At 71.4% G+C, this 41,896-nt stretch carries 42 protein-coding genes and 1 riboswitch (1 of these 43 running past the window's edge); of the genes, 16 read left to right on the forward strand and 26 right to left on the reverse strand.

Going from position 1 to position 41,896, the window contains the following annotated elements; genetic code table 11:
- The 4 genes from BEP24_RS01845 to typA all read right to left on the reverse strand — a co-directional run.
- A protein-coding gene (locus BEP24_RS01845) for a PIG-L family deacetylase (RefSeq protein ID WP_065959675.1) crosses the window boundary here: on the reverse strand, positions 1-586 show its start. The gene continues 608 nt to the left of window position 1, outside the view; the window shows 586 of its 1,194 coding nt (coding positions 1-586); it begins with the start codon at positions 584-586; the stop codon falls past the left edge of the window.
- 19 nt (positions 587-605) lie between these two features.
- On the reverse strand, positions 606-1,145 hold the full coding sequence (locus tag BEP24_RS01850) for a hypothetical protein (protein ID WP_065959677.1): 540 nt from the start codon (positions 1,143-1,145) through the stop codon (positions 606-608).
- Positions 1,146-1,253: 108 nt separating this feature from the next.
- Positions 1,254-2,447, reverse strand: a complete 1,194-nt coding sequence (locus BEP24_RS01855; RefSeq protein WP_065959678.1) for an amidohydrolase — start codon at positions 2,445-2,447, stop codon at positions 1,254-1,256.
- 158 nt (positions 2,448-2,605) lie between these two features.
- Complete coding sequence (gene typA, locus BEP24_RS01860) at positions 2,606-4,528, reverse strand: translational GTPase TypA (protein WP_065959680.1); 1,923 nt, start codon at positions 4,526-4,528, stop codon at positions 2,606-2,608.
- A 123-nt stretch (positions 4,529-4,651) separates the two neighbouring features.
- Between typA and BEP24_RS01865 the strand changes: the two genes are divergently transcribed.
- Positions 4,652-5,401, forward strand: a complete 750-nt coding sequence (locus BEP24_RS01865) for a CPBP family intramembrane glutamic endopeptidase (protein ID WP_065959681.1) — start codon at positions 4,652-4,654, stop codon at positions 5,399-5,401.
- A 193-nt stretch (positions 5,402-5,594) separates the two neighbouring features.
- On the opposite strand, the gene BEP24_RS01870 is transcribed toward BEP24_RS01865, so the two are convergent.
- Genes BEP24_RS01870 through BEP24_RS01880 form a run of 3 tightly spaced genes read right to left on the reverse strand, consistent with a single transcriptional unit; the run spans position 5,595 to position 9,731 of the window.
- Positions 5,595-7,721: an ABC transporter ATP-binding protein gene (locus BEP24_RS01870; RefSeq protein WP_065959683.1), complete on the reverse strand. Its 2,127-nt coding sequence runs from the start codon at positions 7,719-7,721 to the stop codon at positions 5,595-5,597.
- Positions 7,718-8,746, reverse strand: coding sequence for an ABC transporter permease (locus BEP24_RS01875; RefSeq protein WP_083229990.1), 1,029 nt, complete (start codon positions 8,744-8,746; stop codon positions 7,718-7,720). Before BEP24_RS01875 ends, BEP24_RS01870 begins: the two co-directional genes overlap by 4 nt.
- 1 nt (position 8,747) lies before the next feature.
- Positions 8,748-9,731, reverse strand: a complete 984-nt coding sequence (locus BEP24_RS01880; protein ID WP_065959770.1) for an ABC transporter permease — start codon at positions 9,729-9,731, stop codon at positions 8,748-8,750.
- A gap of 144 nt (positions 9,732-9,875) precedes the next feature.
- On the opposite strand from BEP24_RS01880, the gene BEP24_RS01885 reads away from it, so the two are divergent.
- The 3 genes from BEP24_RS01885 to BEP24_RS01895 all read left to right on the forward strand — a co-directional run bounded on the left by BEP24_RS01885 (position 9,876) and on the right by BEP24_RS01895 (position 12,978).
- Entirely contained in the window at positions 9,876-11,558 is a 1,683-nt protein-coding gene (locus tag BEP24_RS01885; protein ID WP_065959685.1) for an ABC transporter family substrate-binding protein, read from the forward strand.
- A 137-nt stretch (positions 11,559-11,695) separates the two neighbouring features.
- Positions 11,696-12,175, forward strand: a complete 480-nt coding sequence (locus tag BEP24_RS01890; RefSeq protein WP_065959686.1) for a peroxiredoxin — start codon at positions 11,696-11,698, stop codon at positions 12,173-12,175.
- A 254-nt stretch (positions 12,176-12,429) separates the two neighbouring features.
- Positions 12,430-12,978 (forward strand): hypothetical protein, encoded by a 549-nt coding sequence (locus BEP24_RS01895; RefSeq protein ID WP_065959687.1) that lies wholly within the window; start codon positions 12,430-12,432, stop codon positions 12,976-12,978.
- Between the two features lie 253 nt (positions 12,979-13,231).
- Here BEP24_RS01895 and BEP24_RS01900 read toward each other — a convergent pair whose 3' ends face one another.
- The 8 genes from BEP24_RS01900 to gcvT all read right to left on the reverse strand — a co-directional run bounded on the left by BEP24_RS01900 (position 13,232) and on the right by gcvT (position 24,179).
- Positions 13,232-13,744 carry a PH domain-containing protein gene (locus BEP24_RS01900; protein WP_065959689.1) on the reverse strand — a complete coding sequence of 171 codons (513 nt, stop codon included), beginning with the start codon at positions 13,742-13,744 and terminating at the stop codon, positions 13,232-13,234.
- 62 nt (positions 13,745-13,806) lie between these two features.
- On the reverse strand, positions 13,807-15,549 hold the full coding sequence (locus tag BEP24_RS01905; RefSeq protein WP_065959690.1) for an ABC transporter ATP-binding protein: 1,743 nt from the start codon (positions 15,547-15,549) through the stop codon (positions 13,807-13,809).
- On the reverse strand, positions 15,546-16,496 hold the full coding sequence (locus tag BEP24_RS01910; protein WP_065959692.1) for an ABC transporter permease: 951 nt from the start codon (positions 16,494-16,496) through the stop codon (positions 15,546-15,548). Before BEP24_RS01910 ends, BEP24_RS01905 begins: the two co-directional genes overlap by 4 nt.
- Positions 16,486-17,415, reverse strand: a complete 930-nt coding sequence (locus BEP24_RS01915) for an ABC transporter permease (protein WP_065959693.1) — start codon at positions 17,413-17,415, stop codon at positions 16,486-16,488. Before BEP24_RS01915 ends, BEP24_RS01910 begins: the two co-directional genes overlap by 11 nt.
- A 229-nt stretch (positions 17,416-17,644) precedes the next feature.
- Entirely contained in the window at positions 17,645-19,276 is a 1,632-nt protein-coding gene (locus BEP24_RS01920; RefSeq protein WP_065959694.1) for an ABC transporter substrate-binding protein, read from the reverse strand.
- 441 nt (positions 19,277-19,717) lie between these two features.
- The gene (gene gcvP / locus BEP24_RS01925) at positions 19,718-22,678 is read right to left on the reverse strand and encodes an aminomethyl-transferring glycine dehydrogenase (protein ID WP_083229991.1); all 2,961 of its coding nucleotides are present in this window, start codon (positions 22,676-22,678) and stop codon (positions 19,718-19,720) included.
- Entirely contained in the window at positions 22,675-23,052 is a 378-nt protein-coding gene (gene gcvH / locus BEP24_RS01930; RefSeq protein WP_065959696.1) for a glycine cleavage system protein GcvH, read from the reverse strand. Before gcvH ends, gcvP begins: the two co-directional genes overlap by 4 nt.
- A 5-nt stretch (positions 23,053-23,057) precedes the next feature.
- Positions 23,058-24,179, reverse strand: a complete 1,122-nt coding sequence (gcvT, locus tag BEP24_RS01935; RefSeq protein WP_253181531.1) for a glycine cleavage system aminomethyltransferase GcvT — start codon at positions 24,177-24,179, stop codon at positions 23,058-23,060.
- Between the two features lie 170 nt (positions 24,180-24,349).
- Positions 24,350-24,440: riboswitch (glycine riboswitch) on the reverse strand.
- Positions 24,441-24,544: 104 nt separating this feature from the next.
- On the opposite strand from gcvT, the gene BEP24_RS01940 reads away from it, so the two are divergent.
- Genes BEP24_RS01940 through BEP24_RS01955 form a run of 4 tightly spaced genes read left to right on the forward strand, consistent with a single transcriptional unit; the run spans position 24,545 to position 26,442 of the window.
- Positions 24,545-24,919 carry a BlaI/MecI/CopY family transcriptional regulator gene (locus BEP24_RS01940; RefSeq protein WP_065959699.1) on the forward strand — a complete coding sequence of 125 codons (375 nt, stop codon included), beginning with the start codon at positions 24,545-24,547 and terminating at the stop codon, positions 24,917-24,919.
- A 13-nt stretch (positions 24,920-24,932) separates the two neighbouring features.
- The gene (locus tag BEP24_RS01945) at positions 24,933-25,670 is read left to right on the forward strand and encodes a M56 family metallopeptidase (RefSeq protein ID WP_065959703.1); all 738 of its coding nucleotides are present in this window, start codon (positions 24,933-24,935) and stop codon (positions 25,668-25,670) included.
- Between the two features lie 38 nt (positions 25,671-25,708).
- Positions 25,709-26,191, forward strand: coding sequence for an FBP domain-containing protein (locus BEP24_RS01950; RefSeq protein WP_065959705.1), 483 nt, complete (start codon positions 25,709-25,711; stop codon positions 26,189-26,191).
- Entirely contained in the window at positions 26,188-26,442 is a 255-nt protein-coding gene (locus BEP24_RS01955) for a hypothetical protein (protein WP_065959710.1), read from the forward strand. The genes BEP24_RS01950 and BEP24_RS01955 overlap by 4 nt, the downstream gene beginning before the upstream one ends.
- Positions 26,443-26,566: 124 nt before the next feature.
- On the opposite strand, the gene BEP24_RS01960 is transcribed toward BEP24_RS01955, so the two are convergent.
- Positions 26,567-27,442, reverse strand: a complete 876-nt coding sequence (locus tag BEP24_RS01960; RefSeq protein WP_065959712.1) for a LysR substrate-binding domain-containing protein — start codon at positions 27,440-27,442, stop codon at positions 26,567-26,569.
- Positions 27,443-27,511: 69 nt separating this feature from the next.
- Here BEP24_RS01960 and BEP24_RS01965 point away from each other — a divergent pair, with 69 nt between their 5' ends.
- From BEP24_RS01965 to BEP24_RS01975, 3 genes are read left to right on the forward strand one after another with little or no spacing between them, the layout of a single operon-like run.
- On the forward strand, positions 27,512-28,045 hold the full coding sequence (locus BEP24_RS01965) for a GNAT family N-acetyltransferase (protein WP_065959713.1): 534 nt from the start codon (positions 27,512-27,514) through the stop codon (positions 28,043-28,045).
- Positions 28,046-28,071: 26 nt separating this feature from the next.
- The gene (locus BEP24_RS01970) at positions 28,072-28,551 is read left to right on the forward strand and encodes a GNAT family N-acetyltransferase (RefSeq protein ID WP_065959714.1); all 480 of its coding nucleotides are present in this window, start codon (positions 28,072-28,074) and stop codon (positions 28,549-28,551) included.
- A gap of 17 nt (positions 28,552-28,568) precedes the next feature.
- On the forward strand, positions 28,569-28,757 hold the full coding sequence (locus BEP24_RS01975; RefSeq protein WP_065959716.1) for a hypothetical protein: 189 nt from the start codon (positions 28,569-28,571) through the stop codon (positions 28,755-28,757).
- Positions 28,758-28,773: 16 nt separating this feature from the next.
- On the opposite strand, the gene BEP24_RS01980 is transcribed toward BEP24_RS01975, so the two are convergent.
- Positions 28,774-29,298: a DUF2087 domain-containing protein gene (locus BEP24_RS01980; RefSeq protein WP_065959717.1), complete on the reverse strand. Its 525-nt coding sequence runs from the start codon at positions 29,296-29,298 to the stop codon at positions 28,774-28,776.
- A 177-nt stretch (positions 29,299-29,475) separates the two neighbouring features.
- Positions 29,476-30,663, reverse strand: coding sequence for an aminotransferase class I/II-fold pyridoxal phosphate-dependent enzyme (locus BEP24_RS01985; RefSeq protein WP_253181532.1), 1,188 nt, complete (start codon positions 30,661-30,663; stop codon positions 29,476-29,478).
- Positions 30,664-30,829: 166 nt separating this feature from the next.
- Here BEP24_RS01985 and BEP24_RS01990 point away from each other — a divergent pair, with 166 nt between their 5' ends.
- On the forward strand, positions 30,830-31,606 hold the full coding sequence (locus BEP24_RS01990; RefSeq protein WP_065959720.1) for an isocitrate lyase/phosphoenolpyruvate mutase family protein: 777 nt from the start codon (positions 30,830-30,832) through the stop codon (positions 31,604-31,606).
- Between the two features lie 312 nt (positions 31,607-31,918).
- Positions 31,919-32,215: a hypothetical protein gene (locus BEP24_RS01995; RefSeq protein WP_141693320.1), complete on the forward strand. Its 297-nt coding sequence runs from the start codon at positions 31,919-31,921 to the stop codon at positions 32,213-32,215.
- A gap of 126 nt (positions 32,216-32,341) precedes the next feature.
- Here the strand turns inward: BEP24_RS01995 and BEP24_RS02000 are convergent, their stop codons facing one another.
- The 3 genes from BEP24_RS02000 to BEP24_RS02010 form a co-directional block, all read right to left on the reverse strand.
- Complete coding sequence (locus tag BEP24_RS02000; protein ID WP_065959723.1) at positions 32,342-32,680, reverse strand: hypothetical protein; 339 nt, start codon at positions 32,678-32,680, stop codon at positions 32,342-32,344.
- 98 nt (positions 32,681-32,778) lie between these two features.
- Positions 32,779-33,240: a phage tail protein gene (locus tag BEP24_RS02005; protein WP_065959725.1), complete on the reverse strand. Its 462-nt coding sequence runs from the start codon at positions 33,238-33,240 to the stop codon at positions 32,779-32,781.
- Positions 33,241-33,385: 145 nt separating this feature from the next.
- Positions 33,386-33,739 carry a hypothetical protein gene (locus tag BEP24_RS02010; RefSeq protein ID WP_065959728.1) on the reverse strand — a complete coding sequence of 118 codons (354 nt, stop codon included), beginning with the start codon at positions 33,737-33,739 and terminating at the stop codon, positions 33,386-33,388.
- Positions 33,740-33,868: 129 nt separating this feature from the next.
- Here BEP24_RS02010 and BEP24_RS02015 point away from each other — a divergent pair, with 129 nt between their 5' ends.
- Positions 33,869-34,504: a TetR family transcriptional regulator C-terminal domain-containing protein gene (locus BEP24_RS02015; RefSeq protein WP_065959730.1), complete on the forward strand. Its 636-nt coding sequence runs from the start codon at positions 33,869-33,871 to the stop codon at positions 34,502-34,504.
- 111 nt (positions 34,505-34,615) lie between these two features.
- Here BEP24_RS02015 and ychF read toward each other — a convergent pair whose 3' ends face one another.
- Together ychF and BEP24_RS02025 are read right to left on the reverse strand one after the other, a co-directional pair.
- Positions 34,616-35,689, reverse strand: coding sequence for a redox-regulated ATPase YchF (ychF, locus tag BEP24_RS02020; protein ID WP_065959732.1), 1,074 nt, complete (start codon positions 35,687-35,689; stop codon positions 34,616-34,618).
- Positions 35,690-35,750: 61 nt separating this feature from the next.
- Complete coding sequence (locus BEP24_RS02025; RefSeq protein WP_065959734.1) at positions 35,751-36,290, reverse strand: hypothetical protein; 540 nt, start codon at positions 36,288-36,290, stop codon at positions 35,751-35,753.
- A gap of 80 nt (positions 36,291-36,370) precedes the next feature.
- Here BEP24_RS02025 and BEP24_RS02030 point away from each other — a divergent pair, with 80 nt between their 5' ends.
- The gene (locus BEP24_RS02030; protein WP_083229995.1) at positions 36,371-37,024 is read left to right on the forward strand and encodes an exonuclease domain-containing protein; all 654 of its coding nucleotides are present in this window, start codon (positions 36,371-36,373) and stop codon (positions 37,022-37,024) included.
- Between the two features lie 140 nt (positions 37,025-37,164).
- Here the strand turns inward: BEP24_RS02030 and BEP24_RS02035 are convergent, their stop codons facing one another.
- From BEP24_RS02035 to BEP24_RS02045, 3 genes are all read right to left on the reverse strand, one after another.
- Positions 37,165-38,295, reverse strand: a complete 1,131-nt coding sequence (locus tag BEP24_RS02035) for a hypothetical protein (RefSeq protein WP_065959739.1) — start codon at positions 38,293-38,295, stop codon at positions 37,165-37,167.
- Positions 38,296-38,515: 220 nt separating this feature from the next.
- Positions 38,516-39,502 carry an Ig-like domain-containing protein gene (locus tag BEP24_RS02040; RefSeq protein WP_065959740.1) on the reverse strand — a complete coding sequence of 329 codons (987 nt, stop codon included), beginning with the start codon at positions 39,500-39,502 and terminating at the stop codon, positions 38,516-38,518.
- A gap of 116 nt (positions 39,503-39,618) precedes the next feature.
- Entirely contained in the window at positions 39,619-40,023 is a 405-nt protein-coding gene (locus BEP24_RS02045; protein WP_065959742.1) for a tautomerase family protein, read from the reverse strand.
- A 211-nt stretch (positions 40,024-40,234) separates the two neighbouring features.
- Between BEP24_RS02045 and rmuC the strand changes: the two genes are divergently transcribed.
- On the forward strand, positions 40,235-41,497 hold the full coding sequence (gene rmuC, locus BEP24_RS02050; RefSeq protein WP_065959743.1) for a DNA recombination protein RmuC: 1,263 nt from the start codon (positions 40,235-40,237) through the stop codon (positions 41,495-41,497).
- The last annotated feature ends 399 nt before the right edge of the window (positions 41,498-41,896 follow it).

Genomic DNA, 41,896 nt, shown 5'->3' on the forward strand with positions numbered 1-41,896 from the left:
CGGCGGACCCGGGGTCGACGATCATCGAGAACGGGACCTCCTCGGCACGGGCCGCGTACCGCGCCGCGTTGTGCACCCGCACGTGGTCGGGGTGCCCGTACCCGCCGTCGTCGGCGTAGCTCACGACCGCGTCGGCGCCCGTCGACCGGATGGCGGCACGCACGTCGTCGACGACCTCGCCGAGGTCGGCGGCGGTGAGCGAGTCGGCCGGTGCGTCGTCGGCCGCGACGGCGCGACCGTCCGGGCCCCACTGCATGCCCGAGTCGCTGTACCGCCGGTGCGGCAGGTCGGTCGGTCGGGCACCCGGTCCGCCGAGCCACAGGTGCGCCGGCCCGCCGAGGGCGGCGAGGGCCGCGGCGATCTCGGTCTCGCGGTGCGCGGCCACGCGGGCACCGTCGCCGACGATCGACGCGAGTTCGGGGACGAGCACCTCGCCCCGTTCCCCGCGCGTGGCGGTCAGGACGGTGACCTCGGCGCCGAGTTCGAGCAGCGTCGCGATGGTGCCGCCCGACACGAGGGTCTCGTCGTCGGGGTGGGCGTGCACGAAGAGGACGCGCTCGGGGCGCGTGGCGGAGACCTTGGACATCGTCCCCCAGGCTACTTCGCTAGCGCGGCGTCACGATGTACGTCGCCGTGACGCCGTCGCCGGTCTGTGAGAACGTCAGGACCACCCGGTACGCGTCGCCGCGGAACATGCCGAACGCGCTCGACGCGTCCGCCCGCTTCGCCGACTCGGTGTAGCCGGCGTCCGCGAGGCGTTGCGCGGCCACCGTGAAGTCGTCGACCGAGGCGACACGGACCTGCGCGACCCACCCGGACCCGTCGGGACCGGAACCGCCGCCGAGCACCGTGCCGTCGACGAGCGGGACCTGGGCGGTCGGGAACCCGTCGGGCACCTTGCCGTCCGAGGTGACGCCCGTGCCCTTGAGCGCCGTGTCGAGCGCGCCGTCGATGCCGCCGGCCACCGAGGACATGCCGTCCTGGATCGCCTTGCCGTCGATGCCCTGGACGGTCTCGCTCACGTTCGACGCGACGGAGGAGCCGAGGTCGGTCGCCTGCTGCACGGCGTCGGCGGAGCAGCCGGTCAGGCCGGCGAGGGCGATGCCCGCCGTGACGGCGGCGATCAGGGTCCGTGACGTTCGCATGCGGTCACCCTAGGACGACTGCCGGGAGGCCCGGCGTGCGTTCCCTGGGAAGCCGCCGGTCCGCCCCGTGGTCGCCACGCGCCGGCCGGGCGCGGACGCAGCGGTCGGTCAGGACAGGTGCGCGCGGGTCGCCGCCACGAGGGCGTCGACCCCGACCGGGATCGCCGTCTCGGCCTGCGGCGCGTAGAACGGCGAGTGGTTGCTCGGGACGTCGGCGCCGCTCCGGAACAGCTCGGGGTCGGTGATGCCCGTGAACCAGTACACGAGCGGCGCACCGGCGGCGGTGGCGAGCTGGCCGACGTCCTCCGACGCCATCGCCAGCCCGGTCTCGAGGTCGCGCGCGTCCGGGACCACCCCGTGCAGGGACGCGAGCACGCGTGCGGCGGCGTCGGCGTCGTTCACGGTGACCTCGGCGCCCGGGGCACGCTCGATCGTCGGGGCGGGCAGACCGCCGGCGTCGCTCTCGGCGCGCACGATCCGCTCGATCGAGGCGATGATGCGCTCGCGGGTCTCCTCGTTGCGGGCCCGGGTCGAGATCTCGATGACGGCCTGGTCCGGGATGATGTTCGGCCGGGTGCCGGCGTGGAAGCTGCCGACGGTGACCACCCCGGCGTCCGACGGGGACACCTCGCGCGAGACGACGGTCTGCAGACGCACGACGGCGCTGGCCGCGGTGACGATCGGGTCGAGGGACGCCTGCGGTGCCGAGCCGTGCGCGCCACGGCCGTTGAACGTGATCGTCAGGCGGTCGCTCGACGCCATCACCGGGCCGGAGCCGACCGCGACGACGCCCACCGGGGCCGGCGCGGAGTGCTGCCCGAGCACGACGTCGGGCGTCGGGAAGCGGTCGACGAGCCCGTCCTCGATCATGGCGCGGGCACCGGAGATGACCTCTTCTGCGGGCTGGAAGACCGCGACGACGGTGCCGTGCCAGTCCGCACGGGTGGCGACGAGCCGCTCGAGCGCGCCGAGCAGCCACGTCACGTGGATGTCGTGGCCGCAGGCGTGCATGGTCGGAACGTCGTTGCCCTCGTCGTCGCGACCGGTGTGCTCGCTCGCGTAGGCCAGCCCGGTGCGCTCCTGCACGGGCAGGCCGTCCATGTCGGCACGGAGCCAGACGACCGGGCCGTCACCGTTCGACAGCACGCCGACGACGCCCGTGCCGCCGACGCCCGTCGTGACCTCGAGCCCGCCGATCTCGGCGAGGCGGTCGGCCACGACGCCGGCCGTCCGGTGCTCCTGGAAGCCGAGCTCCGGGTGGGCGTGCAGGTCCTGGTACAGCGAGAGCAGATCGAGGGTCACCCGTCCACCGTAACCCCGGACACCGACGGCAGGACCACCGACGGCGACACCACCGGGGGCGGGGACGCCGACGGCCCGGCCACCTCGACGAGGTGACCGGGCCGTCGGACGGAGGGCGTGCCTCCCGGCTGCTGCCGTGTCGCTGACGCGACCTGCCGCTACGCGTCCTGGCGCTTGAGGCGGGCGTAGGCGCGCTGGCGTGCCTGCGCGTCGAGCTCGACCTTGCGGATGCGGACGGCGTCGGGGGTGACCTCGACGCACTCGTCCTCGCGCGCGAACTCCAGGCACTCCTCGAGGGAGAGCTGGCGCGACGGCGTCATCGACTCGAAGGAGTCGGCGTTCGCCGAACGCATGTTCGTGAGCTTCTTCTCCTTGGTGATGTTCACGTCCATGTCGTCGGCGCGCGAGTTCTCGCCGATGACCATGCCCTCGTAGACCTCCTCGGTCGGGTTGACGAAGAACGTCATCCGCTCCTGGAGGTTCGTGATGGCGAACGGCGTGACGACACCCGAGCGGTCGGACACGATCGAGCCGTTGATGCGGGTCTGGATCGGGCCGGCCCAGTCGTCGTAGCCGTGCGAGATCGCGTTGGCGATGCCGGTGCCGCGGGTCTCGGTGAGGAACGACGTGCGGAAGCCGATGAGACCACGCGACGGCACGATGAACTCCATGCGGATCCAGCCGGTGCCGTGGTTCGTCATGTTCTCCATGCGACCCTTGCGCGCGGCCATGAGCTGCGTGATCGCGCCGAGGTGCTCCTCCGGCGTGTCGATCGTCATGTGCTCGTAGGGCTCCTGGAGCTTGCCGTTCTCGTCACGACGCGTGACGACCTGCGGCTTGCCCACGGTGAGCTCGAAGCCCTCGCGGCGCATCTGCTCGACCAGGATGGCCAGCGCCAGCTCACCGCGGCCCTGCACCTCCCAGGCGTCCGGACGACCGATGTCGAGGACCTTGAGCGAGACGTTGCCGACGAGCTCGCGGTCGAGGCGCTCCTTGACCATGCGGGCGGTGAGCTTGTGGCCCTTCACCTTGCCGACGAGCGGGCTGGTGTTCGTGCCGATCGTCATCGAGATCGCCGGGTCGTCGACCGTGATGGTCGGCAGCGGGCGGACGTCCTCGGGGTCGCTCAGGGTCTCACCGATGGTGATGGTGTCGAAGCCGGCGACGGCGACGATGTCACCGGGGCCCGCGGACTCGGCCGGGTAGCGGTCGAGCGCCTTCGTGATGAGCAGCTCGGTGATGCGGGCGTTCGCGACGGTGCCGTCGTGCTTCACCCAGGCCACGGTCTGGCCCTTCTTCATCGTGCCGTGGAAGATGCGCAGCAGCGCGAGGCGGCCGAGGAACGGCGAGGCGTCGAGGTTCGTGACGTGCGCCTGCAGGGGGTGCTCGTCGTCGTACTTCGGGGCCGGGACGTGCTGCAGGATCGCCTCGAACAGCGGCTCGAGGTCGTCGTTGTCCGGCAGGGTGCCGTCCTCGGGCTTGTTGCGCGACGCGGCGCCGGCGCGACCGGAGGCGTAGACCACCGGCACGTCGAGGATCGCGTCGAGGTCGAGGTCGTCGACCTCGTCCGCGAGGTCCGACGCCAGGCCGAGCAGCAGGTCCTGCGACTCGGAGACGACCTCGTCGATGCGGGAGTCCGGGCGGTCCGTCTTGTTGACGAGCAGGATCACCGGGAGCTTGGCGGCGAGCGCCTTGCGGAGCACGAAGCGCGTCTGGGGCAGCGGGCCCTCGGACGCGTCGACGAGCAGCACGACACCGTCGACCATGGAGAGGCCGCGCTCGACCTCACCACCGAAGTCGGCGTGGCCGGGGGTGTCGATCACGTTGATCGTGATCGGGCCGCCGTCGCCGAACTCCTTCGCGTGCACCCCGTTGTAGAGCACCGAGGTGTTCTTCGCGAGGATGGTGATGCCCTTCTCGCGCTCGAGGTCGTTCGAGTCCATCATGCGGTCTTCGCCCTCGAAGTGGGCGTCGAACGAGTTGGTCTGCGTGAGCATCGCGTCGACGAGGGTGGTCTTGCCGTGGTCGACGTGTGCCACGATGGCGACGTTGCGCAGGTCGGACCGGGTGGCGAGCGCCATACAGGACATCCTTCAAGATCTTTTGGAGAGGGTCGGGGCTGCAGCCTTCCGGCGCCACACCCGCGGGCAGAACGCCCGACACGCCAGTCTACCGGTAGTTCGCAACTGTGAGGAGTACAGCGCATGAGCCGACGGCGAACGTGGGTCGAGATCACGATCGTCCTCATGCTCTCGCTGGGTGCCAGCGCGCTGTACTCGGTCCTGCAGATCATCGACGACCTGTCGCAGACGACCCCGCTCGGCGAGCAGTCCACGGCGCTCAACCAGTCGACCACGACCGTGCAGTACGTCGACCTCGCGCGGCAGCTCCTGGGCGTCGCGGTCGACCTCGCCCCGGTCGCGCTCGTGTGCTACCTCCTCTGGAGCACGACCCGGCCGCACCTGTCCCGACTCGGGATCGACCGGTTCCGTGTGCGCCCCGACCTCGGCGGCGCGGCGCTCATCGCACTCGGCATCGGGGTCCCCGGGCTCGCGCTCTACTTCACGGGCCGCGCGCTCGGCATCACGGTCGATGTGGACCCGGCGGCGCTCGACTCGTACTGGTGGACGGTCCCGGTCCTGCTGCTCTCGGCCGTCCGGTCCGGGCTGCAGGAGGAGGTCATCGTCGTCGGCTACCTGTACGAGCGGCTCGGCGGGCTCGGCTGGGGTCGCTGGCAGGTCGTGCTGTCGACGGCGGTCCTGCGCGGGAGCTACCACCTGTACCAGGGCTTCGGTGCGTTCGTGGGGAACGCGGTGATGGGCGTGGTGTTCGGGTGGATCTACACACGGTGGGGGCGGCTGCTCCCCCTGGTCATCACGCACTGCCTGCTCGACGCCGCGGTGTTCGTCGGGTACCCGTACGTCGCGCACGCGTTCCCGCAGCTGTTCCGGTAGCGCCGGCCGGCCTGCGCGGCCAGCGTCCGGGGATGGAGCAGGAACCGTCGGGTGGGCGGACGGGACCCGACGGGTGCTGCTCCATCCGTGCGGTGGACGGGACCGCGGGACGGACGGGAGGCGCGGTGCGGGCCCGCACCGCGCCTCCCGTCCGTCCGTGGGTCGCGACCGCCCGTGGGTCGCGTCCGGTGGGTCAGGCCACGAGCTGCGGGACCTTCTCGGGGTAGTGGCACGCCGCGCGGTGGTCGACGGCCTCGCCGCGGCGCGGCTCCTTGTCCGGGACCTCGTCGCGGCACCGGGCCTGCTCGGCCTCGGGCAGCATCGCGTAGAGCGGGCAGCGCGACCGGAACCGGCAGCCCGTCGGACGCTCGGTCGGGCTCGGCGGGTCACCGGGCAGCAGGATGGTCCGCCGCGCGCGCTCGACCGCGGGGTCCGGCACCGGCACCGCCGACATGAGCGCCGCCGTGTACGGGTGCATCGGCCGCTCGAAGACCTCGTCGACGGATCCTTCCTCGACCGTGCGGCCGAGGTACATCACGCTGACGCGGTCGGCCACGTGCCGGATCACCGACAGGTCGTGCGACACGAACAGGTACGACAGCCCGAGCCGCGCCTTGAGGTCGGCGAGCAGGTTGAGCACGCCCGCCTGGATCGAGACGTCCAGCGCGGAGACCGGCTCGTCGAGCACGATGAGCTCCGGCTCGGTGGCGAGTGCCCGCGCGATCGAGATGCGCTGCCGCTGGCCGCCCGAGAACTCGTGCGGGAAGCGATCAGCCTCGGCGGCGCGCAGGCCGACCAGCCCGAGGAGCTCGGGCACCCGTGCGGCGATGCGGTCGGCGGACGCCCCGACCGCGCGGAGCGGCTCGGCGACGACGTCGTACACCGACATGCGCGGGTCGAGGCTCGCGGCCGGGTCCTGGAACACCATCGAGATGCGCTGCCGGAGCTGCTTCGACGCGACCACGGGCTGCCCGAACAGCTCGACGGTGCCGTGCTCGGGTCGTTCGAGGTCCATGAGCTGGTGCAGCGTCGTCGACTTGCCCGACCCGGACTCCCCCACGAGGCCGAGCGTCTCGCCCTGCCGGATGTCGAGGTCCACCCCGTCGACCGCGAAGACCTCGCCGACCTTCCGCTTGAACAACGCGCCCTTGAGCAGCGGGAACGTCTTCGTCAGGCCCTCGACCTGCACGACGGCGGGCCGGTCGGCCCGGTCGGTCGCGGTCCGTGCGGCGCCGGTGTCGACGGCCTCGGGCAGGTGGAAGATCGCACCGGCGTCCGCGTGGGCCGCCGCGACCTCGTCGGTCCGGTGGCATGCGACCGCGTGCGGAGCAGCCGTGTCGACGGGCTCCTCGCCGGGGACGCCGGCGGCCACGTCGACCGCGGCGAGCGGCGGCTCGGAACCCCGGCACACCGCGGCGGCGAGCGGGCAGCGGTCGGCGAACGGGCAGGCGTCGGTCAGACCGATCAGCGACGGCGGCGAGCCCGGGATCGGCACGAGCGGGTCGCCGCTCGACTCGTCGAGCCGGGGCAGCGCGCCGATGAGCCCGATCGTGTACGGCATCCGGGGCCGCGCGAAGAGCTCCTCGGCCGTGGCGGTCTCGACGATGCGTCCGGCGTACATCACGGCGATGCGGTCGGCGATCCCGGCGATGACGCCGAGGTCGTGACTGACGAAGACGAGCGCCGCGCCGGTCTCGCGCTGGGCGGTCCGGAGCACGTCGATGATCTGCGCCTGGATCGTCACGTCGAGGGCGGTCGTCGGCTCGTCGGCGAGGATGACGTCGGGGTCGTTCGCCATCGCCATCGCGATCATCGCGCGCTGGCGCATGCCGCCCGAGAACTCGTGCGGGAAGGCGTCGACGCGCTGGTCGGCCTGCGGGATGCCGACGAGCCGGAGCAGCTCGATCGCACGGTCACGGGCCTCCTGCTTGGACGCCCCGCGGTGCAGACGGACGGTCTCGGCGATCTGCTCACCGATCGTGTAGACGGGCGTGAACGCCGACAGCGGGTCCTGGAAGACCATCGCGACCTTCGCGCCGCGGAGCCGGCTCATCTGCTTGTCGCTGCGGCCGAGGAGTTCCTCGCCCTCGAGCTCGATCGAGCCGGTGACCTTCGTGGTCTCCGGCAGCAGCCCGAGGATCGCCATGCTCGTGACGGACTTGCCCGAGCCGGACTCCCCCACGATGCCGAGGACCTCGCCCCGGCGCAGCTCGAGGTCGACACCGCGGACGGCGTGCACGACGCCGCGCGGGGTCGGGAAGCGGACGTCGAGGTCGCGGACCCGGAGGACCGTGTCGGTGGTGGTCGTGGTGGTGCTCATGCGCCGGCCCCCGCCTGCGTGGTGATCGTCGCCGCGTCGACCGCGGCCTGGTTCTGGTCCCGCTTGCGGCCCGTGCGCTTCTGCCGCTTGCCGGTCGCCGAGGTCGGGTCGAGGGCGTCGCGCAGGCCGTCGCCGAGCAGGTTCGCCGCGATCGCGAAGACCACGAGCGCGCCGGCGGCGAAGAAGAACAGCCACGGGCTGGTCAGTGCTGCGTCCTGGTTCTGCGCGATGAGCGTGCCGAGCGAGACGTCCGGCGGCTGCACGCCGAAGCCGAAGTAGCTCAGGCTCGTCTCGGACAGCACCGCGGCGCCGACCTGGATCGTCCCGTCGATGATGAGGAACGACGCGACGTTCGGCAGGATGTGCCGGAAGATGATCCGGAACGGACCGATGCCCATGTAGCGGGCTGCCCGGACGAACTCGCGCTCCTTCACCGACAGGGTCATCGACCGGACCACCCTGGCGGTGATCATCCATCCGAAGCCGGCGATGAGCACGACGAGCACGATCCACCCGGCGTTCTGGATGCGCGGGCTGATGATCGCGATGATGAGGAACGACGGCAGCACGAGCAGCATGTCGACGAAGAACATCACGATGCGGTCGGTCCAGCCTCCGAAGTAGCCTGCGGCTGCTCCGGCGAGCGCGGCGATGGCGGTCGAGAACACCGCGACGAGCAGGCCGATGAGCAGGCTCTTCTGCATGCCCCGGGCGGTCTGCGCGAAGACGTCCTGCCCGATGCCGTTGGTCCCGAACCAGTGGGCGCCGCTCGGCGGCTGCGAGAACGCGGTGTAGTCGATCTGGGCGTAGCCGTAGGGGCTCACCAGCGGACCGATGAACGCGAAGGCGAAGAGCAGCACGATCACGACGGCGCCGACGCCGGCACCGCGGTTCATGAAGACGCGGGCGATCGTCTGCGCCAAGCGGCTGCGCTGCTTGCGGCCGGGCTCCGGGGTGCCGGGGAGGGGCGTGTCCGCACGTCCGACGGTCGTCCCGTCGACGGGCTCGATGCGGGTGTCGGTCATGTCAGTTCCTCCGGACGCGCGGGTCGAGGACAGCCGTGAGGGTGTCGGCCAGGAACCCGGCGATGAGCACCATCACCGAGGCGAACAGCGAGTAGGCCGTGACGGCGTTGACGTCGTTGTTGTTCACCGAGTCGATGAACCACGCCCCGAGACCGTTCCACCCGAAGATCTTCTCGGTGAAGATCGCGCCGGTCAGGATGCCGAGGAAGCCGTACGCGAACAGTGTCGTCATCGGCAACAACGCCGTCCGGAGCCCGTGCTTGAAGGTCGCCTGGCGCTTCGTCAGGCCCTTCGCCCGCGCGGTGCGGAGGAAGTCCGACCCGAGGACGTCGAGCATCGTCGCGCGCTGGTACCGGCTGTAGATCGCGATGAGGCCGAGTGCGATCGAGATCGTCGGCAGCAGCAGGTGCACGCCGCGGTCGAGGAGGAGCTCGGCCCAGCTCCCGGACAGCCCGGGCGTCGCCTCACCGGTGAAGTTGATGATCTGCGTCCCGGTGTCCTGGTTGAGCTTCGTCGCTCCGATCTTCAGGAACACCGCCGTCAGGAACACGGGCGTCGAGATGAGGACGATCGACACGACCGCGCTCACCCGGTCGGACACCCGGTACTGCCGGATCGCGTTCCAGACCCCGAGGAGCACCCCGAGCAGGATGCCGACGATCGTGCCCACGAGCAGCAGCCGCAGGCTCACCCCGAGTCGCGGCCAGAACTGGTCGGCGACGGGACGGTCCTGGATCGTCTGACCGAGGTTGCCCTGCACGGCGTCGCCGAGCCAGTGTCCGTAGCGGACCACGATCGGCGTCTTGTCGTTCACGCCGATGTCGTCGAGCTTCCGGTCGATGGTCGCAGCGGGCGGGGCCGGGTTGCGTTCGGCGTAGACGGAACGGGGGCTGAACGTCGCCGACGAGAGGAAGTACGTCAACGATGTGGCGAGGAACACGAGCACGACGTAGTACACGAGTCGACGCGCCAGGAAGCGGGTCATGCGGAACACCATACGACCCCGATTGTTTCGGGCAGATGTCGTGCACCGACCCGCCGCGTAACGAATTGGCATGTGCAACAGAACCGGTCGACCACCCCCGCCCAGGGGTCGTACAGTGATCCCCAACTTCACGAGGGGAAGAACATGAAGCACAGGAACGTCCTCGCGTTGACGGCGGCACTCGCCGGCTTCGCGCTCGTCGCCACCGGTTGCTCGAGCGGATCCAACGGTGGGTCCGGCGGCGCCTCGGACGACTCGGGCAAGAAGACGCTGCCCACCACGGCGCAGATCAACGAGCACCCCGTCTCCGACCTGGAGCAGGGCGGCACACTGCGACTCCCGATCTCGCAGTGGATCACCCAGTGGAACTACAACCAGGTCGACGGCGCACTGGTCGACGCGGCGACGATCGAACAGGCGACGATGCCGTTCGTGTACACGATCGACGGCAAGGGCGCCCCCGAACTCGACACCGACTACGTCTCGAAGGCCGAGGCCACGAGCGACGACCCGCTCACGATCGAGTACACGATCAACCCGGACGCGAAGTGGAACGACGGTTCCGCGATCACGTGGAAGGACTTCGAGAACGAGTGGAAGGCCCTGAACGGGTCGAACAAGGAGTACCTCGTCGGCTCGACCACGGGCTACGAGGACATCGCATCGGTGTCCCAGGGCTCGGACGAGCGTGACGTGAAGGTCGTGTTCTCCAAGCCCTTCTCCGACTGGAAGTCGCTGTTCAGCCCGCTCTACCCGGCCAGCCAGACGGACACCCCGGAGAAGTTCAACGAGGCGTACAAGGGCAACGTCCCCGTGTCGTCCGGTCCGTACAAGGTCGGGAAGCTCGACGAGACCGCCCAGACCGTGACGATCGTGCCGGACAGCAACTGGTGGGGCGAGAAGCCGAAGCTGGACCAGGTCATCTTCCGCGCGCTCGACGGCAACGCCGACGTGGATGCCTACCTGAACAAGGAGATCGACTCGGTCCTGACGACGACGTCCGAGCGGTTCGACCGCGTCAAGGACGCGAAGGACTCGAAGATCTACGCGTCCACCTCAGCGCAGTACACGCACGTCGACTTCTCGTCGAAGGGCATCCTGAAGGACAAGCAGCTCCGACTCGCGATCCAGCACTCCGTCAACCGCGAGGCACTGGCGCAGGTCATCGGCGGGACCCTCCCCTACAAGCTCGGCACGCTCGACAACCACCTGTTCCTGTCGACGGACGACGGCTACCAGTCGAACACCGACCCGAACGGGACCTTCGACGTCGAGAAGGCGAAGAAGATCCTCGACGACGACGGGTGGAAGACCGACGGCACCTACCGCAAGAAGGACGGCAAGACCCTCTCGCTGTCGATCACGATCCCGTCGGGCGCGACGTCGTCGCAGAAGCTCTCCGAGGTCATGCAGCAGCAGCTCAAGGACGTCGGCATCCAGCTGAAGCTCAAGTCGGTGGCGGTCGACGACTTCTTCGAGCAGTACGTCACGCCGGGCAACTACGACATGACGATCTTCGTCTGGGGCGGCACCGGCTTCCACTCGAGCAGCGCATCGATCTACACGACCGGCGACACCGGCCAGAACTACGGCCGCATCGGTGACTCCACCATCGACGCGCTCGTGAAGAAGGCCATCGCCGAGCCGGACACCACCAAGGCCAACAAGATCTGGAACCAGATCGACGAGAAGGTCTGGGCGATCGGGCACTCCATGCCGATCACCGCCAAGCCCGCACTCGTGGCCCAGAACCCGAAGCTCGCCAACTACGGCGCGTTCGCGGGGGCCCAGAACATCGACTGGACCAAGGTCGGCTTCACCAAGTAACACCGCACGAGCGACAGCGCTCGCGCAACACCGCACCACCCCTCGACGGGCCCGGACGCACCCCGCGTCCGGGCCCGTCCCACGTCCGCGGCCGCGCGTCGTCCCCGCGCGGCGCACCGTGCCCCTACGGTGAGCGCATGAGCATCCCCGAGGTCGGCGACCGGGCACCCGACTTCACCCTCCCCGGCACGACCCTGCTTGCCGGCACCCGGATCGACGGGGAGTACGCCCTCGCCGCCGCGATCGGGCGACCGGTCGTGCTCGCCTTCTACCCCGGTGACGCCACCCCGCGGTGCACCGCGCAGCTGTGCTCGTACCAGGAGGAACTCGACGACTTCGTCGAGCTCGGTGCCGTGGTGTGGGGCATCAGCCCGCAGGCGCTCGACTCCCACGAGGCGTTCGCCCGCGGTGCCTCGCTGACGTTCCCGCTCCTCAGCGACACCTCGGGCGACGTCGTCCGCGCCTACGGCGTGCAGGCGCCCGGGATCGGTCTGCGCCGGTCGGTGTTCGTGGTCGACGCGGACGGCGTGGTGCGCTGGCGGCACGTCGGGCTGGTCGGGCTCCGCTTCCCTCGTGCCGCGACCATCCGCGAGCAGGTCGAACAGCTCGTCGGCTGACCCGGGGCGCCCGGAGAACGACCCTTCCTGAAGGTTCTGCGTCGACCGTTGACACCCGGACGGGGGTGCGCGGAACATGGTCTGCACGAACCGACCACGAGGGTCAGCCTCCCCGGGGAACCAGGTCGTCCGAGGGTACGCGCCGGTGTGTCACATCCGCTCCCCGGACGTCCCCGGGGAGGCACTCACGGGCACCCCGAGCGGAGCGCACCCGCCGCAGCGGTCCCGCCGCTGCGCTCCCGTACGATGACGCGGTGACCACGATCATCGCCCCCGGCATGCGGCAGCTCGCGATCGTCCTCTGGGTCGTCGCGGTCGTGCTCGTCCCGCTCGCGCTGGTCACCGGCGACCACCCCTGGCTCGCCCCCGTCCCGAGCCTGTTCATCGCGCTCGTCGCCTGGGCCGTGCTCTGGCGTCCGCGGTTCGAGCTCCGCCCGGACACACTGGTCGTCGTCGACGTGCGCCGGACGAGCACCTACGCCTGGCCGCGCGTGCAGGAGGTCCGGACGAAGTACGGCATCGAGGTCGTGTCGAGCGAGGGCGTGCGGCGGACCTGGCTGGCGACCCGGCCCACGGCCCGGCTCGCGGTCCGGCACGACGGTCGGCCGGGAGGCGCGACACCGGTGGACGTCGAGGCTGCGGCTGCCGAGGTGCGCGCGCTGGTCCCGGCCGTGGTCGCCAAGGACGGCCCACCCCCGGCGACCGTCGTCGCGCAGCCGATCACGCACCGGGCGCACGGGTGGTCGGTGCTCGCGATGATCGTGCTCGGTGTGGCCGCCTCGATGGCGGCCGCGCAGCTCTGACGTCCGCGTCGGGACTCCCCCGGCGGGGCCGACCGGGGTCGCTGGACCGGGACGCGCGGGGCGGAGCCGCCACGTGCCTCCCGTCCGGTGACCACCGGGCGTGACGGGCACGACCGAGGCGCCGCGCGCCTCCAGGCCGGTCCCCCACCGGGCGTGACGGTCAAGTCGGAGCCGCCGCGCGCCTCCCGACCGATCCCGCCACCGGGCGTGACGGGCACGACCGAGCCGACGCGCCTGCAGGCCGACCGCGCCGTCAGGCGAGCGCGGTCACCGTCGCGGTCACGATCGACACCACGAGCAGGCCGCCGACGACCGCGCCGAGCACGACCGGCACGCGGTCCCAGGTCGTCTCGACCGGAGCGTCCGGACCGACCGATCCGGCGACCCTCCGTGGCTCCGCGAGGCGGTCGAGCAGCGGCCGCACCGCCGGTGCGTCCGCCGGTCCCCCGGCGCCGGGACGACGGCGGGGCAGCGCGGGTCCACCGCGGCAGGTGACCGTCCGCCCGTCGACCGTGTCGACGAGGACCTGCCAGCGCTGTCGGACCGCCCGGACCGCCGGCCACGGCACACGGGTCGTCCGGAGCGGGTTCACGACCGTGACCGCGTCGTCGTCGAACCGGATGCACGGCCGGACCGTGGCGACCCAGGTGACCCACACGGCGGCCGCGACGGGACCGAGGGCGACGAGGACCACGTCCCAGCTCCCGCGCGCCGCGGCGTCGGCCAGCAGGAGCACCCCCAGCACCACGACGAGGCCGGACGCCACCGCACCTCCGCGACCAGCGCGGAGGACGACGGGACGTCCGGCCTCGGGGTGGGGCAGCGGGATCAGCGCCCGAACTCGAACCCGGCGCCGGGGATGGCGGCGAGCAGGTCCTTCGTGTACTGCTCCTGCGGCGAGGCGAAGACCTCGTCGGTGGTCGCCTTCTCGACGATCTGTCCCTTGCGCATGACGCACACGTTGTCCGCGACGAGGCGGACGACCGCGAGGTCGTGCGTGATGAACAGGTACGTCAGGCCGAGCTCGGTCTGCAGCTCGGTGAGCAGGTCGAGGATCTGCCCCTGCACGAGCACGTCGAGCGCCGAGACGGCCTCGTCGAGCACGATGACCTCGGGCTTGAGCGCGAGCGCACGGGCCACGGCGATGCGCTGCCGCTGACCGCCCGAGAGCTCGTTCGGGTAGCGGTTCACCATCGACTTCGGCAGCGCGACCTGGTCGAGCAGCTCGAGCACGCGGGCCCGGCGGCTTGCCTTGTCGCCGACCTTGTGCGTCGCCAGCGGCTCCGCGATCGTGTTGCCGACGTTGTACATCGGGTCCAGGGAGCCGTACGGGTCCTGGAACACCGGCTGCACGCGACGGCGGAAGTCGAAGAGCTCCTTGCCCTTCAGCGCGCCGATGTCCGTGCCGTCGAAGGTGACCGACCCGGACGTGATCGACTCGAGCTGCAGGACGAGCTTCGCGACGGTCGACTTGCCCGAACCGGACTCGCCGACGAGCGCCGTGGTGGTGCCCTTCGGGATCGAGAACGAGACGTCGTCGACGGCCTTCAGCTCGCGGCTCTGCAGGTTCTTGCCGCGCAGCTTGTAGACCTTCTCGAGGTTCTTCACCACGATGAGGTCCTCGGCGGGACGCTGCTCGCGCTCGTGGGCGCGGGCGATGAGCTCGTCGTCCTCGCTCCCCGCGTCGGCGATGTCGATGCGCTGGTGCTGCACCTTCGACTGGATGCGACGGCTCGCGAGCGACGGTGCCGCCGCGACGAGGCGCTGCGTGTACGGGTGCTGCGGGTTCGCCAGGATCTCCTTGGACGGACCCGACTCGACGACCTGGCCCTTGTACATCACGACGAGCTTCTCGGCGCGCTCGGCCGCGAGGCCGAGGTCGTGCGTGATGAACAGGACCGAGGTCCCGAAGTCGCGCGTCAGGGTCTCGAGGTGGTCGAGGATGACGCGCTGGACCGTGACGTCGAGCGCCGAGGTCGGCTCGTCGGCGATGAGCAGCTGCGGGCGGCTCGACAGACCGATGCCGATGAGCACGCGCTGCCGCATGCCGCCGGAGAACTCGTGCGGGAACTGCTTGAGCCGGGTCGCGGCGTCGCCGAGGCCGGCCTCCTGCAGCACCTCGACCGCGCGGGCACGGATGGCGTGCTTGCCGGTCGCCATGCCGTTGGCCTTGATGGCCTCCTCGACCTGGAAACCGATGGACCACAGCGGGTTGAGGTTCGACATCGGGTCCTGCGGGACGTAGCCGATCTCCTTCCCGCGGATCTCCGACATCTCCTTGTCGCTGAGCCCGACGAGCTCGCGCCCGTTGAACTTGATCGACCCGCCGGTGACCTCACCGGTGCCGGCGAGCAGCTTGATGATCGCCTGCGCGCTGGTCGACTTGCCGGAGCCCGACTCGCCGACGATGGCGAGGCGTTCGCCCTGGTCGAGGGTGAAGTCCACGCCGCGGACGGCCTGGACGAGACCGCTCTGGGTCCGGAACCCCACCTGGAGGCCGGAGACCTCGAGGAGCGGGGTGCCGGGGGTGCGGCGGCGGTCGGTGGTGGGATCGGTGAGCGTCTCGGTCATCGACGGGCCCTCGCCTTCGGGTCGAGCGCGTCACGGACCACGTCGCCGAGGAGCAGGAACGCGAGCACGGTGATGGACAGGGCGGCCGAGGGCCAGAAGATCGTCGCCGGGTTGGTGCGGATCGACGTCTGCGCGGTGCCGATGTCGAGGCCCCAGCTGAGCGCCGACGGCGGCAGACCGATACCGAGGAACGACAGGGTCGCCTCGGCCACGATGAACGTGCCGAGCGAGACCGTCGCGACGACGATGACCGGTGCGAGCGCGTTCGGGATGACGTGGCGCACGAGCGTGGTGAAGCGGCCGACGCCGAGCGCCGCCGAGGCGGTCACGTAGTCGGACTGCTTCGCGCTGAGCACGGCACCACGCATGATGCGCGCGATCTGCGGCCACGCGAACGCGGCGAGCACGAGCGCGACGGTGATCGCGTTGCGGGCGGGGATGACCGACATGATCACGATCGCGCCGAGGATGGTCGGGATCGAGAAGAAGATGTCGCCGATGCGGGACACGATCGTGTCGAGCCAGCCGCCGTAGAACCCGGCGAGGGCGCCGACCACGATGCCGACGATCGACACGAGGACCGTCGCCACGAGGCCGACGATGATCGAGTTCTGCGCACCCCAGATGACACGGGCGTACACGTCGTAGCCCTGGCGGGTGTACCCGAGCGGGTGGCCCGGACGGGGACCCTCGTCACTGAAGTCGAGGTTCGCCGCACGCGGGTCGACGTGGGTGAACAGCCCGGGGAAGATCGCGACGACCAGCACGAGCAGGATGAGGACGGACGAGATCCAGAACGTCGGACGGGTGCGCATGGAGTCCCATGCGTCCGTCCAGGTGGAACGGGTCTTCTCGTCCTCGTTGACCTGGTCGACCGCCTGCAGCGGCGTCTCCTCGATCGGCGCGACGTAGTGCGTCGCGGAACGGGACTCGGCGTTACTTGGCATAGCGGATCCTCGGGTCCAGGACGGCGTAGAGCAGGTCGACCAGGAGGTTGGCGAGCATGAAGATGATGACCATCACGGCGACGAACGACACGACCGTGGGGCCCTCGCCGAGCTTGACGGCCCGGAACACCGTGCCACCGACACCGTTGATGTTGAAGATGCCCTCGGTGACGACCGCGCCGACCATCAGGTTGCCGATGTCGACACCCAGGTAGGTCACCACGGGGATGAGCGAGTTGCGGAAGATGTGCACCCCGACGACCCGGCGGCGCGGGAGCCCCTTGGCCGTCGCGGTCCGCACGAAGTCGGCGCTCATGTTCTCGGCGACGCTCGCGCGGGTCAGGCGGACGATGTACGCGAACGACACCGACGCCAGCACGATCGCCGGCAGGACGAGCTCCGACCACGGTGCCTGTCCGGAGACGGTCACGCGGAACAGCCCGAGCTGGATGCCGAACACGTACTGCAGCAGGAAGCCGACGACGAAGGTCGGGACCGAGATGAGCAGCAGGGACACGACGAGGGCCGTGGCGTCGAACCACTTGCCCTTCTTGAGGCCCGCGATCACGCCGACGACGATGCCGGCGACGGCCTCGAAGACGAGCGCGAGGATCGCGAGGCGTGCCGTGATCGGGAAGGCCGACGCGAGCTGCTGCGAGACCGGCAGGCCCGAGTAGGTCACGCCGAGGTCGCCCTTGAAGACCCCGCCGATCCAGAGCAGGTACTGGACGATGAACGGCTTGTCCAGGTTGTACTGCTGCCGGAGCTGCTCGATCACCTGCGGCGTCGGCTGGCGGTCGCCGAACAGCGCGGCGATCGGGTCGCCGGGCAGCGAGAAGACCATGAAGTAGATGAGGAACGTGGCCCCGAAGAACACGGGGATGAGTTGCAGGAGGCGCTTGCCGAGGTACCAGAGCATCAGATCGCCCGGTCCTGTGCGGCGCGCATGTCGTTCAGGTTCATGTCGTGAGGGGTGGACGGTCCGCGGGTCGGCACGGGTGTCCGGTGCGGGCGGCGGCGCCCGCGGTTGTGGGGGAAGGTGTGACCGCCGTGGTACGGGGGCCCGAGGACCGTGTGGTCCCCGGACCCCCGTCCGGTGGCCGCGGAGCAGGATACCTGCTCGCGGTGTGTCTCCGAGGAGACGGGTGTTACTTCTTGACCTCGACGTCGTAGTACAGCGGCACCGAGTCCCAGCCGAACTTGACGTTCGACACGTTGTCAGCGGACCAGACACCGGTCACGTTGGCGTACCAGAGCGGGATCTCCGGCAGGTCCTGGAACAGCAGCTCCTGGGCCTGGTCGAAGTACTTGTTGCCCTCCTCGACGGAGGACGCCGAGCGGCCCTTGGCGAGCAGCGCGTTGTACTCCGGCGAGTCGTAGCGCGCGTAGTTGCTCGACGAGCCCTTGCCCATGGTCGGGCCGAGGAAGTTGTACAGCGACGGGTAGTCGGCCTGCCAACCGGTGCGGCTACCGCCCGTGAGCTTGTCGTTCTTCTGCGCGTCCAGGGCTTCCTGGAACGTCGGGATCGCCTTGCCCTCGGCCTTGATGCCGAGCGTGCTCGCGATGGAGTTCGTGACCGCGGTCACCCATGCCTCGTGGCCACCGTCGGCGTTGTAGGCGATGGTCAGGGTCTCGTCGTACGGCGAGATCTTGTTGGCCTGGTCCCAGAGGTCCTTCGCCTTCGACTTGTCGTAGTCGAGGACGTCCGAGCCCTTGAGGTCGTCCGACCAGCCGGCGATGACCGGGGACGTGAAGTCCTTGGCCGGGGTGCGCGTGCCGTCGAAGATCTTGTCGGTGATCTGCTTGCGGTTGATCGCCATCGAGATCGCCTCGCGACGCAGCTTGCCCTCTTCACCCTTCCAGTGGTCGAGGTAGTAGGGCAGGTAGAAGCCCTGGAAGATCGCTGCGGCCTGGTTGACGTTCGAGTCGGGGAAGTCCGACTTGTAGGTCTTGAAGGCGGCGTCCGGGATCGCGTCCAGGATGTCGAGGTTGCCACCCTGGACGTCCGCGTAGGCGGTGTCCTGCGTGGTGTAGAACGTGATCGTCAGACCACCGTTCTTCGGCTTGCGCTTGCCCTCGTAGTCCTTGTTGGTGACGAGCTTGATGGACTGGTTGTGCGTCCACGCCTTGTCGTTCGCCAGCTTGTAGGGACCGTTGCCGATCGGGTTCTCGCCGAAGGCCTTGGTGTCCTTGTAGAACTCCGACGGCAGCGGCATGAAGGCCGAGTAGCCGAGCGACAGCGGGAAGTCCGACTGCGGGGAGTTCAGCGTCACCGTGAACTCGGAGTCGCTCTTGACCTTGAGGCCGGTGAGCTCCGAGTCCTTCTCGGCGTCGTAGCCCTGGATGTTCTCGAAGAAGTAGTTCGCGCCCTGCGCGTTCGAGAACTGGGAAGCCCAGTTCCACGCCTTCGTGAAGGACTCCGCCGTGACCTTCTCGCCGTTGGTGAAGGTGTAGTTGGTGTTGAGCTTGATGTCGTAGGTCTTGGAGTCATCGGTGGTGATGCTCTTCGCGACCTCGTTGACCGGCTTGCCCTTGGCGTCGTACGAGACGAGGCCCTCGAAGATCGACGTGATGATCTTGCCGCCACCGGTCTCGGTGGAGTTCGAGGGGATGAGCGGGTTCTGGGGTTCGCTGCCGTTGGTGGTGACGATCCCGGACGCGTTCGTCGAGCCCGAGTCACCGCCGTTGCTGCTGCTGCTGTTGGTCGAGCAGCCGGTCAGGGCGAGTGCTGTGGCCCCGAGCACGGCGAGGGCTGAGAGCCCAGCGCGCTTCTTGATCAAGGTTCCTCCTGGTGCATGGGACGCGCCAGGCACAGAGGTGCTACCGGGCGCGCTTGTCCTTGCACTGTAGGCAGTGGCGCGACCGCCGACCAAACCCTGCGGCCATCGGTTACAAACCGGAAACCAAGTTGCACGATCCTTGCGGCAGGATGCAAGTTCCGTGCGCTCTACGGCTCGTAGAGCGGATTCGTTGCTTCTGCAACGAACTTGTTGCACTGCTCGACAGCCTTGTGCAAGCAGCCGGCCACCTCGATGTGGTGGAGCGCTCCGACCCTCGAGGCCCCCCTGGGACCGTCCGGGACCACCTTCGGACCCTGTGTGCGGCCAGCCGCGCTGGTCTGCCACCGACAGCGCCACCGACAGCGCCACCGACGCAGCGAGCCCCGCCCGGCAGGACCGGACGGGGCTCACGTTACCCCCTTCCGGGGGTGTGTGACGCGATCAGGCGAAGGCCTCGATCGGCGGGCAGGCGCACACGAGGTTGCGGTCGCCGTACGCCTGGTCGATCCGGCGCACCGGCGGCCAGTACTTCCGGGCGACGATCCCGGGCGTCGGGTAGACGGCCTGCTCGCGCGTGTAGGGGTGCGTCCACTCCCCCGTGATCGCCGACGCCGCGGTGTGCGGCGCGTTGACCAGCGGGTTGTCGTCGGCCGGCCACTCGCCCCGCTCGACCGCTGCGGCCTCGGCACGGATCGCGAGCATGGCGTCGACGAAGCGGTCGAGCTCGGCGAGGTCCTCGCTCTCGGTCGGTTCGACCATGAGCGTGCCCGCGACGGGGAAGGACATCGTCGGCGCGTGGAAGCCGTGGTCGACGAGGCGCTTCGCGACGTCGTCGACCGTGATGCCCGTGGTGTCCCGCAGGGGCCGGAGGTCGAGGATGCACTCGTGCGCGACGAGCCCCGAGTCGCCGGTGTACAGGACGGGGAAGGCGTCGCGCAGCCGCGCCGCGACGTAGTTCGCCCCGAGCACCGCTGCCTCGGTCGCCCGGGTGAGGCCCTCGAGCCCCATCATCCGCACGTACGTCCACGTGATCGGCAGGATGCTCGGGCTGCCGTACGGTGCCGCGCTGACCGGGCCACCCGCGTGCGCGAGCCGACCCTCGACCGTGACGTCGGCGGAGGAGGAGCCCGGCCGACGGTCCGCCTGCTGGGCCATCGGGTGCGCGGGGAGGAACGGCGCGAGGTGCGCCTTCGCCGCGACCGGACCGACACCCGGACCGCCACCGCCGTGCGGGATGCAGAAGGTCTTGTGCAGGTTGAGGTGCGACACGTCGCCGCCGAAGTCCCCGAAGCGGGCGTGCCCGAGGAGCGCGTTGAGGTTCGCGCCGTCGACGTAGACCTGGCCGCCGGCGTCGTGCACGGCGTCGCAGATGTCGCGGATGTCGTGCTCGTACACCCCGTGCGTGGACGGGTACGTGACCATGAGCGCGGCGAGCTGGGCGCCGTGCTGCGCGGTCTTCGCGCGGAGGTCGTCGAGGTCGACGTTGCCGTTCTCGTCGCACGCGACCACCACGACGCGCATGCCGGCGAGGACCGCCGACGCCGCGTTCGTGCCGTGCGCGCTCGACGGGATCAGGCACACCGTGCGCTCGGTGTCACCGTTCGCCAGGTGGTACCCGCGGATCGCCAGGAGGCCGGCGAGCTCGCCCTGGCTGCCGGCGTTCGGCTGCAGGGACACGGTGTCGTACCCGGTGACCTCGGCGAGCCAGGTCTCCAGGTCGCCGATCATGTCGAGGTACCCCGTGACGTCGTCGGCGGGCGCGAACGGGTGCACGTTCGCGAACTCCGGCCAGGTCACGGCCGCCATCTCGGTCGCCGCGTTGAGCTTCATCGTGCAGCTGCCGAGCGGGATCATGCCGCGGTCGAGCGCGTAGTCCTTGTCCGACAGGTGCTTCAGGTACCGCATCATGCGGGTCTCGCTGCGGTGCGCGCTGAACACGGGGTGCGTCAGGTAGTCGCTGCTGCGCAGCAGGCCGGACGGGAGGCCCGTGGTCGCGTCGCGCACGGCGCGCTCGGTCGCCGGGACGGTCGCGTCCACGGCCCCGAACACGTGGGCGAGCGCGCTCACGTCGTCCGGCGTGGTGGTCTCGTCGACCGACACCTGGAACGTGTCGGCGTCGACCTGGTGCAGCAGGTAGCCGGCGTCGCGGGCGGCGTCGACGAGCGCGCCCGCACGGCCCTCGGCGCGGAGCACCAGCGTGTCGAAGAACGCGTCGTGCTCGACGGCGAGTCCGGCGTCGCGTGCCGCCCCGGCGAGGGCGCCCGTCGTCCGGGCGACGCGGTCCGCGATGAACCGCAGCCCCTCGGGGCCGTGGTAGACCGCGTACATCGAGGCCATCACGGCGAGCAGGACCTGCGCGGTGCAGATGTTGCTCGTCGCCTTCTCGCGGCGGATGTGCTGCTCGCGGGTCTGGAGGCTCAGGCGGTAGGCCATCTGTCCGTCGGCGTCGAACGAGACACCGACCAGGCGACCGGGCAGCTGGCGCTCGAGACCGGCACGGACGGCGAGGTACCCGGCGTGCGGGCCGCCGAAACCGAGCGGGACGCCGAAGCGCTGGCTCGTGCCGACGGCGACGTCGGCGCCGAGGTCGCCGGGGCTGGCGAGCAGCGTCATCGCGAGCAGGTCGGCCGCGACGACGGCGATCCCGCCGCCCGCGTGGACGCGCTCGATGGTGGCGCTCGGGTCGACGACACGGCCCGAGGCGCCCGGGTACTGCAGGACGACACCGAACGCGCCGTCGAGCTGCTCGTCGGACGGACCGGACACCGCGTCGAACCCGCGGAGCTCGATGCCGACGGCGTCGGCGCGGTGGTCGAGGAGCGCGCGGGTCTGCGGCAGGAGGTCGGCGTCCACGAGGAACGCGTCGCCCGTCACCTTGGACGCACGACGGGCCAGGAGCATGCCCTCGACGACGGCCGTGCCCTCGTCGAGCATCGACGCGCCGGCGGTCGCCATGCCCGTGAGGTCGGAGACCATCGTCTGGAAGTTGATGAGCGCCTCGAGCCGGCCCTGCGAGATCTCGGGCTGGTACGGCGTGTAGGCCGTGTACCAGCTCGGGTTCTCGAGCACGTTGCGCTGGATCACCGCGGGCGTGTGGGTGCCGTGGTAGCCGAGACCGATCATCGCGCGGCGGACGGTGTTGCGGGATGCCTTGGCGCGCAGCTCGGCGAGCGCCTCGGTCTCGCCGACGGCGGCCGGGATCGAGGAGCGCTCGACCGGGGCGGCGTGGATCGACTCCGGGATCGCCGCGCGGACGAGGGCGTCGAGCGACGGCTGCCCGACGACCTCGAGCATGGTGCGCTGGTCGGCCGGCGTGGTGCCGATGTGCCGGTCGGCGAAGGTGGTCTGCAGGTTCTCGTCCCGCGTGACCGTGGGCTGCTGGTTCGCGTCGAGGGTCGTCATGCGATGGACGCCCGGTACGCGTCGTGGTCCATGAGGTCCTCGGGGAACGAGGTGCCGTCCACCTTGAGCTTGACGAGCCAGCCGGTGCCGAACGGGTCCTGGTTGACGGTGTCGGGTGCGTCGACCACGGCGTCGTTGATCGCGACGACCTGGCCCTCGATCGGCGCGAACAGCTCGCCGACGCTCTTGGTCGACTCGATCTCGCCGATCTGCTGGCCGGCGGTCGTCGTGGTGCCGACGGCGGGGAGCTCGACGTAGACGACGTCGCCGAGCTGCTCGGCGGCGTGGTCGGTGATGCCGACGGTGACGGTGTCGCCCTCGACGAGGAGCCACTCGTGGTCGGCGGTGTACTGGAGTGCGGTCTGGTCGGTCACGGGGCTCAGCCTCTCGGGGTGCGGCGGTAGAAGGGGAACGGGACGACGGTGCTGGGGACGGCGGTGCCGCGGACGTCGATGTGGAGGACTCGTCCCCCGTCGGCGTCCGAGACCGCGGCGAGCGCCGCCGGGTCGACGAAGGCCATCGCGACGGGGTGCCCGAGCGTCGGCGACAGCGCCCCGCTCGTCACGGTGCCGACCACGGCACCGTCGAGCTGGACGTCGTAACCGGCCCGGGGTGCGCGCCGGCCCTCGGTGACGAGGCCGACGAGCACGCGGGCGTCGTCGGCCGGCACGACACCGGCATCGCCGACGAACGATCCCTCGGTCGCGACCACCCGGCCGAGCCCGGCCTGCGCCGGACGGACCTCGGTGCTCAGTTCGTGCCCGTAGAGGGGCATGCCGGCCTCGAGCCGCAGGGTGTCGCGCGCGGCGAGACCGGCCGGGACGACACCGCGGTCGGCGCCGGTCTCGAGCAGCGCGTCCCACAGCGCGACCGCGACGTCCGGGGCGACGTAGAGCTCGAAGCCGTCCTCGCCGGTGTAGCCGGTGCGGGCGACGAGCACCTCGCTGCCGTCGAACGTGGCGTGCAGCACGCGGTAGTAGCGGAGCTCGTCGAGCGGGGTCTCGGGCTGCAGGCGGTCGGCCACGACCAGGGCGTCGAGCGTGCCCGCGGCGGCGGGGCCCTGGATCGCGACGAGCGCGGTGGTGTCCGAGTCGTCCGACACCACGACGTCGAAGCCGGCGGCGCGTTCGGTCAGCGCGGCGACGGCGACCTCGCGGTTGGCAGCGTTCGCCACGACCAGGAAGACGTCCTCGTCGGTGCGGTAGACGACGAGGTCGTCGAGGATGCCGCCGTCCTCGGCGAGCAGGAGCGAGTACTTCGCCCGACCGACCGGCATCGCGCCGAAGGTCCCGGCGAGCGCGTGGTCGAGGAACGGGACGGCGTCGGAACCGGTCACGCCGACCTCGGCCATGTGCGACAGGTCGAAGACACCGGCCGCGGTGCGCACGGCGTGGTGCTCGGCGAGGTCGGACGAGTACCGCACGGGCATCCGGTACCCGGCGAAGTCGGTGAAGCTTGCGCCCGCTGCTTCGTGCGCGGGTTCGAGGGGGGACGAACGCATGACGGAGTTCTCCTGGCATCGGCAGGTCCCGACGGCCGTCGTCGGGCGGAACTCCCCCTCTGTCATGGGCCTGAGAGTTTCACCGCGGCCCGTGAGGTCCGGCGGCTTTCACCGTGGGCGAGACACGGGCCGGTCCCGGTGGGGGACCCGTGGCTGCTTTTCAGAGTGGCCTGTCCGCTGCGGTCTGGGACCTGAGAGATTGACGGGGAGGTTGCTCCTTCGGTGCCGGGCGCGTGCGCTCGACTCTCCCGCGGCGGGTGATCGGCCGGTGTTCAGTTGTCCGGGACGAGCATAGCGATGCCGCGTTTCCGGCATGTGACGGATCCGGGCTGCGGAGGACGTTCGACGACTCGTAGAATGCGGGGATGGCAGGACAGCGATCGCGCCCCCGCGGGCAGCTCGAACAGGCGGTGCTCGAGACGCTGTGGTCGGCGGACACGGGGATGACCGCGCGACAGGTGCTGGACGCGTTCCCCGAGCCGCGGCCGGCACTGACGACCGTCCTCACCGTGCTCGACCGGCTCGGCCGCAAGGGCCAGGTGGACCGGCAGGAGCACGACGACGCACCCCTGACCTTCCGCGCCGTGCACACCCGTGAGCAGCAGACCGCGTCGCTCATGTCGAACGCGCTCGCCGCCGCCTCCGACCGCGAGGCCGCCCTGCTCCAGTTCACCGGCTCGCTCGCCTCGGACGACCTCGACGTCCTCCGCCGGGCCCTCGACGCGCGAGCGCGTTCCTGACCGGGCACCGCCAGTGGTCGTCGCCGGGGTCGCGCTCGTCGTGTCCGCTCTCGTCGTCGTGGTGGTCGCCCCCCGGGTGCTGACCCGTTCGGCGTGGACGATCAGCCACCCGCGCACCGCACTGGTGTCGTGGTCGCTCGCGGTCGTGCTCGGGGTCGTCGGCTTCGTGCTCGGCATCGCGTTCGTGGTGCTCGCCGACCGACCGCTCACCGACCCGTTCCGGCTGGACGACTCCCCCACGCACGGCCTGAACATCGGCGTCGCGCTCCTCGCCGTGCTCGCCTTCGTCGTCGCGGTGCGGGTCCGGCCGGGCGCCGACCAGGTCGCCGTGCGCGAGGCGATGCGGGCCGGGGCAGCACCGCACCGTGAGATCGACGGCACCCCCGTCGCCGTCGTCGAGGCGGACCACGCACTGGCCTGTGCCGTCCCCGGCCGGGAGGGCGGGGTGCTCGTCAGCACCGGGCTCGCGGACCTGCTGCGGACCGACGAACTGGAGGCCGTGGTCGCCCACGAACGCGCGCACCTGACCCAGCGCCACGCGGTCGCGGTCGCGGTCGCCGAGTCGATCGAACGTGCGGTCCCGTGGGTGCCCGGCGCGCGCGCCATGGCGCGCTCGACGCGCGTCCTCGTCGAGTTCGCGGCGGACGACGCGGCCGCACGCCGCGTCGGGCGGGACGCGCTGCGTCGGGCGGTGCTCGTGGCGGACGGGACGAGCGCACTCGGGGCGATCCGCGCCTCCAGACTGGAGTAGCGGCCACCGTCGGAGGTGAGGCATAGGGTGAACGCACCGTGAAGCCACTGACCGAAGCAGACATCCGTTCGTCGTTCGTGAACGCCACCCCGGAGGAACTCGAGCAGCTGCCGATCCCCGGCCTGCACGAGATGCTCTGGGACGAACGCGAGTTCCTCGGCTGGCGCGACCCGCAGGCCGCCCGCCGCGGCTACATCGTGTCGTGGGTCGACGACCGTCCCGTCGGGATCGTCGTGCGCTCCGCCGGTGGGTCGCTCCGCCCGGGGATCGCCGCGATGTGCTCCTTCTGCCACTCCCCGCAGCCCGCGACACAGGTCCGCCTGTTCTCGGCGGCACGCGCGGGCGAGTCCGGACGCAACGGCAACACGATCGGCTCGTACATCTGCGAGGACCTCGGGTGCTCGATGCTCATCCGCACCGCCCCGCCGCACCTGAACCCGCCGGCGACCATCGCGATGCGTGGCGAAGCGCTGCTGCGCCGGGTGCAGAACTTCACCGCGGACGTGTCGAAGACCGCGTGAGCCGGTTCGCGACCGCTCGTTGGGCCGTCGTCGAGGAGCTCGGCGACGGACGGTGGCGACTGTCGGTTCGGGACGAGGCGGACGACGAACTCGGCGCGTTCGGGCTCGGGGTCGAGGGGGCGTGGGACCCGGACGTCGAACCGCACGTGGGGTTCGTGCTCGTGCAGCTCGGGGTGACGCTCCGTGGGGCACGGCCGTGGCACGAGGACGAGCTCGGGGACCAGCGGGCGGCGGTGCTGCCGCTCGGTTGAGTGGCAGCGCGGTCGGTCGTCGGGACGGGGCTCGGTCGCATCGTCAGGGCTCCGTCGCATCGTCGAGGCTCGCTGCCGGGCCGGGGCTCGATGCCGGGCCGGGGATCGCTGCCGGCCTGCGCCGTCAGCGCTCGGTCGCGGCGATGAAGTTCCGCAGGATCTCGCGGTCGTCGTCGGCACGCACCGCCCAGTGCAGCTCGCTCCGGTGGTCGCCGTCCAGCGGCAGCAGCACGACCGTGTCCGGGGCCGCGAGCGTCGCGCTCTCCGGTGCCACCGTCACCCCGAGCCCCACCCCGACCAGGTGCAGCACGGTGGCCCAGGTCGTGGCCTCCTGGACCACCTGGGGGCGGCGTCCGTCCACGACGACGGGAGCCAGGTTGCGCTCCGTCGCCACCGCACCGGCGATGGGCGGGAAGAACACGAACGGCTCGTCGACGAGCTCGGTCCCGGCGATGCTCGCCCGGCCGGCGAGCCGGTGCCCACGCGGGACCGCCGCGACGAACCGCTCGGTGCGGAACGGCAGGAGCCGCACGGCCGGGTCCGGGTCGGGGTCGCGCACGACGGCCAGGTCGAGCTCGCCGCGGACGATCCGGGCGAGGAGCGTCGACGAGTAGCCCTCGGTGAGCTCCACCCGCACCAGGGGGAAGCGCTGCCGGAACACCTGGACGCGTTCGACCGGTCCGAGGGGCAGCGCCGAGACGACGAACCCGACGTCGAGCCGACCGACCTCGCCACGGCCGACCCGGACGACCTCGTCGAGGTCCCGTTCCGCCTGCTCGAGCAGTGAGCGCGCACGACCCTGCAGCACCCGCCCGGCGGGGGTGAGCGCGACGCTGCGCGACGTCCGGACGAACAGGTCGACGCCGAGGTCGCGCTCGGTGCGGCGGATCTGCTGCGACAACGCCGGTTGTGCGATGCGGAGCCGTTCGGCGGCCCGACTGAAGTGCAGTTCGTCGGCCACCGCGAGGAACGCCCGGAGCTGGCGCAGGTCCACATCCATGCACGCAGCGTACTGATCCACCGTGATCGGTATTGGACGTGCATGCATCGATCGTCCGAGGATGGACGCATGCCCGACACCGCTGCTGCCGCTGGCGCACCCGCACCCGCACCCGCTTCCGACCCGGCCTCGGCCCTGGCCATCGTCGAACTCGCGACGCCCGCCGATGCCGATGCGTTCCGCACCCTCAACGAGGCCTGGATCGAGCGGTACTTCACGCTCGAGGACGAGGACCGCGCGATCCTGGGCGACCCGGCCGGCCGCATCGTCGAGCCCGGGGGCGCCGTGTTCGTCGCCCGTCTGGACGACGAGGTGATCGGGTGCATCGGCCTGATGCCGGTCGGCGACCGGGTCTTCGAGCTCGTGAAGATGGCGGTCTCCCCCGCGCACCAAGGGCACGGCACCGGCCGGAAGCTCATCGCGGTCGCGCTCGACCGGGCACGGGAGCTCGGTGCTCGACGCGTCGTCCTGGAGAGCAACAGCCAGCTCGCGAGCGCCGTGCACCTGTACGAGGCGTTCGGGTTCCGGCACCTCGGGCACGACGAGGTGGCACCGAGCCCGTACGTCCGGGCGGACGTGCACATGGTGCTCGACCTGGCGTGACCGGACCGGCGGTAGCGTCGGGCGCGATGGACATCCGCTCGCGTCAGGACGCCGACCTCGTGCCCCTCGTCGAGGTGCTCCGGCGGACACACGAGGGCGGGTACCCGGCGCACTGGCCCATCGACCCCGAGCGATGGCTGTCGCCGCCCGGGTTCCTCGCGGCGTGGACGGCGCTGGTCGGCGACGTCCCGGTCGGCCACGTGGGGCTCGCTGCTCCCGATCCGGACGCACCGCCGCTGGTCACCCGCCTGCTCGTCCACCCGGACCACCGCGGACGCGGGGTCGCCGACGCCCTGATGGCGACGGTCGAGGCGACGGCCGGTGTCCTCGCCGGGCCGGCCCGCGGCCTGCAGGTCCTCCGGCTCGACGTCACCGAGGAGACGCCCGGAGCGTGGCGGCTGTACGAGCGGCGTGGGTGGCAGCTGACCGGACGCCGACCCGCCGACTGGCGGAAGCCGGACGGGTCCGTCCCGGTGGTGCGCTGGTACGAGAAGCGTCTGGGGTGAGCCGGTACGCTCGCGGCATGGCGACGTACCAGGTGCAGGCCGTCCGAGAGCGCGGCGCGTGGCAGGTGTTCATCGAGGGGACCCTCGTCACCGAGGTGGTGCGGTGGCCGTCCGTCGCCTTCGTCGCCCGCGAGTTCCTCGCGATGGACCGTGACGACGACCTGCGGATCCAGGTGGTCGGTCGCAACCAGTACGTCGACGCCTGACCCCGTCCCCGTTCCCTCAGCCGGCCGTGCGCGTCCGGGAGTAGGCGCTGCCGTCGGCGTCGCGCACGACGAGGCCGAAGTCGACCAGGTACCGCCGGAGCGTCACGGGATCCTCGTGGAACCGCCGGAGTCGCTCGGTGACGGCGCGTTCGTCGAGGACCTCCTCCGGGGTGAGCGCCTGCTCCACGACCCACTGCAGCACGGCTCGACGGTCCGCGGGCGATGCCGGGTACTGCGCGATCCGGCCGTCCTCGAGGAAGCGCTCGACGCCCTGCGGTCGCGCTGACGATCCGGCCGCCAGCGCGGCGGCGAACACCTCCGGTCCCGCGACGTACCCGCCGTCGTCGGTGACGGTCACGAGTCCCACGCGCTGCAGCGCCCGCAGTGCACGTCGGGTCCGGGCCGGGAGCTGACCGCCCTCCCCGTCCCCCGCAGGCGACGACACCGCGCCGAGGGCGACCTGGGCGTACACCCGCCGACGGTCGTCGTCCGCCAGCACGGCGAAGACGGGTCGCCAGTCACGTCCGGTGTGTCCGGTCACGTCGGTCCCCTCCTGTCGGTCCTCCGCACGTGCAGCTCGGCGCGACGGATCCGATCGCCCCGGGGTGCTCTGCTGACGCCAAGGCTCCCACGCCGCTGCCACGCCGTCCGCACGCCGCGTCGCAGCGCGGGATCCCGGCCCGTCGGCCACGGCCACGGCCACGGCCACGGCCGCTGGTCACGCCACGTGCCAGACCAGCCCCTCCTGCGCCCCCGACGGGTACGCCGCCGCGATCCGGTGCACGGCCTCGCGCAGCGTCTCCGGCGAGCAGGCGAGGTTGAGCCGGGCGAACCCCCGCCCCTGCGCGCCGAACCCGAGCCCCGAGTTCAGCGCCACGTAGGCGTTCTCGCGCAGCGGCACGGCCGGGTCGTCGCCGAGCCCGATCCCCCGGAAGTCGAGCCACGCCAGGTAGCCGGCGCGCGGACGGGTGTAGACGACGCCGGGCAGGTGCTCGGCGAGCAGGGTACCGAGCAGCCGTTCGTTCGCGACGATCCGCCCGACCACCTCGTCGAGCCAGTCCGTCGCCAGGCTGAACGCCGCGAGGTTCGCGTGCAGCCCGAGGATGCTCGTGCGGCAGGCGACCTCCTCCCACAGCGTCTCGAGCAGGGCGGCGGTGCGGTCGTCTCCGGCGACGATGACCGAGCACTTCACGCCGGCGAGATTCCACCCCTTGCTCGCGCTCGTCACGCAGACGCTGCGCGCACCGGCGGCCTCGGCCACCATCGCGAACGGGGTGAACCGGACGCCGGGGTGGGTGAGCGGCGCGTGGATCTCGTCGCTGATGACCAGGACGTCGTAGCGCGCGGCGAGGGCGGCGAGCGCCTCGAGGTCGGCGCGGTCGTGCACGAGTCCCATCGGGTTGTGCGGGTTGCAGAGCAGGAACACCCGGACACCGTCGGCGAAGGCCCGCTCGAGGCCGTCGAGGTCGAGTCGGTAGACGCCCCACTGCTCGGCGAGCGGCACCTCCTCGACCTGACACCGTGCCTCCTCGACGAGTTCGAAGAACGGCGGGTACACCGGCGGCGTGATCGCGACGCGGCCGCCGTCGGGCAGCGCGAGCCGCAGCGTCTCCACGATCCCGACGCTGACGTCCGTCGCCAGGTGGACCCGTGCCGGGTCGACCTGCCACCCCCACCGTTCCGCTGCGAACCGCGCGAACGCGGGCGCGAGCGGTCCCGGTCCGTCAAGGTAGCCCAGGTCCGACTGCTGCACCCGCTCGACGAGCGCCTGCCGGATCGCCGGCGCGACGTCGTGGTCCATCTCGGCGACGAACAGCGGCAGCACCTCGGGTGCGTACCGCGTCCACTTGATGCTCGTCCGCACCCCGCGGAGCGTCCCGACCGGGTCCTGCTCGTCGTCCGCCATGCGTCCCAGCATGCATCGGCCGGGAGGCGCGGTGCGACTCCGGCCGTCATCCCGCGTCGCACAGGTGGTCGCGTCTGCACCCATCGGCCCTGTGGACGCGGGACGGTCGTCCACAACCCGCCCGGGACCGCTCCGCAGGGCCGTGCGTCGGCCTACTCTCGGCTGCATGACCACGAGCACCGCCGACAAGGCCACCACCCTCCAGCAGCTGCACGAGGCCCCCGAGATCCTGCGCGTCGTGAACGTGTGGGACGCGATCAGCGCCAAGGTCGTGAGCGACCTGCCGCACACGAAGGCGATCGCGACCGCCGGGCACTCGATCGCAGCGTCGCACGGCTACGAGGACGGCGGCATGCCCCTCGACGTCGCCCTGGCCGGAGCGGCGACGGTCGTCGCGGCGACCGACCTGCCCGTCACCGCCGACCTCGACGACGGCTACGAGGACCCGGCTGAGACGATCCGGCGCGCCATCGCAGCGGGCGTCGTCGGTGCGAACGTCGAGGACCGTCTCCGTCCCTTCGACGAGGCCGTCGCCCGGGTCGCGGCGATCACCGCGGCTGCCGAGGCCGAGGGCATCGCGTTCCAGCTCAACGCCCGCACCGACGCCATCGCGCGCGGCGGCGACCGGCCGATCGACGAGAGCATCGAGGACGCCATCGCCCGCGGCAAGGCGTTCCTCGACAACGGTGCAGCCCTCGTGTTCGTCCCGGGTGCGATCCAGCGCGACGTCGTCGAACGACTCGTCGACGGGCTCGGTCGCGGCAAGCTCTCCGTGATCGGCCTGCCGGGCGCCCTGCCCGCCGCCGAGTACGAAGCCCTGGGGGTCGCCCGCATCTCCTACGGGCCGCTCACGCAGCGCGTCGCGCTGCGCGCGCTCCGCGACCTGGCGACCGACCTGTACGGCGACGGCGTCGTGCCGGAGGACACCCCGGTCCTGAACTGAGCCAACGCCGGACGGGAGGCTCGGGGCCCGACCGCACCGCGCCTCCCGTCCGGGCCCTGGACGTCGAGCCCGATCTCGTGTACAGTGTCTCGCTGGTGCACTGCAGCGAACCCATCTGACTCGCGCACACCGACCCGTCTCGCAACCGGCCCACCTGGGCCGCATTCCCTCGAGACCACCGCTCGATCCGAACGGACGAGCTGCACGTCGAGACACGACGTGCGCGCCCGCACCCGATGCGTCGCGCCGGACTGGGACGTCCGCGCCGACACCGGGCAGAACGGGCGCCGAACGACCAGGAAGTACCGCACCATGAACACCATCACCACGAACACCCGCATCACCATCACAGGGACCGCACTCGCGGCCCCCGTCGTCTCACCCGACCGCATCGCCGAGTTCCCGGTGCGTGACGACCGCTCGCAGCGCGAGTACCTCGTCCGCATCCCCGCCGACGACCTGCGCGCCTTCGTCACCCGTGACGCCCGCGTGGACGTCGACGGCGAGTCCGGCTGGACCGTGCCGGGCCGCTCCTGGCGGGGCGAGGCGAGCAGGACCATCCTGCTCGCCGGGTCCGTCCGCCGGGGCGAGCTCGCCCTCGCAGCTTGATCGGCTGATCGGCTGATCGGTCGGTCGACTGATCAGAGGACCGACACCACGACGAACGCCGTCGGCACTGAGCCGGCGGCGTTCGTCGTTCCCGGTCGCACCCCGCGGATCACGACCGCGGCGAGGTCACACGGCCGGCGGGTCGTCCGCTCCGCGGAAGTGCTGCCGTTCATCGGCGTTCACCGGTCGTTCCGGGCCCGCTCGGCGCGCAGCGTCCCGGAGCCGTCGGATGAACGCCGGATCCTCGGGTTCGAGTTCGTCGTCCGGCGCCACCGTGACCGTCAGCTCGCTCGACGGACCGACCAGCAGCAGCGTCCGCGTCACGGTCCCGTCGTCACCGACCGACGGCACCGAGATCGCGTCGGTGCGGCCGTTCGCGCCCAGTGCCGCCGCGTAGTCGACCACGGCGTCGGCGATCAGGTCCCCCGTCAGGATCAGGGTGGCGTCGTAGTGGATGTACTTCACGTGCCCTCCCGCAGTTCGTGCCACTGACGGTAGGTGCCGGGCGCCGAGTCGCCGTCCGGGCTCTGCGTTCTGCGGCCAGCCGGCCGCACGACGGACGGTCAGTACTCGCCCTTGATGACGAAGTAGGACCCGCGGATCGTGCCGGCGAGCTTCGACCGCTGCCGCGCGAACTTGAAGGCGCCGAGCTCGTCGGGCACCTCCATCCCGTCGGACAGCTTGAAGCCCACCGCGCGCTTGCCGCCCGATTCGATGGCCCACAGCACGTTGACGGACAACCCGGACTCGTGGAACACGTACGTCCAGCGCACCCCGTCGACCTCGAACTGGGTCGCCTCGAGCACAGGGGACGCGACGACGATGCCCCGCTCCTCGCGCAGGATCGTCGCGACGTACTCGACGAGCTCCGGGACCTCGGCTGCGGGCTGCGTGGTGAACGTGAGGTCGTACTTGTTCCGGAAGTACCGGGCCTCGTTCGCGCGGAGCCCGGCGAGCGCATCCGCGACCGGGGAGGACTCGAGACCCTCGGTGGAGACGGTGACGAAGTCGACGACGTGCGGCATGGGTGGCTCCTGTCGGAACGGCGGGTACCGGCGATGTCGTGACGCCGGCGCCTCTGGTGCGCCACACCGTACCGGATCAGCGGTTCGTCGTCAGCCCTCCGTCACCCGCACTGCCGACCGAGTGGACCGGTGCGTCGAACGGGCCTCAGACCTGCGGCGGGTCGGTCCGCAGGCGGCGGGCCTCGGGCTCGTCCGAGTGTGACGACGCGGCGTCGGCGAAGCGGCCGCCACCGACCGCGGTCGTCCGGCGGGCGAGCTCGTTGACGAGGTCCTCGTCCTCCGGCTCCAGCTCGTCGTCGGGAGCGTCCTCGACCATGATCTGCGATGCGGGCCCGAGGAGCATCTCCGCGGTCACGCCGTAGCCTTCGGCATCCGCGGTCGGGACCTCGACGATGTCCGTCGTCCCGTTCTCCCCCAGCGCCGCCGCGTAGGCGAGCACCGCCTCGGCGATCGCCGTTCCGGTCATCACACGGTTCTCGCCGTACACCACGTACTTCATGGGAACCACTCAACGCCCGCGCTCACCGTCTCCCTCAGGTTCGAGCCGCCAAAGGGTACGGACTGCGCGTATCGGCGGTTCCCAGTACTGGGGGTGTCCGCCCGGACCCGCACCGAGTGGACTGGACCCATGCAACCGCTCGCGACCGTCGACACGTCCTCCCTGCTCCGGGTCGAGGTGGTCGCCGCGATGATCCGTGTCCTCCGGGTCCGCGCGCTCCACGAGGTCACCTACGAGCACGTCGCCACCGAGTCGGGCCAGCCGCTCGACGTGGTCCACGACGTCTTCCCCACCTGGGACGGGCTCCTCCTCGCCACCATCGACCAGTGGAACGCCGAACGTTCCAACGGCCTGATGCCGGTGGCCGAACGCAGCGGCGCCGTCGTCTTCCTGCGCGCGATCGTCAGTGCGAACGTCGCCGACCCGTCGCTCATGCGCTTCCTGACCTCGACGCTCAACATCGCCGCGACACCGCACCACCCGCTCGCGCCGATGCTGCACGTGCGGTGGCGTCGGTTCCACGCCTTCGTGCAGCACGCCCTCGAGCACGACGTCGAGATCGGCCGCGAGCCGGGGACGATGGAGCCCGCACGCGGCGCCGAACAGCTGCTCGCGACGTACGACGGACTGCAGCTGCAGTCGATGGTGCGGCCGGAGATGGACCTGCTCGAGTCGTTCGACCGTGCGGTCACCCGGCTCCGCGAGGGGTGGACGCGGTCGTACGTGCCGCCGGTGTGGGACCTCGCCGAGGCCGACGCAGTCTGACTTCCGGTCAGCGGCCCGAGCCGCGTCCGATCGCGGCGGCCGGCGGGCAAGCCGACACCGATCGTCGCCGTCGCTCGACGCCGCCCGGTCCGGCGATGTCGACTGCGACGATCAGTTGTTGAAGCGGAACTCCACCACGTCGCCGTCCTGCATGACGTAGTCCTTGCCCTCGATGCGCGCCTTGCCCGCGGCACGCGCCTCGGCGATCGAGCCGGTCGCCATCAGGTCGTCGAACGAGATGACCTCGGCCTTGATGAAGCCCTTCTCGAAGTCGGTGTGGATGACGCCCGCGGCCTGCGGAGCCTTCCAGCCCTTGCCGATCGTCCACGCACGCGCTTCCTTCGGCCCGGCCGTCAGGTAGGTCTGCAGCCCGAGGGTGTCGAAGCCGATGCGCGCGAGCTGGTCGAGGCCGGACTCGGTCTGGCCGGTCGACTCGAGCAGCTCGGCGGCGTCGGCGGGGTCGAGGTCGATGAGCTCGGACTCGACCTGCGCGTCGAGGAACACGGCCTGGGCCGGAGCCACGAGGGCCGCGAGCTCGGCCTTGCGTGACGCGTCGGTGAGGATCGCCTCGTCGACGTTGAAGACGAAGATGAACGGCTTGGCCGACAGCAGCCCGAGCTCGGCGATCGGCGACAGGTCGATCGAGGTCGCGGACAGCAGGGTGCCCTGCTCGAGCGCGGCCCGTGCCTCGCGAGCGGTCTCGAGCACGACGGGCTCGGCCTGCTTGAGCTTGAGCATCTTCTCGTAGCGCGGGAGCGCCTTGTCGATGGTCTCCATGTCGGCGAGGATCAGCTCGGTGTTGATGACCTCGAGGTCGTCCTTCGGGGAGACCTTGTTCGCGACGTGCACGACGTCGTCGTCGGTGAACCCGCGGACGACCTGGGCGATGGCGTCGGCCTCACGGATGTTCGCGAGGAACTTGTTGCCGAGTCCCTCCCCCTCGCTCGCACCCTTGACGATGCCGGCGATGTCGACGAACGACACCGGAGCGGGCACGGTCTTCTCGGACCCGAAGAGCGTCGCGAGCTGGTCGAGCCGCGGGTCGGGCAGGTTCACCACGCCGACGTTCGGTTCGATCGTTGCGAACGGGTAGTTCGCGGCGAGGACCTGGTTCTTGGTGAGGGCGTTGAACAGGGTCGACTTGCCGACGTTCGGGAGACCGACGATTCCGATGGTGAGAGCCACGGGACGACAGCCTACCGGCGGCGGCCCGCCGGGGCCGACCCGCGCCTCCCGTCCGACGCCGTCAGCGCGACAGCGCTGCGGTCCGCCGCTCCACCAGTCCCAGGACGTCGGCCTGGAGGCGCTGCGAACGTCGCCAGTCGCCGGTCACCTCGAGCGCGTGGTCGGCTCCCTCGACGGTGTGCAGTTCAGCACGCGTCGTCCCGACCGCGTGCGGCGTCCACAGCGCGTCGGCGGAGCCGCCGACGGCGATCGAGCCCGCTCCGGCCGCGGCGAGCGCCGCTGCCACCGCCGGGTCGGTGAGCACCGGCGTGAGCCACACGCCGTCGACCGCGTGCCGGACGGCCCACGGCAGCGCGAACGAGCCGAACGACTTGGCCACGACGAGGTCGGGACGGCGGCCGTCGAGCGCGCGCTCCACCTGACCCTCGACGAACGCGACCGGGTCCACCTTCGCCGCGGCGTCGATCGTCCAGGCCGGCGCGACGACCTCGGCACCGTGCTGCTCGGCGATCGACCGTGTCCACCACAGGAGCGGCGCCTGCTGGCCGTACCCGGCTCCGGGCAGGACGAGGACGAGGGGGCGTTCGGCGCGCGTGGTCACCTCCGCACGCTACCGGCGCCCAGCCGCAACGCCGAGGTCGCGCGCGGACGATGTCGGGACCCCGTGCGACGATCGGGGCCGTGCCGTTGAACTTCACCGCGATCGACTTCGAGACCGCCAACAGCTCGCCCGCCAGTGCCTGCTCCGTGGGGCTGGTCAAGGTGCGCGGGGGTCGCGTCGTCGACCGAGCGTCCTGGTTCATCCAGCCGCCGGTCGGGCACGACGCCTTCCTCGAGTGGAACACGCGCATCCACGGCATCGTCGCCGAGGACGTCGTGGGCGCGAAGGGCTGGGCCGAGCAGTACCGCGACATCGTGGCCTTCGCCGAGGGCGACGTCCTGGTCGCGCACAACGCCCGGTTCGACATGGGCGTGATCGCGGGCGGCTGCTCGGCGACCGGGACCGAGCTGTCCGAGCACCACTCGCTGTGCTCGCTGGCGGTCGCGCGCAAGACCTACACGCTCGACTCGTACCGGCTCCCGATGGCGGCACGGGCCGCGGGGTACGAGGGCTTCCAGCACCACGACGCCGCCGCCGACGCCGAGGCCTGCGCGGCGATCGTCGTGCACGCCGCGGGGCAGCACGGGTGCGACACGGTCGAGGCGCTCGGTGCGGCCACCCGGGTGCACATCTCGCCGGTCCGACCGCGCGCGGAGCAGCCGACGCCGGCGGGCCAGCCGCGGCCGGCGCGGCAGCCGCGGCTGTCGAACCGGCCGATGATCTTCGCCGACTGATCCGCGGGCGGGGCAGGGCACGCGACCCGCGCGTTGCGGTCCGCTGTCGCGCGTCGACGCCGGACGGGAGGCGCGGTGCCGGCCGGCACCGCGCCTCCCGACCGTCGCTGCGTTCGACGCTGCGTCCGTCAGGGTGACGGTCAGCGCCCGGGGATCGTGATCGTGAAGCGCTCGTCGAAGTACATGTACTTCACGACGAGCTTCCGGACCGACGCCGGGATGTTGCGCAGGGTCGTGGCCTTGCCCTCGGGCGTGCCGACGATGTTCGCGTAGCCGTTGCCCTCCTCGTCGCCGATGAGGAAGCGGGTCTCCGGGGACGTCGCCGTGAGCGTGATGGAGCCGTCCGCCGCCACGTCGGTGACGCGGACGGGCGAGTCAGCTGCCTGCTCGCCCTCACCCTGACCCGCGCCGGGCCCCGGGACCGGGGTGAAGCCCGGGTCGACGTTGCCGTCCGACGGCTGCGCCACCACCGGCTCCGGCGCGGCGCCCGGCCCCGGCGTGAAGCCCGGGTCGACGTTGCCGTCCGACGGCTGCGCCACCACCGGCTCCGGCGCGGCACCCGGCCCCGGCGTGAAGCCCGGGTCGACGTTGCCGTCCGACGGCTCTGCCACCACCGGCTCCGGCGCGGCAGCATCCCCGGTCACCGTCACCGTGACCCACTTGCTCCCGTGCCACGGCCGGAAGGACCGGACGAGCACGCGGTCACCCGCCCGGACACCACGCAGGGACAGCGAGAACCGCCCGTCGGCGTCGGGCGTGACCAGTCCGTAGGCTCCGCCCCGCTCCACACGCGCTTCGACCTCGTTGTCCGGGTTCGTGGTGCCGGAGACGGTCGCGCCGTCGTCGGTCGCGATCGCCTGCAGTTCGGCAGGTGCGGGCTCGGAGATGTAGAGCTTGACGTCGAGCCATCGCTGTTCCGTCCCGTCCTGCACGGTCACCGTCGTCACGGTGTGCATGCCGGGGCTCAGGGTCTCCGACGGCGTGCAGGCAACGGCCTGGCGCGCGGGGACGGCGACCTCGCACAGCGTCTGGTCACCCTCGACGAAGCGGATCGTGGTCGCTGCGGCCGCCCACCCCGAGATGGCGGGTCGCCCGGAGTCGGGCGTGAAGACGTACTGGCGGTCCTGGTAGTCGACCGGCTGCTGCCCGTCGACGGTCGGGATGTAGGCCACCGGGTGCTCGGCGGCGGATGCGACCGACGGGACGAGCGCGCCACCCGCGGCGGTGAGGCCGACAGCGGCGAGCGCGGCGGTCTTCGAGATGCGAGGCATCGAGGTCCTTCCTGTCTGGACGGGTGGAACGCGTCGTTCCGAGGCCCCGCCTGACCCGCACATCCTGAATGTTGCATATCAAAGGCCCCTGCGTGCGATCCCTTCCCGGAGCCAGACCGTGTGTTCAGCCGCCACAGCGCCGGACGGGAGGCGCGGTGTCAGCCGGCACCGCACCTCCCGTCCGTCGCTGCGTCCGTCGCTGCGTCCGTCAGGGTGACGGTCAGCGCCCGGGGATCGTGATCGTGAAGCGCTCGTCGAAGTACATGTACTTCACGACGAGCTTCCGGACCGACGCCGGGATGTTGCGCAGGGTCGTGGCCTTGCCCTCGGGCGTGCCGACGATGTTCGCGTAGCCGTTGCCCTCCTCGTCGCCGATGAGGAAGCGGGTCTCCGGGGACGTCGCCGTGAGCGTGATGGAGCCGTCCGCCGCCACGTCGGTGACGCGGACGGGCGAGTCAGCTGCCTGCTCGCCCTCACCCTGACCCGCGCCGGGCTCCGGGATCGGGGTGAAGCCCGGGTCGACGTTGCCGTCCGACGGCTCCGCCACCACCGGCTCCGGCGCGGCAGCATCCCCGGTCACCGTCACCGTGGCCCAGCCGCTCCAGTTCCAGGGCGTGCCCGCGCGCACGAGGACACGCTCGCCGGCCTTCGTCCGCGGGACCACCACGGAGAAGTGCCCGTCGGCGTCCGCGGTGCCGATCTGCAGCGCGGCGCCGAGCTCGGACCGCGCCTGGACCGTGTTGGCGGGGGCGGTGGTCCCGGTCACGACCGCGTTGCCCTCCGAGGCCTCGGCACGCAGGTCGGTCGGCTTCGCTGCGGCGACGTGCACCGTGATCGTGCCCCAGCGCTGCTCGGTGCCGTCCTGGACCGTGACCGCGGTGATGTCGTGCTGCCCGCGGCCGAGCGCCTCGGCCGGGGCGCAGCCGACCGACTGCTGGGTCGGTGCAGCGACCTCGCACAGCGTCTTCTGGCCCTCGACGAACCGGATCGTGGTGGCGGCGGCCGCCCACCCGAGGATGAACGGGCGGTCCGACTCGGCGGCGTAGACGTACTTGTGGTCGACGTAGTCGAAGGGCTTCTGGCCGTCGACGGACTGGATGATCGCCGTCGGGTGGTCAGCCGCCGACGCGACGGACGGGACGAGGGCGCCTCCGGCGGCGACGAGGCCGACCGCCACGACGGCGGTGGTCTTGGTGATGCGCGGCATCAGGATCCTTCCTGCCCGTGTGGGTGGAGCACGTCGCTCCGCCACCCCACAGGACCTGCAACATCCTGGATGTTGTGTTTGAAAGACCCTCGAACGCGATGCCTTCAGCGTCCGACTCAGGCCGACGGCACCGCCACTTCCCCGGTCTGGTACTGCGCGCGCCCGAACCCGAAGGACCAGTCCTCGGGACCGTTCTCGACGTACCCGATGAAGACGTCCTCGGAGGCGACGCCGACCGCGACGAGTCGCTCGTGCACCGCGGCGTACAGGGCCGCCTTGGCCTCCGCGCTCCGGCCGCGCTGCGTGAAGACCTGCACCATCACGACGCCCTCGGTGCGCTCGAAGCCGAGGCCGGCGTCCTCGGCGATGATCTGCTGCGCCGGGTGCTCCGTGACGATCTGGAACCGGTCGCGCGGCGGGATGCCGTACTGGTCGACGATCGCGGCGTGGATCGCGTCGGCGACGGCGCGGACCTGCTCCGGGGTGCGGCCGGTGGTGAGGTCGATACGGACGAGCGGCATGACGGTCTCCTGCGGGTGGGTGCGTGTCGGGGTCGGGGTGCGCGCTGCTCCCGACCGGACGGCGGACGGGAGGCGCGGTGCCAGCCTGCTCCGCGCCTCCCGTCCGGCACACGGTGCGTCCCCAGGACCGCACCCCCGTCCGTCACCGACCCGTCGGTCCGTCTCGCGTGCCGGGAGGCGCGGTGTCGGTGGGCTCTGCCAGGGTCGCGTCATGCAGATCCTCGCGTTGGTCATCGGTCTCGTCCTCGGCATCGCCGTCGGAGCGGTCGTGGCCTTCGCGCTGGCCCGCTCGCGGGCCGGCGTCGACGCCGCCGCCGCGCACGCCACCGCGGACGCGCTGCGCGCGCAGCTCGCCACGGTCCGGTCCGACAGCGAGGAACGCCTCGACGCGCAGGACGCGCAGTACCGCCGGCAGGTCGACTCGCTCGAACGTCGGGCGGCCGAGTTGGAGCACCTCGTGCAGCGCATGCACGGCGCCGACGCGGCCCGGAAGCAGGACGAGTCGAAGGTGCTCTCGGCCCTCAGCCCGGTGGCGCAGACCCTCGATGTGATGCGCGCCAAGATCGCCGAGCTCGAGCAGTCCCGGAGCGAGCAGTACGGCGCCCTGTCCGCACAGCTGCGGTCGGCGGCCGAGTCCGAGGAACGCCTGCGCGCGACTGCCGACACCCTCGCGAGTGCCCTGTCCTCGAACAGCACCCGCGGCGTGTGGGGCGAGACGCAGCTTCGGAACGTCGTCGAGGCCGCCGGGCTGCTCGAACGCGTCGACTTCGACGTGCAGTCGTCGGTCACCACCACCGCGGGCGCGGCCCGTCCGGACATGGTCGTGCACCTGCCGGGCGGCAAGACCATCGCCGTCGACGCCAAGGTGCCGTTCAGCGCGTACCTGCAGGCGGCCGAGATCCCGGCGACCGCGGGCGGAGCCGAGGGGGCGCGGCGCGACCAGCTCGTCGCTCAGCACGTCAAGGCGCTGCGGGCACACGTCGACGCCCTCGCCGCGCGCGAGTACTGGTCGGGCTACGACGCCTCCCCCGAGCTGACGATCGCGTTCATCCCCTCGGAGTCGCTCGTCTCGAGCGCACTGGCCGCCGACCCGGGGCTGCTCGACCACGCGTTCCGGAAGCGGATCGCGCTCGCGTCGCCGGTCACGCTGTGGTCGGTGCTGAAGACCGTCGCGTTCTCGTGGCAGCAGGACGTCGTCACCGCCGAGGCCCGTGAGCTGTTCCGGGTGTCGCGGGAGCTGCACGGCCGGCTGTCCACGATGGCCGCGCACGTGGACAAGCTCGGGCGCTCGATCCGCGGCAGCGTCGTCGACTACAACCGGTTCGTGGGGTCGCTCGAGCGCCAGGTGCTGCCGAGTGCCCGGCGGTTGTCGCTGCTCGACGAGTCGAAGGTGATCGCGGACCCCGCCGCCGTCGAGGACGAGCCGCGGCTGCTCACCGCGCCGGAGCTCGTCGGCGCCCTCGACGAGGACTGACCCCGGGGCTGCAGCGCTGCGCCCGCGGCGCGGCGCACGCCCGCGCCGCGCCGGCCGACGGCCGGCCGCGCCGGCGCGGGCGGGCCCGGCGCGACGTGATCGCACACAACGGAAAGCACCTCGCACCACGTCACTTCGCGGCGCGAGGTGCTTCCGCTTGTGCGAAACGCCGCGTAGCAGCGCCGCGGCAGGCGCGGCCGCCCGACCGCCGCCGCAGGCGAGGCGGGCGGCCGGCACGGCGCGGTTCCGGCGCGACGTGCGCGCGCACAACGGAAAGCACCTCGCACCACGTCATCGCGTGGCGCGAGGTGCTTCCGCTTGTGCGAAGCGCCGCGTAGCAGCGCCGCGGCCGCCCCGCCGCCGGCGGCCGGGCGGCCGGGCGGCCGGGCGGTCCCGGCC

This window comes from Curtobacterium sp. UCD-KPL2560 (assembly GCF_001705035.1).
Taxonomy (GTDB): domain Bacteria; phylum Actinomycetota; class Actinomycetes; order Actinomycetales; family Microbacteriaceae; genus Curtobacterium.

Coding starts and splice junctions, on each gene's coding strand:
- BEP24_RS01850 (WP_065959677.1), bottom strand. CDS start 1,145: ATGCGAACGTCACGGACCCTGATCGCCGCCGTCACGGCGGGCATCGCC.
- typA (WP_065959680.1), bottom strand. CDS start 4,528: ATGGCGCTCGCCACCCGGTCCGACCTGCGCAACGTCGCCATCGTGGCA.
- BEP24_RS01865 (WP_065959681.1), top strand. CDS start 4,652: ATGAGCCGACGGCGAACGTGGGTCGAGATCACGATCGTCCTCATGCTC.
- BEP24_RS01870 (WP_065959683.1), bottom strand. CDS start 7,721: ATGAGCACCACCACGACCACCACCGACACGGTCCTCCGGGTCCGCGAC.
- BEP24_RS01875 (WP_083229990.1), bottom strand. CDS start 8,746: ATGACCGACACCCGCATCGAGCCCGTCGACGGGACGACCGTCGGACGT.
- BEP24_RS01880 (WP_065959770.1), bottom strand. CDS start 9,731: ATGACCCGCTTCCTGGCGCGTCGACTCGTGTACTACGTCGTGCTCGTG.
- BEP24_RS01885 (WP_065959685.1), top strand. CDS start 9,876: ATGAAGCACAGGAACGTCCTCGCGTTGACGGCGGCACTCGCCGGCTTC.
- BEP24_RS01890 (WP_065959686.1), top strand. CDS start 11,696: ATGAGCATCCCCGAGGTCGGCGACCGGGCACCCGACTTCACCCTCCCC.
- BEP24_RS01905 (WP_065959690.1), bottom strand. CDS start 15,549: ATGACCGAGACGCTCACCGATCCCACCACCGACCGCCGCCGCACCCCC.
- BEP24_RS01910 (WP_065959692.1), bottom strand. CDS start 16,496: ATGCCAAGTAACGCCGAGTCCCGTTCCGCGACGCACTACGTCGCGCCG.
- BEP24_RS01915 (WP_065959693.1), bottom strand. CDS start 17,415: ATGCTCTGGTACCTCGGCAAGCGCCTCCTGCAACTCATCCCCGTGTTC.
- gcvP (WP_083229991.1), bottom strand. CDS start 22,678: ATGACGACCCTCGACGCGAACCAGCAGCCCACGGTCACGCGGGACGAG.
- gcvT (WP_253181531.1), bottom strand. CDS start 24,179: ATGCGTTCGTCCCCCCTCGAACCCGCGCACGAAGCAGCGGGCGCAAGC.
- BEP24_RS01940 (WP_065959699.1), top strand. CDS start 24,545: ATGGCAGGACAGCGATCGCGCCCCCGCGGGCAGCTCGAACAGGCGGTG.
- BEP24_RS01960 (WP_065959712.1), bottom strand. CDS start 27,442: ATGGATGTGGACCTGCGCCAGCTCCGGGCGTTCCTCGCGGTGGCCGAC.
- BEP24_RS01965 (WP_065959713.1), top strand. CDS start 27,512: ATGCCCGACACCGCTGCTGCCGCTGGCGCACCCGCACCCGCACCCGCT.
- BEP24_RS01970 (WP_065959714.1), top strand. CDS start 28,072: ATGGACATCCGCTCGCGTCAGGACGCCGACCTCGTGCCCCTCGTCGAG.
- BEP24_RS01975 (WP_065959716.1), top strand. CDS start 28,569: ATGGCGACGTACCAGGTGCAGGCCGTCCGAGAGCGCGGCGCGTGGCAG.
- BEP24_RS01985 (WP_253181532.1), bottom strand. CDS start 30,663: ATGGCGGACGACGAGCAGGACCCGGTCGGGACGCTCCGCGGGGTGCGG.
- BEP24_RS01990 (WP_065959720.1), top strand. CDS start 30,830: ATGACCACGAGCACCGCCGACAAGGCCACCACCCTCCAGCAGCTGCAC.
- BEP24_RS01995 (WP_141693320.1), top strand. CDS start 31,919: ATGAACACCATCACCACGAACACCCGCATCACCATCACAGGGACCGCA.
- BEP24_RS02005 (WP_065959725.1), bottom strand. CDS start 33,240: ATGCCGCACGTCGTCGACTTCGTCACCGTCTCCACCGAGGGTCTCGAG.
- BEP24_RS02010 (WP_065959728.1), bottom strand. CDS start 33,739: ATGAAGTACGTGGTGTACGGCGAGAACCGTGTGATGACCGGAACGGCG.
- BEP24_RS02015 (WP_065959730.1), top strand. CDS start 33,869: ATGCAACCGCTCGCGACCGTCGACACGTCCTCCCTGCTCCGGGTCGAG.
- BEP24_RS02035 (WP_065959739.1), bottom strand. CDS start 38,295: ATGCCTCGCATCTCGAAGACCGCCGCGCTCGCCGCTGTCGGCCTCACC.
- BEP24_RS02040 (WP_065959740.1), bottom strand. CDS start 39,502: ATGCCGCGCATCACCAAGACCACCGCCGTCGTGGCGGTCGGCCTCGTC.
- BEP24_RS02045 (WP_065959742.1), bottom strand. CDS start 40,023: ATGCCGCTCGTCCGTATCGACCTCACCACCGGCCGCACCCCGGAGCAG.
- rmuC (WP_065959743.1), top strand. CDS start 40,235: ATGCAGATCCTCGCGTTGGTCATCGGTCTCGTCCTCGGCATCGCCGTC.